Annotated in this window: 52 protein-coding genes and 1 pseudogene (1 of these 53 running past the window's edge); 49 read left to right on the forward strand and 4 right to left on the reverse strand. The window is 51.6% G+C overall.

The features are described 5' to 3' along the window. Positions 1-488: 488 nt before the first annotated feature. The 5 genes from DQX05_RS21325 (at position 489) to DQX05_RS21345 (ending at position 6,238) form a co-directional block, all read left to right on the forward strand. Positions 489-1,100 carry a class I SAM-dependent methyltransferase gene (locus tag DQX05_RS21325; RefSeq protein ID WP_119795490.1) on the forward strand — a complete coding sequence of 204 codons (612 nt, stop codon included), beginning with the start codon at positions 489-491 and terminating at the stop codon, positions 1,098-1,100. Between the two features lie 66 nt (positions 1,101-1,166). Then, positions 1,167-1,385: a YwbE family protein gene (locus DQX05_RS21330; RefSeq protein WP_119795491.1), complete on the forward strand. Its 219-nt coding sequence runs from the start codon at positions 1,167-1,169 to the stop codon at positions 1,383-1,385. 149 nt (positions 1,386-1,534) lie between these two features. After that, positions 1,535-3,091: a DEAD/DEAH box helicase gene (locus tag DQX05_RS21335; RefSeq protein ID WP_119795492.1), complete on the forward strand. Its 1,557-nt coding sequence runs from the start codon at positions 1,535-1,537 to the stop codon at positions 3,089-3,091. 179 nt (positions 3,092-3,270) lie between these two features. Next, complete coding sequence (locus DQX05_RS21340) at positions 3,271-5,073, forward strand: MASE4 domain-containing protein (RefSeq protein ID WP_119795493.1); 1,803 nt, start codon at positions 3,271-3,273, stop codon at positions 5,071-5,073. Between the two features lie 199 nt (positions 5,074-5,272). Further along, the gene (locus DQX05_RS21345) at positions 5,273-6,238 is read left to right on the forward strand and encodes a serine/threonine protein kinase (protein WP_119795494.1); all 966 of its coding nucleotides are present in this window, start codon (positions 5,273-5,275) and stop codon (positions 6,236-6,238) included. A 74-nt stretch (positions 6,239-6,312) separates the two neighbouring features. Here the strand turns inward: DQX05_RS21345 and DQX05_RS21350 are convergent, their stop codons facing one another. After that, positions 6,313-8,388 (reverse strand): vWA domain-containing protein, encoded by a 2,076-nt coding sequence (locus DQX05_RS21350; RefSeq protein ID WP_119795495.1) that lies wholly within the window; start codon positions 8,386-8,388, stop codon positions 6,313-6,315. 558 nt (positions 8,389-8,946) lie between these two features. Here DQX05_RS21350 and DQX05_RS21355 point away from each other — a divergent pair. The 34 genes from DQX05_RS21355 (at position 8,947) to DQX05_RS21525 (ending at position 44,267) form a co-directional block, all read left to right on the forward strand. Next, complete coding sequence (locus DQX05_RS21355; RefSeq protein ID WP_119795496.1) at positions 8,947-11,115, forward strand: transcriptional regulator; 2,169 nt, start codon at positions 8,947-8,949, stop codon at positions 11,113-11,115. A gap of 128 nt (positions 11,116-11,243) precedes the next feature. Beyond that, on the forward strand, positions 11,244-11,669 hold the full coding sequence (locus tag DQX05_RS21360) for a membrane-associated protease 1 (protein ID WP_087444273.1): 426 nt from the start codon (positions 11,244-11,246) through the stop codon (positions 11,667-11,669). A 104-nt stretch (positions 11,670-11,773) separates the two neighbouring features. Then, complete coding sequence (locus DQX05_RS21365; RefSeq protein ID WP_119795497.1) at positions 11,774-12,241, forward strand: J domain-containing protein; 468 nt, start codon at positions 11,774-11,776, stop codon at positions 12,239-12,241. 249 nt (positions 12,242-12,490) lie between these two features. Next, entirely contained in the window at positions 12,491-13,066 is a 576-nt protein-coding gene (locus DQX05_RS21370) for an FHA domain-containing protein (RefSeq protein ID WP_119795498.1), read from the forward strand. Between the two features lie 68 nt (positions 13,067-13,134). After that, positions 13,135-13,662, forward strand: a complete 528-nt coding sequence (locus tag DQX05_RS21375) for an FHA domain-containing protein (RefSeq protein ID WP_006677005.1) — start codon at positions 13,135-13,137, stop codon at positions 13,660-13,662. Between the two features lie 13 nt (positions 13,663-13,675). Beyond that, positions 13,676-14,518 (forward strand): PP2C family protein-serine/threonine phosphatase, encoded by an 843-nt coding sequence (locus DQX05_RS21380; protein ID WP_182914853.1) that lies wholly within the window; start codon positions 13,676-13,678, stop codon positions 14,516-14,518. 340 nt (positions 14,519-14,858) lie between these two features. Further along, entirely contained in the window at positions 14,859-16,865 is a 2,007-nt protein-coding gene (locus DQX05_RS21385) for a PP2C family protein-serine/threonine phosphatase (RefSeq protein WP_119795500.1), read from the forward strand. A gap of 379 nt (positions 16,866-17,244) precedes the next feature. Next, on the forward strand, positions 17,245-18,531 hold the full coding sequence (locus tag DQX05_RS21390) for a normocyte-binding protein (protein WP_119795501.1): 1,287 nt from the start codon (positions 17,245-17,247) through the stop codon (positions 18,529-18,531). Beyond that, positions 18,522-19,223 carry an iron-dependent peroxidase gene (locus tag DQX05_RS21395; RefSeq protein ID WP_119795502.1) on the forward strand — a complete coding sequence of 234 codons (702 nt, stop codon included), beginning with the start codon at positions 18,522-18,524 and terminating at the stop codon, positions 19,221-19,223. The genes DQX05_RS21390 and DQX05_RS21395 overlap by 10 nt, the downstream gene beginning before the upstream one ends. A 407-nt stretch (positions 19,224-19,630) precedes the next feature. Further along, complete coding sequence (locus DQX05_RS21400) at positions 19,631-22,297, forward strand: acetate and sugar kinases/Hsc70/actin family protein (RefSeq protein ID WP_119795503.1); 2,667 nt, start codon at positions 19,631-19,633, stop codon at positions 22,295-22,297. A 30-nt stretch (positions 22,298-22,327) separates the two neighbouring features. Further along, positions 22,328-23,107: a DNA and RNA helicase gene (locus DQX05_RS21405; RefSeq protein WP_119795504.1), complete on the forward strand. Its 780-nt coding sequence runs from the start codon at positions 22,328-22,330 to the stop codon at positions 23,105-23,107. Positions 23,108-23,183: 76 nt separating this feature from the next. Beyond that, entirely contained in the window at positions 23,184-24,659 is a 1,476-nt protein-coding gene (locus tag DQX05_RS21410; protein ID WP_119795505.1) for a phage baseplate assembly protein V, read from the forward strand. Between the two features lie 7 nt (positions 24,660-24,666). Next, complete coding sequence (locus tag DQX05_RS21415) at positions 24,667-25,770, forward strand: pentapeptide repeat-containing protein (protein ID WP_259392161.1); 1,104 nt, start codon at positions 24,667-24,669, stop codon at positions 25,768-25,770. A 26-nt stretch (positions 25,771-25,796) separates the two neighbouring features. Continuing rightward, positions 25,797-26,333: an imm11 family protein gene (locus DQX05_RS21420; protein ID WP_119795507.1), complete on the forward strand. Its 537-nt coding sequence runs from the start codon at positions 25,797-25,799 to the stop codon at positions 26,331-26,333. Next, positions 26,317-26,943: a hypothetical protein gene (locus tag DQX05_RS21425; RefSeq protein WP_119795508.1), complete on the forward strand. Its 627-nt coding sequence runs from the start codon at positions 26,317-26,319 to the stop codon at positions 26,941-26,943. The genes DQX05_RS21420 and DQX05_RS21425 overlap by 17 nt, the downstream gene beginning before the upstream one ends. 21 nt (positions 26,944-26,964) lie before the next feature. Then, positions 26,965-27,336, forward strand: coding sequence for a DUF4280 domain-containing protein (locus tag DQX05_RS21430; protein ID WP_119795509.1), 372 nt, complete (start codon positions 26,965-26,967; stop codon positions 27,334-27,336). A 28-nt stretch (positions 27,337-27,364) separates the two neighbouring features. Beyond that, entirely contained in the window at positions 27,365-30,289 is a 2,925-nt protein-coding gene (locus tag DQX05_RS21435; RefSeq protein WP_119795510.1) for a contractile injection system protein, VgrG/Pvc8 family, read from the forward strand. A gap of 14 nt (positions 30,290-30,303) precedes the next feature. Beyond that, positions 30,304-30,903, forward strand: coding sequence for a pentapeptide repeat-containing protein (locus DQX05_RS21440; protein ID WP_119795511.1), 600 nt, complete (start codon positions 30,304-30,306; stop codon positions 30,901-30,903). 191 nt (positions 30,904-31,094) lie between these two features. Beyond that, complete coding sequence (locus tag DQX05_RS30990; RefSeq protein ID WP_182914854.1) at positions 31,095-31,271, forward strand: hypothetical protein; 177 nt, start codon at positions 31,095-31,097, stop codon at positions 31,269-31,271. A gap of 438 nt (positions 31,272-31,709) precedes the next feature. Next, positions 31,710-32,489, forward strand: a complete 780-nt coding sequence (locus tag DQX05_RS21445) for a hypothetical protein (protein WP_147385218.1) — start codon at positions 31,710-31,712, stop codon at positions 32,487-32,489. A gap of 2 nt (positions 32,490-32,491) precedes the next feature. Continuing rightward, a complete protein-coding gene (locus DQX05_RS21450) occupies positions 32,492-32,989 on the forward strand; it encodes a hypothetical protein (protein WP_119795513.1) in 498 nt (165 codons plus the stop codon). Between the two features lie 247 nt (positions 32,990-33,236). After that, the gene (locus DQX05_RS21455; protein WP_119795514.1) at positions 33,237-33,452 is read left to right on the forward strand and encodes a hypothetical protein; all 216 of its coding nucleotides are present in this window, start codon (positions 33,237-33,239) and stop codon (positions 33,450-33,452) included. Between the two features lie 9 nt (positions 33,453-33,461). After that, entirely contained in the window at positions 33,462-33,794 is a 333-nt protein-coding gene (locus DQX05_RS21460) for a hypothetical protein (protein WP_119795515.1), read from the forward strand. Between the two features lie 150 nt (positions 33,795-33,944). Next, the gene (locus DQX05_RS21465; protein WP_119795516.1) at positions 33,945-34,400 is read left to right on the forward strand and encodes a hypothetical protein; all 456 of its coding nucleotides are present in this window, start codon (positions 33,945-33,947) and stop codon (positions 34,398-34,400) included. 360 nt (positions 34,401-34,760) lie between these two features. After that, positions 34,761-34,922 (forward strand): hypothetical protein, encoded by a 162-nt coding sequence (locus DQX05_RS30995; RefSeq protein WP_182914855.1) that lies wholly within the window; start codon positions 34,761-34,763, stop codon positions 34,920-34,922. Positions 34,923-35,211: 289 nt separating this feature from the next. Beyond that, positions 35,212-35,298, forward strand: coding sequence for an HNH endonuclease family protein (locus DQX05_RS21470; protein WP_259392168.1), 87 nt, complete (start codon positions 35,212-35,214; stop codon positions 35,296-35,298). A gap of 22 nt (positions 35,299-35,320) precedes the next feature. Continuing rightward, on the forward strand, positions 35,321-35,794 hold the full coding sequence (locus tag DQX05_RS21475) for an SMI1/KNR4 family protein (protein ID WP_119795518.1): 474 nt from the start codon (positions 35,321-35,323) through the stop codon (positions 35,792-35,794). 323 nt (positions 35,795-36,117) lie between these two features. Further along, on the forward strand, positions 36,118-37,644 hold the full coding sequence (locus DQX05_RS21480) for a deaminase domain-containing protein (protein WP_119795519.1): 1,527 nt from the start codon (positions 36,118-36,120) through the stop codon (positions 37,642-37,644). A 16-nt stretch (positions 37,645-37,660) separates the two neighbouring features. After that, complete coding sequence (locus tag DQX05_RS21485) at positions 37,661-38,008, forward strand: hypothetical protein (protein WP_119795520.1); 348 nt, start codon at positions 37,661-37,663, stop codon at positions 38,006-38,008. Between the two features lie 1,483 nt (positions 38,009-39,491). Beyond that, positions 39,492-40,535, forward strand: coding sequence for a CdiA C-terminal domain-containing protein (locus DQX05_RS31000; RefSeq protein ID WP_182914856.1), 1,044 nt, complete (start codon positions 39,492-39,494; stop codon positions 40,533-40,535). Positions 40,536-40,542: 7 nt separating this feature from the next. Continuing rightward, the gene (locus tag DQX05_RS21505; RefSeq protein WP_119795522.1) at positions 40,543-41,010 is read left to right on the forward strand and encodes a hypothetical protein; all 468 of its coding nucleotides are present in this window, start codon (positions 40,543-40,545) and stop codon (positions 41,008-41,010) included. 640 nt (positions 41,011-41,650) lie between these two features. Then, positions 41,651-41,947: a hypothetical protein gene (locus DQX05_RS21515; protein ID WP_119795524.1), complete on the forward strand. Its 297-nt coding sequence runs from the start codon at positions 41,651-41,653 to the stop codon at positions 41,945-41,947. 1,494 nt (positions 41,948-43,441) lie between these two features. After that, positions 43,442-43,825: a hypothetical protein gene (locus DQX05_RS21520; protein ID WP_119795525.1), complete on the forward strand. Its 384-nt coding sequence runs from the start codon at positions 43,442-43,444 to the stop codon at positions 43,823-43,825. A gap of 67 nt (positions 43,826-43,892) precedes the next feature. Beyond that, a complete protein-coding gene (locus DQX05_RS21525; protein ID WP_119795526.1) occupies positions 43,893-44,267 on the forward strand; it encodes a hypothetical protein in 375 nt (124 codons plus the stop codon). A 383-nt stretch (positions 44,268-44,650) separates the two neighbouring features. On the opposite strand, the pseudogene DQX05_RS21535 reads toward DQX05_RS21525, so the two are convergent. Then, positions 44,651-45,079 (reverse strand): annotated as a pseudogene (locus DQX05_RS21535) (LD-carboxypeptidase); the annotation flags it as partial. A 580-nt stretch (positions 45,080-45,659) separates the two neighbouring features. On the opposite strand from DQX05_RS21535, the gene DQX05_RS31005 reads away from it, so the two are divergent. From DQX05_RS31005 to DQX05_RS30380, 5 genes are all read left to right on the forward strand, one after another. Next, positions 45,660-45,827: a hypothetical protein gene (locus tag DQX05_RS31005; protein WP_182914857.1), complete on the forward strand. Its 168-nt coding sequence runs from the start codon at positions 45,660-45,662 to the stop codon at positions 45,825-45,827. 46 nt (positions 45,828-45,873) lie between these two features. Further along, positions 45,874-46,137, forward strand: a complete 264-nt coding sequence (locus tag DQX05_RS21545; RefSeq protein WP_119795528.1) for a hypothetical protein — start codon at positions 45,874-45,876, stop codon at positions 46,135-46,137. A 224-nt stretch (positions 46,138-46,361) separates the two neighbouring features. After that, the gene (locus DQX05_RS21550) at positions 46,362-47,663 is read left to right on the forward strand and encodes an SPFH domain-containing protein (protein ID WP_119795529.1); all 1,302 of its coding nucleotides are present in this window, start codon (positions 46,362-46,364) and stop codon (positions 47,661-47,663) included. Between the two features lie 13 nt (positions 47,664-47,676). Beyond that, positions 47,677-48,423 (forward strand): hypothetical protein, encoded by a 747-nt coding sequence (locus DQX05_RS21555; RefSeq protein WP_119795530.1) that lies wholly within the window; start codon positions 47,677-47,679, stop codon positions 48,421-48,423. A gap of 349 nt (positions 48,424-48,772) precedes the next feature. Next, entirely contained in the window at positions 48,773-49,312 is a 540-nt protein-coding gene (locus tag DQX05_RS30380; protein ID WP_147385219.1) for a hypothetical protein, read from the forward strand. Between the two features lie 100 nt (positions 49,313-49,412). Here the strand turns inward: DQX05_RS30380 and DQX05_RS21565 are convergent, their stop codons facing one another. Further along, positions 49,413-50,858 carry an erythromycin esterase family protein gene (locus DQX05_RS21565; protein ID WP_259392163.1) on the reverse strand — a complete coding sequence of 482 codons (1,446 nt, stop codon included), beginning with the start codon at positions 50,856-50,858 and terminating at the stop codon, positions 49,413-49,415. A 52-nt stretch (positions 50,859-50,910) separates the two neighbouring features. Then, entirely contained in the window at positions 50,911-52,338 is a 1,428-nt protein-coding gene (locus DQX05_RS21570) for an erythromycin esterase family protein (RefSeq protein WP_119795533.1), read from the reverse strand. Positions 52,339-52,870: 532 nt separating this feature from the next. On the opposite strand from DQX05_RS21570, the gene DQX05_RS21575 reads away from it, so the two are divergent. The 5 genes from DQX05_RS21575 to DQX05_RS21595 all read left to right on the forward strand — a co-directional run. Then, positions 52,871-54,163: an NCS2 family permease gene (locus DQX05_RS21575; protein WP_119795549.1), complete on the forward strand. Its 1,293-nt coding sequence runs from the start codon at positions 52,871-52,873 to the stop codon at positions 54,161-54,163. A 190-nt stretch (positions 54,164-54,353) separates the two neighbouring features. Continuing rightward, positions 54,354-55,346 carry a hypothetical protein gene (locus tag DQX05_RS21580; RefSeq protein ID WP_119795534.1) on the forward strand — a complete coding sequence of 331 codons (993 nt, stop codon included), beginning with the start codon at positions 54,354-54,356 and terminating at the stop codon, positions 55,344-55,346. Positions 55,347-55,570: 224 nt separating this feature from the next. Next, a complete protein-coding gene (locus DQX05_RS21585) occupies positions 55,571-56,578 on the forward strand; it encodes a hypothetical protein (RefSeq protein ID WP_119795535.1) in 1,008 nt (335 codons plus the stop codon). Between the two features lie 91 nt (positions 56,579-56,669). After that, on the forward strand, positions 56,670-56,873 hold the full coding sequence (locus DQX05_RS21590; protein ID WP_259392169.1) for a DUF2087 domain-containing protein: 204 nt from the start codon (positions 56,670-56,672) through the stop codon (positions 56,871-56,873). 254 nt (positions 56,874-57,127) lie between these two features. After that, on the forward strand, positions 57,128-57,671 hold the 5' end (the start) of the coding sequence (locus DQX05_RS21595; protein WP_259392164.1) for a S9 family peptidase. Its footprint extends 1,253 nt past the window's final position; the window shows 544 of its 1,797 coding nt (coding positions 1-544); the start codon lies at positions 57,128-57,130; its stop codon lies off the right edge, out of view.

Raw genomic sequence — 57,671 nt, forward strand, 5'->3', positions numbered from 1 at the left:
TCACGTACGGTTTGATGAGGAGGGGCAGAAATTTTCTGCCCTTTACTCTAGCACTCGGTGAGGTTGCGCTGGAGTCCCAATGAGCAGAAGGTTGAGGGGGGGGGATCCTGCAATTTTACATCTTTTTCTCCCTCTCGCAGGTAAATTCGGTGATATTTCTGCAAAACTACAGCATTTTGCCTGTGGTAATCTGAAATCCTGGCCCAAATGGCAATAATTCCTGCAGATTTGCAGGATTGCTCTTCTCAAAAAACGGACCCGGTAAAAAAGCTGCAAATTTGCAGCTTTTTGGGGAAGCTGAACGTAAAGGCGGGTTCAGTAAAAGTCTGTCGGGGGGAAGGAAGGGACCGGACCACTTGGGGGACGGCCGCCAGGGCCGTTCGTGCTCCTTCGCCTCTTGAGGGCAGGATGGTTCGGCTTTGAATAGTGGCATTTTTCGTTGCTTTCCTGTAACATGGGGAAAATAAAACGGAATCGAGCGTGAATGGATGCTGGAATGGACGGGGGAACGAATTATTCCCAAGCTGATGAAGCCGATGAACGGGATGCTGCTGGAGCATATCGCCCGCTACTACTTCGCGACGCCCTATGTACGGGGCAGGGTGCTCGATATCGCTTGCGGGACCGGCTACGGTTCTCATCTGGTCGCGAAGGAGCGCAAGCGGGAGGTGAAGGAAATTGTCGCCGTCGACAATGACCTTCCGACCTTGCAATATGCACGGCGGGAGTACCATCATCAGAAGGTGACGTATGTTGAGGGGGATGCGACGGACCCGGAGCTGCCAGGCAAGCTGGGCACCTTCGATACGATATTGAGCTTCGAGACGGTGGAGCATGTGGCCGACGATTGGCAATTGATGGACAATCTGTACCGGATGCTCAATCCGGGCGGCGTCCTGGTGCTGTCGAGTCCGTTCGGCAGGGGGAGAGGCATGCCGACGAGCGAGCCGTTCCATGTGCATCAGCTGACCCCGGAGCAATTCGCGGAGCTGTTCACCCGGTTCGCGGAGACGGATATTTACTATCAGCGTGGCGTCACGTTCGAGAAGCCGCGGGAAGGGGTGCGGTATTTCATCGGCGTCGCCGTGTGCCGCAAATAGAGGACTGCATCCCCAAAGCAGCTCGAGCTGTGATCGGGAGGAGCCGTGCGCGAAGGAGGGAAGCATATGGAGCAGAGTGGTCAGCAGCGGGCGAGCATCCGCCCCGGCCTACAGGTGGATATTGTCTTGAAGCAGGATCAGCGCACTGGCAAGACAACCCGGGGCGTCGTCAAAGATATTCTGACGAATTCGGCCTATCATCCGCATGGCATCAAGGTTCGCCTGCAGGACGGGCAGGTCGGCCGGGTGAAGCAGATTATCGGGGCCGGCGATTCGTCACCTTGAAATCGATGAATCAATGAATCAAGAAGAAGTAATGAATCAAGGAAGAATCAATAAATCAATAAACCAATGAATCCATGAATAGCAAAAGAGAAACCAATGCATACGCATAGAGAAGAAATGAGGTGGCCTGTCTGTCAGGCTTTATATCATTGGGCATTCGCCAAGAGTGGGCGAATCGATTAACGAAGCAAGGAATTACGGCGCCGACGCCGATTCAGATTCAGGCGATCCCTGCCGCGCTGGCTGGCCGGGATGCCGTGCTGCAGGCGCAGACCGGAACGGGGAAAACGCTGGCGTTCCTGCTCCCGATCCTGCAGCGGATCGATCCGGAGCAGCCCCAGGCGCAGGCGCTTATCGTCGCGCCGACGCGGGAACTGGCTCTGCAGATTACGGCAGAGGCCAAGAAGCTGACGAACTCCGCCCCGGATGGAAGCGGAGGCATTCATGTGCTGGCCGCTTACGGAGGCCAGGATGTGGAGAAGCAGATTCGCAAGCTCCAGGGAGCATGCCAGTTGGTCATCGGCACGCCGGGCCGTTTGACCGATCATCTGCGCCGGGGCACTTTCGACGGCTCCAGCATCCGCCTGCTCGTGCTGGATGAGGCCGATCAGATGCTGCATATGGGCTTTCTTCCCGAAGTGGAGGATGTGATCTCTCACACGCCGCCGAGCAGGCAGACGCTGCTCTGCTCGGCGACGATGCCGGAGCCGGTCCGTGCGCTCGCCGCGCGCTTCATGCGCTCGCCGCTTGATCTCCGGGTGGAGGCGGAGCAGGTGACGGTAAAGGATATTCGCCAGCTCGTGGTGGAGACGACGGATCGGGCGAAGCAAGAGACGCTGTTCCGTCTCCTCGACGAGCATCGCCCGTATCAGGCCGTTATCTTCTGCCGCACGAAGCGGCGGGCCCAGACGCTGTATGAGGCATTAAAGGCGAAGGGATACGATGCGGACGAGCTGCACGGCGATCTGACCCAGGCGGTGCGGGAGCAGGTCATGAAGCGGTTCCGGAAGGCGAATGTGCAGCTGCTGGTGGCAACTGATCTGGCGGCACGCGGATTGGACGTGGAAGGAATTACGCATGTCTTCAACTATGATATTCCGCATGATGCGGAGAGCTATATTCACCGGATCGGGCGGACGGGCCGTGCGGGTGGAGCCGGGTGTGCCATCACGCTGGCCGCGCCCCGCGATGAGAGCTATCTCGCTCTCATCGAGCAGGGCATCCGCATGAAGCTGCACCGGCAGAGCCGGGGCGGCCCGTCCGGCGGACGCACCGAGAGTGAGCGTGGCGAGAGCGGACGCGGAAGCGCACGGCGCGGAAGCGATCGGGGTGCCGGTGCGCGCAGCGCGGCAGATGCGGGGCCGGAACGCCGCAGAGCCGGCGGCCATGCGGGTGGCCGCCAGGGGGCGCGCCGCGGGCAAGAAGAAGGCCGCGGCGAACGAACGCAGCGGCCGAACCCGGCCCGCTCGGGAGCCGGGGCGGAGCGTCCGGCAGACCGCCGGCGGAAGGCGGCCGACAGCCGGGCGCAAGCCGAGCGGGGCAAGGGTGGCTGTGGGGCGGCCCAGGCTGCCCGGGGACGCCGCGGCCATGCGCCAGTCACCGCCGGCGGCGGGAAGCGGGGCTCGTCCGCGGCCGGACAGCGATCCGGGCGGAATGCCACGCCAGGGCCGGGCAAGAAGGGGAAGGCGCCGCGCGGACGGAAGTAATGCGCTACGGGGTCGCCCACCCAAGCCGAACTGTATATGATGGATGCCGGACCGGGCGCCCCAGAGATTGGGGGCCCGGTTTTGCCTTTTCACAGACTGATAGTATGTTACTATGAGAGTAAGATGTGAAAAGATTCGACTAAATGATCCATTGACTGACGAAAGGTTGATTCCACTCCATGCTGCGCATGCGTGACCCGCTAACGAGTCTGATTAACATTCCGGCAACAGCGATGCAGAGAAAGACTGCCCTCTCTATCAGTATCGGGGTATTCGCCGTCTCGCTGCTGATCAGTCCCTATGTCGACATGCCGCTGCCCGAGGTCCGGCCGTTCCTGCCCATTTTTATTGCCTGGATTGTGTTCGGGAATTTGATGACGGCTTACTTGCTGTATGTCCAGTTCCGGGCGACGGGGGATAAGCCGATTCTTCTGCTCGCGGCTGCCTTTTTGTTCTCCGGCTTGATTACGATTCCGTATCTGCTGACCTTCCCGGGCATTTTCTCCGAGACGGGTCTGCTGCATGCGGGACCTCAGACTTCGGTCTGGTTCTGGGTGATCTGGCATGGCGGCTTTCCGCTGGGCATTATGTTGTACACCTATAGTCTCCGGAAATGGAAATCCGCCCTGACCGAGCGCAGGGAGAAGGCGACAGTGGCCGCCATCTTCGGCACGGTGGTGCTGCTTACTGCGGTTCTGTCGTACCTGCTTGGGCAGTTCCGGGACGAGCTGCCGGTTCTTATCGAACAGAATCATTACGGCCTGATGTTGAATATGGGAATCGGGCCCGCGCTGTGGCTTCTCAACCTTCTCGCTCTGGTCTATCTGTTTACCGCCACGCGAGCGCAGAGCCTGCTGCATCTGTGGCTGACGATGTCCGCCTTTATGTTCTGGATGGATATCAATCTGTCGCTGTTCGCCGGAGTGCGGTACACTGTCGGCTGGTATGCCTCCCGGATCAATTCTTTCATCTCGTCAACGGCGCTGCTGACCGTGTTCTTCCACGAGCTGAACCAGCTGTATGTCCGGCTGATTCATTCGCAGACGGCGCTGAAGCAGTCGCAGGAGCGGGTGGAGACCATATTGGACAGCATTACGGATGCCTTTTTGGCGGTGAATCAGAATTGGGAATTTACGTATATGAACAAGGAAGCGGAGAAATATACCGGTCTCGACTTCGAGGTAGTCAAGGGCCGCTCGATGTGGACCGCCAGCCCTCACTTGCTGAGAGGCAAGATGTATGCGATGTCGCATCAGGTAATGGAGAGCGGCGATCCGGCGGAGCTCACGGAGTATGACAAGCTGCAGGAGCGCTGGCTGGAGTTCCGGATTTTCCCGACGGGGCAGGGCGTGTCCGTCTATTTCCGCGACGTGACCGACCGCATCGTTGCCGAAGGGAAGATGAAGGAAGCGAACAAGAAGCTTCAGATGGCGAATCGCCTGCTGACCGATTTTTCCTACTCCGACGGCTTGACGGGCGTGTACAACCGCCGCTATTTCGACTTGATGCTGCAGCAGGAATGGGAGCGGGTGAAGCAGGAGAGCTGCCCGCTGTCGCTTATTCTGCTCGATATCGACTATTTCAAGCGATATAACGACACGTACGGGCATCTGGCGGGGGACGAATGTCTGCGGCAGGTGGCCCAGGCGGTCAGAGCAGCGGTTACTCAGCCGCTATCCGTCGTGGCCCGCTACGGCGGGGAAGAATTCGCCGTCCTCCTGCCGCATACTCCGGCTATGAATGCGGTCATTGCCGCCGAGGCAATCCGTCTGCAGGTGGAATCGTTGACTATCCGTCATGAGGCGTCTGAGGTGGGCCATTTTGTGACACTCAGCCTCGGGGCGGCCACCTGGATCCCGGGACGGCAAGAGCATTGTCCTGATCCGCAAGCCCTCGTGCAGATGGCGGATCAGGGATTGTATGCGGCGAAGCGGGACGGGCGCAACCGCGTGAGGATGCAGGGGGACGGCCCTTCAGGATGAACAGGCGGAGGCGAAGCTGCCATACCGGTACCTTGCCCGGCAGGGCAGGGTATTTTTTGTCGGAATAGAGAGCAAACGGCGGAATGTTGACAAGGAAATAGAAAATGTTGGGGGATCTTGCTACAATGGATGAAAGTACAGGCACAGCGCCGGAGCAGGCAGGGGCAGGCGGGCGCTGACGGCGGAGCGGGGGGAGCAGGTGGCACAGACGGTCAACGAGTCGGCCTTGAAGCGGAATACGAGGCTGCAGAATAAGTATCGGATTGGAAAAGTTGTGTCGAGCGGCGAGTTGTCCATCGTCTATAAAGCGAGACATATTGAGAGCGGGTCATGGTGCGTGATCAAGGAATTTTTCCCGCAAGCCTTGGCGCGGCGGGATCGGGATCGGCGCTCCGTGTGCTGCCGTATGCCGGGGGCGAGGGCGCAATTCGAGGAGCAGCGGGATATTTTCGCGAAGGAGGGGCCGCTGCTGCAGCGGTTGAGTCATCCTTGCATCGTTGATTATGTCGATCACTTCGAAGAGGGCGGCACGGTCTACCTCGTGACAGCCTACTGCCCGGGCATGACGATGGCGCAATATATTCGGGAAGGGAAGGTGCCGTCCCGGGCTCGATTCTACAAGGAGACGATGTTGCAGATCATTGATGCGCTGGAATATATACATAGACAGGGCCTGATTCACCGGGATATCAAGCCGGGGAATATCATTATCGATCAGGAAGGAAGGCCGAAGCTGATTGATTTCGGATCGGCGGTGCATTATGAAGCGGGCGGGAGGCAGCCGATCTTCACGACGGCGGGCTATTCGGCGCTGGAGCTGTATTCCGAGACATCGCGGCAGGATCCGGCAGCCGATATATACAGTCTTGCGGCGACGCTGTACTTCTGCTTGTGCGGCCAGCCGCCGCTGGATGTGACCCAGCGGCTGTTCCGGGATCAGGTTGAGCCGCTCCGGCAGCGAAGCCGGGGCACGAGCCCTCTGCTGGCCCGGGTAATTACGAAGGGATTGGCCATCAACGCCCGCAAGCGCCCGGCCTCGCTGAATCCGTTCCGGATCGCGCTCTATGCGGAGCATCTCAAATGGGCGCTGAAGGAGAGGCTGCAAGGTCACCGCCTTCCGGATCAGGCGGCGGACCAAGAATCGATGTCCCGGGGCGGGAGCTAGAGTGCAGCGGATACTTATGAAGCGATAACAGGAAGAGCCGGGGTGGACGCCCGGGCTCTTCCCCTATCAGCATATCAGCCCGATTCCGGCAGCGAATGCGAACGTCCTGTAGAGACGGAACCCGACTTGAGCGGCTTATAACGAAGCTCGATCTCGGTAATGCCGTCCTCGAACGTCACATAGATTTTCTCATTGTATTGCACAACTTCCTTCTTGCCTTTCGGAATCGGCGTCCGCCCCTTGTCGACGGCGCAGGACGTATGGTGAACGACCCGCAGCACGCCCTCCTTCCCCGGCTCCAGCAAGATGCGCTCCGCTTCCGGCAGCGGCTCATGAATGTCGAGGCTGCGGAGCAGATCGGCCAGGCTGACCCGGCGCTTGTCGAATGATGACAGCGGCCAGAAGGCGACCGGGATGTCGTTGCCGCTGGCGGTATTCAGGAAGTAGCCCTCCAGCCGCCCGGCGAACTTGGGCCGCGGCCGCAGCCACAGGTAGGCCGCGCCGCCGATCAGCGCCGCGATCAAGACGCCGGCCCCGATCTGAAGCGGCCGCTCCCAATAGGACCGGACCGTGAAGGCGAGCGTCGAGACGGCCGTGCCGCCTTCCGGATCGGAGGCTTGCACGGCGAGCGAGGCGTCGCCTGTCTTCCGCGGCGTCACAACAAGCCAATTATCCTCGATATAAGCGCCTTCCAGTTTACTGTCCGTTGGCGGCTGAAGCTGGAAGGTCATCGCATCCCCGTTCGGATCGCGGAACCATTCTCTCAGATCGATGCGCACTTCCCCGTCTTCCTTGGTCAGGGAGAGGGGCGAGGCTTCGACCGCTTCCGGCCGCAGGTTCTCCACCTTCCGTTCTATCTCCGGGCTCATGCGGTAGAAGTCCGGGCCGTGCATATAGACATGCCAGCGGTACGAGCCGGATTGGCGGAACACATAATCCCCTTCGAACCCGTTCCCCTTCCTTGCCAGCGGAGTCCGCTCTTCCTCGCCAGAGTCAAGATAGGTTACGACAAGATCCGCCTGCATCGTGTCGAATACATGCGAATCTTCCAGCCGGGAACCGTCGGGATGCTGCAAGTATGATAAAAATTTCGTATTTTGCCCTTTTATAATTTCCTGGGACTCAAGAACTAGCTCTGGTCCCAAACTATAGTTCCCGAGCAGATTCACTTTGACGAAATCTCCCGGTTTTCCCCGCAGCTTGATGACCAGTTCCCCCTGCTCGGGACGAATGATTTTCATCAGACGGTATTTATTCGACTCGTACAGGCGCACGTTTTTGGAGCTGTAATACAGCTGGGATTCCCGCAGCGGGTGCGAAGACAGCAATATAATATTCGCTTCGCTCATGCTGGAATTCGGAATCGGCACCTTCACCTCCTGAAGCTCGCCGGTTGCCGTTACGGCGGCGACCGTTACGAGGACGGACTGAATCTGGTGGGCGAAGATTTGATTGAAAATATCGGGCAAATCATCCGCGCTGTCGGTTATGAACGATGTTCCGCCCGTCTGCTTGGCGATCCGCTCCAGCTCTTCCTTGTTGACCGAGCCGTCGTGGTTCAGGCCGATCGTGTAGATGGGATAGCCTTGCGATTGGGCTTGCATAATGACATGCTTTACGTCCCGATTGGAATCCTCCACCGTTCTTCCCCGGGAAGTATAGCCGAAGTCGGTGCCGCCATCGGACAGCAGGATGAGGAACGGAACGCCGCTCTTCTCCTTGTCGGAGGCGAGCATCTCCGCGCCCGTGCGCAGGCCGAGCCCCAGATCGGTATAGCCGTAGCGCGGCATATGCTGCAGCTTCTGCTTCAGCTTCGCCTGATGCCCAGGCGAAGCGATGGACGTCAGCGGCTGCGTCTCCACGATGCGGTCGTTGTAGGCGACGAAGCCGATCCGGGTCTTGGCGGGATCGCTCATATCCATGAACATGTTAATGACCTCGGCAGCGATGCCGTCCTTGTCGGTCTCATTCATCGAATAGCTGACGTCCAGAACGAATACGGCGTCGATCCCTTGCGAGGCCGCATTTGCGGCTTTGTCTGCGGCGTATGCGGGCGCTGCGCCGCCTCCGCTGCTCCACAGCACGATCAATGCGATGGCAGCCGCCAGCCCCTTGAACAGGCCGCCGCGCTTGGGCAAAGTTTTTATCATCCTCTCACCTTTTCCTGTAAATGGTAGATTTATAGTCATTTGGGAACCTCGCGGCAATCCTTACAATATCCAAATAATAGAATCGGATTCTCGAAGGCAATTCTAAATAGCTTTTCCACGGTTCGACATTTGTTGTCAAAGAAAGACTATATTTTTGGTTTAAAAGTCCCGATTCGAAGACTCATTGACACGTTGGGAGAAATATTTTTAAGATAAAGTCGAATAAGCTCGATTACCATTTTTTTTCGTTCGTGCGAAAGATTGCCGCGTGAAAAATATAGTTCCATGCGATTAGTCGTTATGTCCAATTCGTCATGGGGCATGAATCCTGTTTGTTCACGGAAAGAGCCTTTATACTCAATTGGAATCCGAGGGGGATTGCGTCTCCTGCCTTATGCCGGCCGCGCTACCTCTTGCGGGACAGGACGTTCGCCCGGCAGGGCGGTGTCCGCTTCGCCCGAGGCAATACATGCATCAAGCGATAGAAAGGAGGAGCATATGATTGGCAAGCCGGCTGCGGCCATGCCGTAACCGCTTGACATCATGTTGCTTAACGACATGGACATCATTAACCAAACGAACCGTGCCATGCTCTTCGAGGAGATTAACCCGGAGAAGCTGGATCTTCTGACCATCGTAGGCGATGTCAGAGGGATTGACAGTCTGAGCGACGACAAAATCAAGGAAGTCAACGAACATCTGCTTGTCCGCAGCTTCGACGAGTTCCTGGACAAGTTCTCCCCAAGCGTCTACTCATTTTTCAACGCTGCGAACCAGAAGGTAATGTACACGCTGAAGAAACCGGAGGGGATCGCGGACGATTGCATTTCGGAGATCAAGATCGACCAGAGCAACGATTTTCTGAAAATGCTGTTCACGCTCATTGATACGAAGCGCAGCCAGGGCATCACCAACGTCGACTTCAAATTCGAGAATCTGCTGGACATGATCTCGCCGAAGAAGGTAATGGACGACATCCGCCAGGTGCGGAAGGAGATTCATTACATGTACACCCAGTATGACAAGCTGGATGAGGGCGATCCGAAGAAGCTCGATCTCGGCGACAAGCTGAACACGATGTTCGAGGATGCGAGCAAAAATTACAACAACGTAATGGCGATGCTTCCGCTCGCGATCGAGGATATCAAGACGCGTCTCCTGCTCGGCGGCTCGCGGGAAGAGAATCAGGCGGAAGCGATTCAGATCGGGATGCTGACGATCGGAGACGCGGGCGAGCTGAAAATTATCGAGGCGCCGAAGAGCGAGAGCACCGAGCTGATGCTGATGGATGACAATAGCAGCACCGGGCTGGCTACCGTATTCGAGGAAGATTACGAGTCGATCTCCGAGACGCCGTCCTCCTACGTGAAGGACCTGGTTGTCCGCACGTTCTGCCCGCTGCCTGTCGTGCAGACCGAGGTGGATGTCGAGACGGAAGTACAGAACTACAACACCTATCTCGAGTTTTACAAGAATGCGAAGGACGATTTCGTGAAAACGGTTAAACCGCTCGTGGAGAAATTATTGGGCGTCCGCATGTTCTTCGACCAGTATGCGACCAAGAACAAAGGGATGCTGCCGTCGATGCTCGTCACGAACGCGACGCTCGACATGACGGTGAAGAGCAACAATATTCCGCGCCTGGAGACGTACCTGAACACGGTGAACTCCAAAAACGAATTCGCCGATACGATCTGGTTCGGCATCGTGCCTTCGGTGGAGCTGGAATCGGCAGGCAAGGTGAAGGTGACCCGCGAGCGCTTCCGGGGCAACGGGAAGGCCGTGAAGCAGGAAGGCAATACGATGGAGTCGCTGACGATGCTGCTTCAAGTCGTCAAGGACTACAAGGTTCAGGTCTTCTTCAGCTTCGAATCGGGCGAAGAGACGACCTTCAGCAGCATGGCGACCTCCGGCCTCGACAAATACATCGACAAGTGCAGCACCATGGTACGCAAAGAATACAGCGAATTCGCCATTCCGTGCGTTCCGAACTTCACGGTCATTCCGAAGGACAAGTCCGGCGTCGTCATCGACAGCCGCATGCTGCAGACGGAGCATGGCGTTCAGCTGTCCAAGGAGAAGGAAGACATTCTCAAGCTGTGGATCGAGGGCGTCTATATCGGATCCGCTTATGTCGCCGCTGGCATCGTGGCCGCGTACCAGTGTCCGGAATATTTGCGTGAATCATTCAAAACCGTAAGTCGGGAATATCCGGGTGTCAGATTCGATATTGAGGCAAGCGACCATGCGCTCCGGGCCGTCACGACGATGGCGAAGGAGATTACCGGCTTCACGAACAACATCAAGGATGCGATTAACCGGAAAAACTTCGGCTTCGTCTTCTCTTCCGAGAATGCGCAGCTGCAGGATAAGGACATCAAGCGCATCACGGTGTATAAAGCGAGAAGCATGGCCATGACGGAGGGCGGCTTCGATCCGCTCTACAAGACACTGGTCAGCACGTACATCGAGCGGATTCTCCGCTTCCAGACGGGTGACTTCAAGCATGAGAACATCGTCAAGTTCTTCAGCAACAACCCGAGCAGCCAAAAAAGCAAATGGCTCGGTACGCGCGGGTATGTCAACTCCATCATTCAAGACGGCGATGACATGTCCTACATCATCGATGACAAGAGCAATCTGTGCCACATCGATCTCGTGTTCAATGGCAATGTGAAAAATCTTGAAGTCATGATCACGAAAGGCACCACGCCGGTCAAGGCGTGACCCGTATGGCTGGATTTTGGAAACGTATGTTGGAGGTGTGCTTAACCAAGCTCGCCTCTCTACATAAATCCCGGAAGCGTTCATCGCCTCCGGCATCAATCTCAACCACATTCAAGGAGGTAGTATTCATGGGATTCATTCTCAGAGTAGAAGGTGCAGAAACAATCGAGCTCGGCATGGACAACATCCAAAAGGTCGTCTATGACACCGACACGCCGGACGACTCCAACGCAAGATCGACGGATGTTGGCGCGACTATGCGCATCTCCGGCAAAATCATCACGGCGACCGACGGCGACAACGCCGACGACACGAAGAAGTTGGCGTTGTGGTCGCTCGTTCCAGCAGAGAAGGCGGACTGCTACCGCAAAGTGACGCTGGAAGTCATCGCCGCGGATCAAGTCGTGCGCAAGGTGTACTTCCCTAACGCGTTCGTCGTGGATTATACCGAGACGTACGGCGACACGGAAGGGGTCGGATCATTCAGCCTCTACATCAAGCAGAAGAAAGACAAAACCGAGCTCGCAACGATCGACGGCGGTTACCCGATGTAAATCGGGTTCCCGCACACGTGGCGTAATCGGAACATGCATTCCAAGTTTAAGAGGCTTCGTGCCTCTTAAATTTTATTTCTTAGCGAGTGGCGGGGAGGATGCGGATGGCTGCGAATTATTATGACGTGCTGGGCGTGCGGCGCGATGCGGCGCCGGACGAGATCAAGAAGGCCTACCGGCGGCTCGCCAAGCAGCATCATCCCGATGTGAACGGCGGCAGCGCCGAGGCCGAGCAGCGGTTCAAGCAGATTCATGAAGCGTATGCGGTGCTCCAGGATGAGGCATCCCGAGCCGCGTATGATGATGAGCTGGACGGAAAAGGAAAGGCCGGCAAGACATTCGGCCATGGCGGACAGCGGGGAGCGGGGCCGGAACGCCCGCGCGAGGCCGCGGGGACATCCGCGCAGGAACCGTTCGATCCGCGGAACGTGGAGGCGAACTTCGCCCGGTTCTTCGGCTTCGATCCGAAGACGAAGAAGCCGACCGGCATGAAGGGCGCGGGCAAGGAAGCATCGGAGCCAGTTGACGCGGCGGCGATGTTCCAGCGGTATTTCGGCATGCGGAAGAAGTGAAGGGGCGGAGCGACGATCCGAATGGAAGCGGTTCGCCTCATTACAGGCATGGCTTGCGCCTGAGCGCATTCGGAAGCGCATCCGGCTGCCCGGTAACCGGGCGGGCCGCCGCAGCGGCCGCCAGATGCGGATCAATCATAGGTAGGATTCATTGAATTCATGGAAGTTAGACAGAGAGTACATTGGCATATTGATTCTGGACGGGCTCCGTCTTGGCACGGGATCCTTGTACTGTTGGAGGAATCGAATGTGAGGTATGAAACGGATTATGAAGAAGCCCATTCCAACTGGGAGCATTGTGCCGGCTGGATTATGGTCATTGATATGCTGATTGCCGGTATTGCGGCGGCAGCACTATTCTACGTGTACATATGGAATGCGGATCTGGTATTGAAGGTGGCGGTTGGTGTCCTGCTTGCCGCAGGGGCAGCCGTCTATGCCACTTGGAGGGCTCGAAGCCGCATGAAGCGCCGGCAGGACGGCGCAGCCATTGCCAAGCTCGTTCTCCTGGACGAAGAGGGGGAGAGCGTGAAGGAATGGTACATCCATGGGGAAACTTCCTTGCTTATCGGCAAGAGCTCTGCGCAAAGCGAGGTTGACATAGATCTGTCGGATTCGGAATACGCGTCGCTGATCAGCAAGCATCACGCGGTGCTGAATTATGCTTCGGGAAGCTGGTATGTGGAGGATCTCGATTCCCGCAACGGCGTCGGCATTCAGCCGGCTGGACGCAGGACAGCGGAGCAGTTGGAGGAAGAGGGGCCGTACCTGATTGAATCCGGCGATATTATTTGCATTGCCAATACGCGAATCGTGGTGAAATAGCGCCATGAGCGCTACATCGATAGAAGCAAGACCTCTATAAAGAATCGAGTAACGGAGGAATGAACAGGATGAGTCTGACAAGATGCGCCAACGGGCACATGTTCAGCACGCGCAAGCACGGCAATATTTGCCCATATTGCAGTATCTCGGTGGAGGCGGCGCCGAGCGGCGACGCGGCGGCGAAGAAGCCGGTGCGGCCGGAAGAGGACGAAAAGACGATGCCTTATCTGGGCGAGACGACGGGCATTGACCCGGTAACAGGGTGGCTCGTCTGCATCGAGGGGCCTCAGCTCGGCCAAGATTATCGGATTCGCGCCGAGAAGAATTTCATCGGCCGCTCCGAGGACATGCATATCCGCATTCTGGGCGACAATGCGATCTCGCGGCGGAACCACGCCGTCATCGTGTACGACCCGAAGAAGCGCAACTTCTATCTCCTGCCGGGCGACGCTTCCGGCCTGGCCTATCACAATAACGAAGCGGTATATACGCCGGTAGAGCTAGCCGCTTACGACGTTCTTCAGCTCGGCCGGAGCAAATTCATCTTTATTCCGCTCTGTGGGGTCCATTTCGAATGGGACCATAACGAAGGTTAATATGGGCATCCCGATGGAATTACAGGAATGGGTGCCGTATATGATCGTGCTGGGTGCGGCGGCGGCGATTCTGCTGCTGCTCGGTGCGCGGCGCCGCTTGCTGGCGAACGCCGCTCCCGATAAGCCGGGCGTTCCGATCGGGAACGGGCAGACGATCGGCGCGCGGGACGAGCAGGATGATTATTTCTCCAGCGTAACGACTCCACACGGCACTGCCGCCGTGCTGGCCGACGGCATTAGCGGCCTCGCCCATGGGCGTCTGGCGAGCACGATTGCCGTGACCGTGTTCATCCGGGAATTTCTGAAGCTGTCCGATATCCGGGACGTTCATGATTATTTCGCGAAGGCCGGGAAGGTCAGCAATTCGGAAATATTGCAGAGCCTGCAGGGCGCGCCCGGGGGAACGACCCTCGTCGCCGGCGTCATTGCGGGGGACTGGCTGTATTGGGCCGCCGTCGGGGACAGCGTCATCATGGTGTTCCGGGACGGGGAGTTCATCCGGATGAATGAGAAGCATACGCTGGAATCCGTGCTGCAGGAACGCTGCCTGGCAGGGGAGCTGACGAAGGAGGAAGCGAGCGATCATCCGCTGCGGAAGCGGCTGATCAATTATTTGGGCTACGAGCATTTCGCCCGGATGGAGATGGGCAGCGAACCGTTCGCGCTCCGGCCCGGGGATCGGGTCATCCTGTGCAGCGACGGCGTCTACAACACGATGACCGAGGTGGAACTTGAGGCGATTCTGTCCCAGCCGATATCGCCGAATGATGCGGCCGAGGAGATTATCGAGGCAATCGAAGCCAAGGGATTGGCGAATCAGGACAACGCGACGATCGTCATCGTCGATCATGACTGAGTGCCGGACGGGCCAGCGGGAGCGATGGCAGCCAGAGACTACGGGGCCGAAGCGGCTGGAGCCTGTGGCGCGATGGAAGTCGGGCATTCGGTCGTCGGAAGCTGAGAGGCGTGGCATTTGGTGTGTGAAGTGGAGAGGCAGGAGGGCCGTGACATTCGCTGCGTTGGAAGCTGAGTGGCTGGATAAGTCGTGGTATTCGGTGAGTCGGAAGTTAAGAGGCTGTGTCGGAATATAAGGGGCCGAAGAAGCGGTTCGATCGGCGCGTCGGGGGCATCATTCCCGTCACATGAAGGAGAGCCTGCAGAGCTGTGTGCGGAATAGGGGAAAAGCGGGGGTACGGATGAGGAAGGAGAACAGCGATTTCAAGACCAGCTTCGTGTCGGAAGCCGGTTCTTTTCTACATAACAAGGATTATTTCGCTTATGTCGAACTCGATGATATGGCTTGCTGGGTCATCGCCGACGGCCTGGATGGGGACCGGGAGGCGGACAGCGCCGAGATGGTCGTGAAGAGCATCCTGGGGCGGTTCACCGAGAAACCGACGATGTCTCCCCAGAGATTGAAACGGTACATGCAGGAAGCGCATGAATGGCTCAGAGAAGAGAGCCGCCGGGTGCGGCTCAAGGCGAGCCTGATCCTGGTCGTCACCGACTACGCGAAGATCGTCTGGGCGGTGGCGGGCCATGCGCGCCTGTACCATTTCCGCGGCGGGCGCCTGTTCGGGCGCAGCCAGGATCAGAGTCTGGCGCAGGCGATGGCGAATGCCGGCGAGATCTCGGACGTGGCGATCGACTATCACGCGGAGCGCCATAACCTGCTCAATTATATGGGCCGTCCCGACGGCTTCGAGCCGTTCATCTCGAAGAAGGTGCCACTCTCCGATAGCGATGTGCTGCTGCTGTGTACGCCGGGCCTGTGGGAAGAGGTGCATCGCCTGGAGATGCTGGATTCGCTTGAAGAGGCGAAGGAGCCGGAGGACTTCACGGACACGCTCGAGGACGTGCTGCTCAGCAAGCAGCGCGGCACGGTGAATAATTATACCGCCGTCGCCGTCTATGTGAACAAGGCGTTCAAGGAGGACCCGAAGAAGAAGTGGCGGCAGCTGAAAAAGTGGCTGATCGCGCTGGTCATCCTGGCCGTGGCGGGAGGCGGCGCCATTTACCTGTACGCGAAGGAAGTCTCGCGCAAGGCGGAGGCGGCCACGAATATGATCGAGTTCCAGCAAAACGCCGACACGTACATGAAGGAAGGCGATTATGCGAAGGCCGTGAACGAGTACAGCGAGGCGAGAAATATGGCCAAGCGCTTGAAGGACCGCTATCACCGCGATCTGTTCGACAAGAAGCAGCGCTTGATGCAGCTGATGGTGGACGGAGACGGCTTTTTCAAGGAACGGGATTATGCGAAGGCGCTGGACAAATATGTCAAGGCGCAGGAGGAAGCGAAGCCGTACAAAGAGTTCAACCATAAGGAACTCGAGGACAAAATCGAACGCACCAACCTGTATATGCAAATTATGAGCTGGGTGCAGGAAGGGGACATCAAGTTCGAGACGCAGGACTTCGTCGGTGCGCGCAGCTCGTATCAGCGGGCGCGCCGGGCGGCCATCGAGGAGGGCTTCGTCGACGGCGAGAAGGATATTCGGAAGAAGTTGGAGGATGCGGAGGAGAAGGTAACCGGGCTGAAGAAGGAGAAGCGGCTGCTCGAGGGAGACAAGCTCGAGAAAAAGGGCGATCAGCAGTTCGCCGCCCAGGATTATGTCGGGGCGATTGACGCTTATTCGGCAGCGCAGCAGATCTATCAGGAGATTGACATGCTGGAGCGGGTGCTGGGCATGGAGCGGAAGATCGACAAGGCAGTCGACAAGCTCAATCCGCCGCCGCAGCCTGCCGCCGGGGCGGACGGATCCGCGGCGGGCACGGCAGCGGCCGGTGCCGTGCAAGCCCCGCCTGCGGCGGGGGGAAATGCCGTCAGCCAGGGCAGCGCCTCCGGCGGCGGCAGCGCTGCCGCATCCGGGGCAGGGACCCCCGCGGAGGGAAGCGCAGGCGCCTCGACTGGGGACGCGGCTGATGGTGCGGCTACCGGTAACGGTTCGGGCGCGGGGACGGGCTCTAGTACGAGTTCTGGTGCGAACTCGGGTGCGAATCCGAGTGCTGGTTCAGGGACGAATTCGGGTGCGAGCTCGGATTCTGGTTCCGGCGCGAACTCAGGTGCGAGCTCGGATTCTGGTTCTGGCACGAAATCCGGCACTGGATCTGGGGCGAACTCCGGTGCGGGATCCGGCACGGGCTCCAGTGAGAGCTCGGGTACGAACTCGGGAGAAGAGGAATCCGCCCCAACGCAGTAGCGAGGTATGCCAGGGCTAAGAATTCCTGCATACGTGCAGGAATTCCGCCGCAATATGTGCCGAAAAGCGGAAATTGCTGCAAAACTACATCAATTTTGCCCATAGCGGGCCAAATCTGAGGCTGAGGCGGCCAAAAAGCTGCATATTTGCAGGATTGATGCGGAGCGTGCAGTGTTCAGCGAAAAAAACTGTAATTTTGCAGGATTTTCTGCCGGGATGGGTCCGGAAGATGCGAAATGACGCATTGCGTCCGTGTCCGAAGCATACCTGTCCCACGGCACACCGTGTCGGACCGGACGGGCACTACAGTAGCAGCAGACGCCGGGAATTATGCCCACGCGCCAGGCAAGCTGAGGAGAAGGAGGGGCCAATCATCGTCATGAAGGATATCATTTCCGATCGGTTAAGCAAAATGGAGGATCTGGAGCAGCGCAAGCAGCTGAAGCAGCTGATGACCGGGTTGTTCCTCAATCTGGTGGAGTATCAGGAAGAGATGAACCGGAAGATGGAGCGCAAAGTGTTCGATGAGGTGGAGGACGGCGAAGAGAAGCATGATGTCTTCGTCTCGCTGTGCCGCCGCGATGAGCTGGACCCGATTCACGACTTCCTGCATCCGATGCTGCCGGAGGACGCGACGCCGAAGCTGATCGACATGAGCCAGCTGCTGGATCATATGCAGCGGAAGGAAGAGGCGCTGCTGTTCACGCTATTCCTGGAATGCGATTATGCAGCGCTGCGGGGGCTGCTGGAAGGGGAGCGAACGTTCCGCGGGGAGATGATCACGTCCGGCGGAAGTTACCCGATCTCGGTCCGGCTCGTGCAGAGCCGGCGCTATATTGAAGAGATCGAGAAGCTGTACCACGTGTTCCAGCAAAATAATGTGCCGTGGAAGACGGTCAATCATCCGTACGCCTACAAGTTCGTGGACGTGCTGCTGACGCATTGCGACGCCGTGCCGCAGGAGGATGAGGAGATCAGCGAGATTACGGTCGATCTCGAGGAATACGAGCCGTATAAGCGGGTCGATGTCGTTCCGCTCTGGAATATCGAGCGGCTGGCCATCAAGAACAGCGGCTTCCCGGTTCCCGCCTCCGATCGGATCAACTACGAGCATGTGCTATCGCTGCACAAGACGGGCAGCGAGCACGGCTATCTGGTGGAGGGCGACGAGGAGAATATTCGCTACATCAAGCGTTCAAGGGATGAGCTGACCATCGTGTCGCCGCAGGAGAAGGCCGGCATCTGGAGCGTCCTGAAAATCGCCCAGCCCGTCGCCGCCCGCCTCGGCAGCCTGAGCTATCCGCTCGTCTCCAACCGGAGAACGGACGGCTTCATCGGGAAATATGCGCGTCGGCAGGGACAGATTGTGCGGGCGACGGGGGAGATCATTCGCATCGTGCATGCGTTCGATGCGGCTCGCCTGCTTGAGCTGGAGCGGGTCGATATCCGCGATCGGAGCGACGGTTCGCCGCAGACGTACGAGATGAATCCGTTCGTCAGCGACAATGTCCGCACGGAACGGGACAAAAAGGTGATGCGGCTCGCCTTCCGGGCGCGCCAGGCGGAAGAGGACGAGCGCTTCCTTCTACAGGATGAGATGAGCTTCCTCGTGTCGGAAGTGCAGATGTTTTTTCCGGAATACAAGTGTGAAGGGGAATGGGCGTGAATTATATATGGGATCTGGTCATCCAGGCGGAACAAGCCGGCATTGAGGCGAAGGATATCCGGTTCGCTCCCGCCCGTGTCTACTCGCCCTATATGGAGCTCAGCCTCCAGGATCTTAACACGTACGCGCTGCAGCATCTAGAGAAGGTCGAGGTCAATCCGTACTACCGCTTCTACGACTTGTTCAAGGACCTGTTCGATATTAACAACGAAGAGGATACCGAGCTGCGTCATGCGCTGTTCGATATCATCCTGCACTTCCTGACCGGAATTGACCGCTACCAGGGGATGAACCGGCGCGAGTACTACATCCGGTTCGTGCTGCGCGATATGGCGGAGGGACGGTTCGGCCCCCGCGTGAGCGAAGCGATCCCGCTGTTCACCCGCGATGAGCAGGAAGCGGTTGCATGCAATGTGCTGCGTCTGTATGAGACGGGCGAAGCCGTCTATTTTCTGCGGGATACGATGCGGCGCATTTTCCGCCGTTCGACCATTTACGTGAATTGTGAAGATAAGGATGAGCTGCTCATCTATGTGGGGCATGAAAAGTCGGAAGCGGTCCGTGCGAAGGTGGAGCTGATTACGGATCTGTTCCTGCCGGCGCGCTTCCATACGGAAGTGTATTGGCGCGATCACTTCGGCATTATCGAGGTGGACGACACGATGCAGTTGGGGCGGATTGCTCTGTATTAGCCCGGGAGGCTGCTCTCTAAGCGGACTGCTCGGGAGTGGCGGATGCTTGATCCTGTAGTAGCAGATTGTCCAGCAGCGGCAGATTGCTCTGTAAGTGCAGAGTGCCCAGTGCCCTGTAGTAGTAGAGTGCCCTCTAGTGGCAGATTGCCTTGTAGTAGCAGACTGTCCTGTATTAGCAGATTCTCCTGTAGTAGCAGGAGTAGCAGACTGCCCAGGGTTAGCGATGGTTTTTTCAAAGAAATGAAATGGCATTGTTACGTTATGCACGGGTTATGCACGGGTTATGTACGTTATTTATGTTCGTTATGCACGTTAAGCTATCGGTTCATCGCAATGATTATAAGCAAGGATGGGCCGTTCATGATAGGGCAGGTCACGAAGAGGACAGCCGGAGGGAGAGGTAACTTATGGCCGGATACTCGTACAAGCTGTATACGCAGCCGGGACGCAGGGAGGATGCCCGGAAGCGGGCGCAATATCACCGGGAGGAACTGTTGGAGATGACGACGTTCCAGCTCCGGAACATATGCCAGCGGGAGAAGCTGATCGAGGGGCTGATCCATACGCTGGATCGGGACGAACTGATCGCGACCATCATGAAATACCGGGGCGCAGACGAGAGTCTGCTCATCACTGGCGTCCGTCCGGGCGGATTCGAGCGGGTCGAGGCGGCCATGAAAAAGTATCTGGGCACGCCGCTGACCGATACCGGAGGCATCCGGATTCCGGCGAAGATTACGCTGTACTCCGGCTTGAAGCTGGATCAGTTCGACGGCTACCATGTCGAGGCGGGGGAAGAGATCGCCGAATCGAACGTGCTGCTCGTCAATGAAAATCTGGAGCTGTGCGCGATTCTCAATCTGGTTAATGACGGATCGGCGCGGGGAAGCTTTTATTTGGCGATGGCCGAGGAGGCCGAGGTGAAGAAGACGGCGAACCGCCAGTACAGTCTGCTCTTCTTCCCGCGGGCGGTGTCCGAATACGTGTACCGCACGTATTACCGCGATACGCCGCTCCCGCCGGCTCATTTGTATTATTACAAAATTCCGGTCACTGATCTGGACATCCGCGAGCTGGAGGAGACCGATGCCGTCCTGGCGATCGATTTCGGCACCTCGAATACGACGGCCGGAGCGTATTTGGACAGCGGCTATATCGCTTCGCCCAATACGAACGATGTGCTGAGCGGACGCATTCGCCTCGATCGGATCAATTATGTGGCGTTCCCTGAGACGACGTCTGCGGATGCGGATTGGATCGAGGTGCTTCCGACCGTCATCGGCGTCGCGGATTGCTCCGATCCGGAGCGCATCCGTTATCATTTCGGCTACGATGCGCTGCGGGACCGGAAAAGGAGCGGCTACAGCGGCAGCGCCACCGTCTTCCACGGCATGAAGCGGTGGGTGAACAACTACAAGAAGCGGGAAGATGTGATGGATGCGCAGGGGAACGCGGCATCCGTGTCCCGGCAGGAGCTGATCCGGGCTTATACGATCCATGTCATCCGCATGGCGGAGCATCAGTTCAAATGCCGCTTCCGACATCTGCATCTATCGGGCCCCGTCAAGCTGAAGAAGCAGTTCATCGAGATGTTCGCCGATATTTTGCCGGAATACCGGATCGAGTCTGACGATGCGCTCGACGAAGGACTGGCCGTGCTGTACAACACGATTGCCAATCAGATGGAGCAGCAGCGCTTCCTCGACGGGGAGGAATACAAGGCCTTGGTCATCGACTGCGGCGGAGGGACGACTGATCTGTCTTCCTGCCGCTTCCGCATCGAGGACAGCCACATCGCCTACAAGCTGGACATTCATACGTCCTATGAAAATGGGGATACGAACTTCGGCGGCAACAACATCACGTACCGGATCATGCAATTCATGAAAATCGTCTTCGCCGGGTATTATCGCGGCGGCGGAGCCTTGGCCGGAACGGTGCCGGACATCGATTCGCTGATCGACATCCCGGCGGCCGACCTGTACCGCCATGTGGATGAATTCGGGGCGGAAGCGGTCTATGCGGCGTTCGACGCTGCTTACCGCGAGACGGAGGCCGTCATTCCGACCCGGTTCAAGGAATATGAGCACCGCTCCCGGGATGAGTATCAGCGGGTGCGGAACAATTTCTACGTCCTGTGGGAGATGGCGGACGGGATGAAGAAGGAATTTTTCCGCCGGACGGGCATTCTGCGGAGCCGCTTCGATTCCGGGCACGGCAGCCGGGCGGAGGATGATCTGCATCTGACAGTCCTGGATCGGTGGTGCCTGTCGCTGCGGGAGAACGGCCAGTTCCGGGACATGCACGAGCCGCCGGATGTCGTGTTCAACATTCAGGAGATCAACCATCTCATTCGGGCCGACATCTATGAGATCGTGCATAAGTTCCTGGACGAGTTTTTCCGCGATGGCCGGCTGCAGGATTATTCCATCATCAAGCTGACCGGACAATCGTGCCGGATCGACGTGTTCCGGGAAGCGCTGAAGGAGTTCGTACCGGGGCGGGCGATCGAGTTCCGGCAGAAGGCGGATGATTCCGGCAGGGTGCCGGAGCTGAAGCTGGCCTGCCTGCGCGGCGCGCTGCGCTACCTAAGCGCCCGGAAGGCGGGGCTGATCGAAGCGCGGCTGACGAATCAGGCGCCGATCGTGCCGTACTCGGTCAGCGCCCTGACCCATACAGGGCAGGAGAAGCTGCTGATCGCGAGCTACGAGCGGCTGGATCAGGCGCGTGGCTCGATCTCGCGGCCGCTGGGCGCGCATGAGATTGAGTTCAACATTCGCAACGCGGATGGCCAGCTGCGCTATATCGCGGTGTACGCCAATGATTTCACGGCGTACCGCCCGGTGCGGTACGAGGAGATCGCCGCGGAATACGGCGATCGGATTCCGCAGGATGACACGGACTCGATCGCCAATGGCGAGGCCAAATGGTTCGTCTTCGCCGGCGACGGCAGCTGGGGCTTCGATACCGTGCCGGTTGCGCGGATGAACGAGCAGCTCTATATCGGCACGAAGCAATTCTATGCCTTCGAGAATGATCTGTCGGAGCTGGATTTCTTCGATGGCTTGAAATAATCGAGACAGAACGGAAAGGAGGGCTGCGCCTTGTTCAAACATCAGGTGCCGCATTTCCATCGGGGCCGGATTCTGAAGACGGACATGCTGGAGAGTCTGCGGGACTTCCCGCGGCAATTCGTCGACATCGCCTATCAGTCCTACTCGAGCGGGGTGCTGGCCGGGACAGAGGTTCAGGTCGGCCCCCGCAGCCTGACGGTCGGCAAGGGCATCGTCAAGCACGGAGGCCTCATCTATATGCTGGAGCAGGAGCAGGAGCTGCCCTATCGCTCGACCGGGAGGGAGACCGTGCTCAAGATCCGGTTTCATGCGGAGCAGCCGTCGAGCGATTTCACGACGCTCCCAGGGGAGATCGTGCTGGACGAAGACACGGCCGAGGTGAGGGCGAACGAGATGGAGCTCGGCCGCTTCAAGCTGAAGGAAGGCGCGCGGCTGCGGGACGATTACCAGAGCTTCGCCGACCTGTCTACCGAGTTCAACACGCTGAATGTCATCCATGTGCCGCATGCGGGCATCGGGCAGAGCACCTTGTCGCCCTTCATCCTGCGGTACTTCGCGCAGGAGCTGCTGAAGACCCGCATTGAGCATGCGCATGACGCTGCCTTCGCCATGCTGTGCCTGAACGGAGGCGCGGTGGAGCGGGACGTCATTCAGCATTACCTCGGCCAGCGGCTCGGCACCGGCTACCGCGAGCTGACCAACGAACGGCTCTACGCCGGCCTGCGCCGGGTGCTGAGCGAAGCCGGCAGCGGCCGGGCGATGGCGCCGGACATGCGTCCCGGCGGGCGGCAGCGGGTGATTGTGGATTGACGCCAGAAAGAAAAATAGATCCAATAACTTTGCCCGGAAACAGAATGAGTTAATGGGACATAGGGAGGACACTTTCATGGGGGATAAGGTAATAACATTCGGAAATATTTATGTGGCCCCGTTTGAGTTTATTAATTTGCAATCGTTAAAAGTAGTGAAAAAAATGAACGATCATGTCCGCTTGACCATTACAGGTATGATTCCGGAGGAACATAAGGACAGTTATGTTAATATGGCGGACTCACGATCATATATGAGGGTCTCGTTGGCAGATGAATCTGGCAAACCAAAATATTGGTTCCAAGGCATTGTCATCCGTGCCAATGTTACATCTGTACGAGGCATTTATTACCTGGCGGTAGATGCGATTTCCCATACTTACTTACTGGATATCAAGCCCAAAAAGCGCTCCTTTCAAAATCCGCAGATGTCTTTTGCCGGGCTTATTCGATCTGTGCTGTCCGGGTACAGTAAGGCAGACTTTATCGATTCATCCACTCAAAGCCGGAAGCTCGGCACGTTTTTTATGCAGTATGAGGAGACTGATTGGCAGTTCCTTAAACGGATGGCTTCACAATTTTATACCGGTTTAATTCCAGCCGCCGCCTATACCCACCCCAAATTCTACTTCGGCCTGCCTCAAGATCAGAATAAAGGTAAACTGGAAGCCCCTCATTATATGGTACAGAAGCGGGCAGGAGAATATCAACGGGCTCTTGTGAATCGGCTCCCTGGAGTAACCGATCAAGATTTTGTCGTGTATGAAGTTGAATCTAGCCGAGTGTTAGAGATCGGCAATGAAGTCATCTTCCAGTCCCGATCCCTTGTGGTTGGAGAAGCCGTAACAGAATTGAAAAACGGTGTGTTGACGCACACATACAAGCTGTTTCCTCGCAGAGGTCTGCAGTGGAAGATAATATACAACCATAAAATCATTGGAGCCTCTATTCAGGGACGGGTTATTGAAGTGAAGAAGGATACGGTTCGAGCGAAGCTGGATATGGATGATCAGCAGGATCAGAGTACAGCGCATTGGTTCCCGTATTCGACGATTTATGCTTCGGATAACAATACCGGCTGGTATGTTATGCCGGAAGTGAATGATCAGATCCGCATCTATTTCCCAAGCAAAAAAGAAGCGGACGGTATCGCCATCAGTTCCGTTCTCAAGGAGTCGCCTGAGGCTAAGCTCCCGCCAAAAGCCAGCAACATTATCCCAGGAGAAGGGCTAAGCGACGAAGGGACCGAACAGTCCGACCCGATGGCTGACCCCTCAACCAAGCGGTTCCGGACCAAGTATGGAAAAGAGATTTCGTTGGCTAAGGATAAAATCGTTATCTCTTCCAAAGACATGTCGATCACGATCAGCGATGAACATGGCATTGACATTGTAAGCAGCAAAAATATAAACATAACCGCAGCAAAGGACATCCTCATGTCATCCCAAAATATTCGCATCCAGGCAGGAAAAGTAGAACTGTCCGGTAACGACAATACAATTACGTTGGAAAATACCGTGGAAATGAAGGGTGAGGAAGTCAAGATGAACTAGGAGGCGAATGAGGGTGAATAAGGAGAAAGCACGCCAACATTTATATGACCGGGTATTCCTGCCGGCGTTGGCGGAACAGGTCTCCGCGCTGGCACAGTTCTTCGAACGGCATCATGAGCGGCTGGCTGCGGAATTCATAGAATCCTTCAGGGACATATGTATCCATATTGCAGCAATGCAGCAGTTCCAGGAAAAGGACCCGATTGGATTCATTCATTACTCCATGCTGCGGACGTCTGTGCTGGAACGTGCACATACCTACTTGATTGAGGCGTATTCCGATCAATGGTATTGGGATCGTAAGGCATGCTATGCCCGATATGATGCAGGATGGGCACTGCAAGGCGCTTCCGATCTCATTGAACGATTGGAGGAGCGCCGTCCCCAATATATGGGCATTCTTCATCCTGCAGATGTGGAGTATATGGTGCTGCAGCATTTGGACTGTTTTACCCAATTCGTGACGGCGCTGATGCGACTGGCCATGCCTCAAGCGGTGAGGTTGCCCGAATATCAGAACATAAAAAAAGCGAATCGGTTACGCATCCGGATCGGTGAACTGATGGATATAAGCGAAGATGTGCATGTAGAAGATTGTGTTAGGAAAAAGGAGAAGGAAGCAAAAAGACTGTTGTCTGAGCAAGGTTCGGCCTGTGCCTATGAATCATTCGCCGGCATTGGGCTGTCCTCCATTGTTGTTAAAGAAATGGATCTTCGATATAGCAATTTTAGCGGGAGCGATCTGACAGAGGCCGCCTTCCACTCTTGTGTGCTTATCGGGACGAACTGGAACGGATCTGTCTTGCATCGTGCGGACTTTAGTAATTCTTTGCTCCATGACGCTGATTTTCGTGGATGTGATTTGCGGGGCGCGATTTTTACCCGCGCGAATGGTCAACAGCAGGAAGAGGGTTTTCACCGTCTGCCCGGCCTTCTCGGAGTCCGATTTACGAATGCCGATTTAGAGGGGGCGGTTTTTACCGATGCGCGTTTATATGGGGCAGATTTTCGAGGAGCCAATTTACGGAATGCCGTATTTGTCCAAGAGGATCGGGTACGGTATCGGTTGAGTCCGGAGCAAATCGCGGCCATTAGCTGGATTGACGGTTAGCAAGAGGAATGAGGGGGGGCCGAAGGATGCGTGACTACTTTTTGCTTATGGACGACGAACGGATTGGCCGCAAGATCAAGCCGAATGGACTGCGACACGATCTCGCCTTCGATCGGCTGCCGCCGATATCATTATTGGACATCAATGAGGACAATAGCGGTCCGGGTGAATATGTCGACTGGCTCGATAAACCAAGGCGGATGGTCTCAGATCGCATGAAAGAAATCCTGGAGCAATACAATCCTGCTTTGTCCGTGAAGCGGACGGATCTTATCGACAGGAAGAACAAGAAGCACAACGTGTATTGGTTGCTGCAAGTGCCTGAACTGGATTGTCTTTCCCCGGAAAGTGAGTTCCACCGCAACGGAACGATGAAGAGACTGGTGTTGGATCATGAGCGAGTGAAGGAGCATCATTTTTTTGCGATTGCAGACATAATGGAGCCTTACATCGTGGTGAGCCTGGAGGCAGCGGAAAGTCTGCTGCGCCGAGGGTTGACCGGCTTTGTGCTGCGCACAGCGGAGCAGTGGAACGGAGGGCGAGACGATGGCACATTGGGATGAACAATTTCTGAAGGTATCAAATAATCTGCGCGCTCAGGAGCAGATCGCGGCAGCGGAAGAGCAGGCGGTGCTTCCAGAGGTGTGGGAAGCCCAGGTACAGCATGGAGTTGTCGAATACGGAGGACAGTTGATCGAGATTGAGGACAAGGAACTGCTCGGCGGCCGGGCGAGTATTCGTTTGCCTCGCTCCATGCAGCTCATTCCAAGGGGCGTGCTGCAACGAGAGTTCTCCAGCGAAGGGGAGCAAGATGTTTTTACGAATGAAGACAGAACGGTCATATTCGGGTTGAGCTTGAGGGAGCACCACTTATCGTGGGATGACATGGATGCACTGAAGACGGCGATGACGGTCACGGCTAAGGAACTTCGATCCGATGTGCAGTTACTGCAGGAGGATATCATCGAGCTCCAATCAGGGGGGATGGTGTGTTGTGAATACGCCCTTCCAGCGGGAGATGCGATGTATTATTTGATAATGTTCGCGACGATCAGGGATGAGAGAGCGGTATGGGGAAGCTTTCATTATACTGTGAATGATCTCTTGTTATGGCAGCCGCTCTCTCACGCGCTAATTCGTTCCTTGCGATTCCATGATCCGGCCCGGCCGTAAAAAAGAAAGGAGGCAGATTATATGCTTCAAGGATTGCTGTTGTCACTGGCATCAGGGCTATTTAGCGGCGAGCATTCCTATGTCGTGCGAGGCGCGACTGTAACATGCAGCAAGGGGACCGATCCCGGCGTGTTGAACTTGCCCGAAGATCATGGAGTCTATATCAAAGGCGAGCCGCTGATGAATATTGCCGATCATTTTCCCGGCGAACATATCGGTTGCTTCGGGTTTTGCGAGACTTCAGGCGGATTGTGTGTTCCCCAGATTTATGAGAAGTGGACGGGAGGAAAGCGAGACGTGCTCATAGATAATGAGCCCGCTTTGTTAAGCAATTCCAAGCTAAGCTGTACCAGTAAGGGAATCATTTCAATTGAGCAGGATGGGCAGAAGTGACGTTACCTCAACGGAAAGGAGGGCGTATATGCAGAGCGTGAAAGGCGTTACGACTTATCAGGATCTGCAACTGGTATGGCCGTTCGGGGCAATGCGGCTTGACCGGCTGGAACTGATTCACCAGACAGGCGAACATGCCATACTGCGCTTTACCGGCATCGCATCTGAGGAGAGAATCGATGAGATCATCGGAAGCCCGATGAGTCAAGAGCGGATTGAACTTCATTCAGTGGCAGATCAGTCAAAGGGGCGACCGCTGTTCATGGGCAGATTGACTCATGTGGAAGTGAAAGTTGTACGCTCCATTCATTATATTGAGGCCGAAGCGGTGTCGCATACGTATGCGATGGACATTGCCGTGAACACACGTTCCTTTCAGCAGCCGGATCGTTTGTACCGGGACATCGCGCAAGAAATCGTCGGTGCTTACTCTGGCGGAGAACTGATCGACAATGCATTCAGCGAGCGGCAGCAAGGCAAGTTTATCATGCAGTATGAAGAGACCGATTGGGCATTCCTGAAAAGACTGGCATCTCATGCGGGAGCGCTGTTGGTCCCGGATGTGACGGCGCATAAGGCGCGATTATGGATCGGGTTGCCCGAGGGGAGGAGACAAATCCAACTGGACGCTCATCATCCCTACGAGGTCAATCACGCGGTTGTTCCGTATACAGCCAAATCTGTCGACGGTACCGCAAGCGTGCGGGAGTATCGTTATACGACATATGAATTTGAAAATGATGAATGCCTGGAAATCGGAGATAAAGTGATGCTGGCGGGACAGACATTCGTGATTACGAGGCGGACTGGCGTCATGCAGCAAGGCGTCTTCCGATGGAGATATGTATGTGCGGCACCAGACAAAGTGAAGCGAAAAAAGTCGTTCAATAGTACCATTATCGGTGCGGCTATCGACGGAACGATTATTCAAGTGAGCCGCAACCAGGTAAAGCTTCATCTGGACATGGACAAGCAGCAGGATGCGAGCAAGGCGCAGTGGTTTCCCTATGCGGCTGAAGGCAATCAGATCTTATACTTAATGCCAGAGCTGGGGACCCGGGTGAAGCTGTACTTCCCGAGTGCAGATGAGGATGAAGCGATGGTTATCCAGTCGGTGCGTGTAGAGCCGCAGGGCGATTATGTGGAGAAGCATGAGCGGAAGATGGCAGACCCTGGTGTCAAGTCGTTCGGTAATCCGCAAGGCAAAGAGTTTACGCTTGGGGACAAGGAATTGTACATCACTGCGCAAGAGGGCAAACTGTATATTTCGATGAATTCCTATTCGGGTGTGAACTTGAGCAGCGCCATCAACATACAGATTCAGGCGGCAGGAGATCTGAGCTTCCACGGGCAACAGATTCAGTTGCAAGGCATGGATGGGCTGTATATAAGCACGCCGTCGGTTACAATGGAATTAGCCGAGGAAGTTAGCGTACGCAGCGACGAGATTCAGCTGGAAGCGGAGAATCGCCGGCAACACGGACCACTGATGAGCGAGTTCGAGGAAGATTTGGAAAAGTACGGAGAGACAGATCTCTCTAGTATGAGAAGGGCCAAGAATTTCTTCGGCAGAGCGGTTGGCGTCGGCGGGGCGGTCAAGGATTGGGCAATGGATGTTTTGAAGTTCGCCAATGATGCGGGGGAAGTCGCTCTAACGAATGCGTTTTCATTCGGAATTCAACATAGTCTTAAAAGCTCCGGGACCGAGATTGAAGGTGTAGAAACGAAGGCAGTCGCAGATGCTTTGTCCGATGCGATGATTCGAACGGTGAGTGAAGGGATAAACGGGCAGGAGGTTGCCCCCCTTGCGGAGCGAAATAGTATCGTCCAAGGCATCGCTAAAGGGAAAACATATGCAGCGGATATATGGTCCCGCGAAAAATCATTTAGTGACCTATTGTCGGATGGGGCAGAGATGGTCGATAAAAGTGTCATTCAACCTATTAGCAAAGCATCCGAACTGGAAGTCTTCAAGTTAGATTTACTGACGACGAGCTATGAGCAAAACGTGGAGGCGGGCAGGGTTGCTGCGGAAGGAGGCCTCGTCCTTGTAGACACAGCCCTGACTTTAGGGACTGCCAGTGAATATGCCATAGCCAAGAGCGAGAAATTAGTGAAGATGTTCTCCGGTGCTGCAGAGGATGTAGCCACTGGTGCCAGAAAGTTGCCTGACGGGGGGGCAAGTGGTAAAAAACCCCTTCACCCTTCCATTCCCCATCATACTAAAAAGAAAGGTCCACCCAAGGATGGCAAGTTCAAAACGCATGCGAAGAGCTTAGGGGAACGGTTCGAAGAGCTGGAAGCGGCTATCGGGAAGCTTCTGGGGAAAATGCCGAAAGACATGGCGGATCGAATGCCTTTCAAGGTCGCGTACATGCAAAAGGCCGGGACAAACCAAAGAGTTCCGACTATTGTCAAAAATTCAGACCACCCTATGTACTCCAAAATGGATGGTGGAAATGGTGAAGGTTCTTCCGGGCGTCGTGCTGAGGGGACAAGACAAGGTAATAAGCCTAACCTTTATGATAAGGATGGGAATTATACTGGGGATAGAACTCAAAAGGAATTGGATGATTTGGCCACAGATCCAGATAGAGGACATGTTTTAGATGACCAGGGTAAAAAGGAAAGAGAAGTAGGTTTAGCTGTAGAAGAAAGAGGAGAACTGGGCAGAATTAAAAGGGACTCTGGTGGCGCTGAATTTTATGACGAATCATCACCTAATAAGCAACGTTGGGATGTCAAGAGTTATGAATCTTACCCTAATGGTCACACTGATCCTAAAAAGGGAGCATTTAGTGTGAAAACCACACTGAAAAACATGTATAAAAAATTAAATAAAGATATCAATATAATAATTGACACTAGAGGTCTAATCCCGGAACATATTGCCCAACTAAAAGACGCTGTAACTAAAGAAGGTATTGGGGATAGAATCATTTGGTATCCTTAAAAAGGGTGGTTATAATGATGGATAAAAAAGGTATAATTGGCCAATTTGAACTACACCAAGAATGGTTAGAGTCAGCAGGGGATAAGGGTAAGAAATTAGTCTTAGATGAAATAAATTTAGAAAGTCTTTTTTTGTCCATTTTCTCCTTCAAGGAAGCTAGGTTAATTGAATGTTCATTTGACGGAATGAATTTAGAAAAAGGCAACTTTATTTTAACTTGGCTTTGTTCTTCAACGTTTAGAAATGCTTGTTTACAGGGGGCTAACTTCTATAAAGGAAATGTTTCATATGCGGACTTTAGTTACTCTGATCTCAAAAACTCAAAATTTACAGATTGCGAGAGCAGCGAAACCATTTTTCTAGGGGCTGATCTAACGAATTCTGAGTTAAATGTTTGTTATTTTGATAATGTGGATTTTAGAAATTCAAAACTGGACAACGCAAACATTGAAGATTCTTTTTTTGAGAATGTTTTGGTGAAGGGTGCAAGTTTCCGAAATGTTAGAGGTATAGACAATGCTAATATTATTAGTGTAAATATTGGAAGTCCAGAGGAACCAATCAATTTAAATAAAGAACAAGCAAAAAAATGGATAATGGAGAATTGTATGTGATCCTCTATTATCCATAATTGGACCAAGCTGTATTTACAACCCCAACAACAAGATCGTACAATACAACCAACGAACCAAACACTAAACAAAAACAAACACTTGATAAACTTTCAAAAGCTCTTTCCAAACTTGAACCATGAGTAGGAATGAGCTTTTTTTTGATGCCCAAAATCAAAGGAGGACAAAACCGAATGGCAAAACGTGAACAGGTAGTGATAGCAGCGTTGAAGGAACAGCAACCAGCACAGAAAGCAGAAAAGGAAATGTGGTCTATTGCACAGGCCTGCGCAGTATATGAGCAGCTTATGATGAAATTCGTAGTTAATGTCAGCAAGCAAGGGAATTGCGTGAACAGGCGACAGTGTTAAAGTAATCAAGGCGTACGGATTTTTTAGGTTAGAGAAGAGATACAGCAGTTGTTAGACCGTGCGGACATTTGGATACGTTAGCCGATCAGAAGGATGGAGTGCCACGCCAGCGAGCATTTCAACTCATAGACAGGTTAGAGCGAGAAGCATCTGAGTGCAAGTAGCTTGTGCAGTATAACCTAGCAGTTCTAGCGCGGCAGCAAGAACTTGAAGATGAAAAGGCAGAGGCGGTGAAAATGGTTCGTGATGTAGAGGAGCGGCTGGAGCAAACACGTCAGGTACTGGCTGAAAAAGAAAACCAATAAAATTGCCTGATAAGGGAGATTGCGGAAAACCAATCCTCATCCTTCCATTTCCCATCATCCTAAGAAGAAAGGTCCACCCAAGGATGGCAAGTTCAAAACGCATGCGAAGAGCCTAGGGGAACGGTTCGAAGAGTTGGAAGCGGCTATCGGGAAACTGCTGGGGAAAATGCCGAAAGACATGGCGGAGCGTATGCCTTTCAAGGTCGCATATAAGCAAATGGCTGGGACAAACCATCCGACTATTGTCAAAAATTCAGACCATCCTATGTACTCCAAAGTGGATGGTGGAAATGGCGGAGGTTCCGGGCGTCGTGCTGAGGGGACGGGTAAAGATTCAGTTAATATTCCAAAGATTGATTGGAGTAAATACAACCGTGTAGATAATTATAAACCGACCTTTGACACTATACCTGATGAAGCATATTACAGGCTTGCATCAAAGCACTATGATGAGATTAGAAGTGTGGGTATGGAAGATATTGTACAGGTTGTAAAAAATACTGGTTTATCAGTAGAAGAAATAAGCGCAGTGAAGCAACACATCTTTTTTGATTCACATAAAATACCATTGAATGATAAAAGCTATAGAGTAGGGCAATTTACTCCAGATGCTGATTTTGGTTACGCATGGAAGCAAGCACAAAAAGAGAAAGAATTAACACAATCACAAAAAGAGTGGTTACAACAAATGATTAAACATGAGCTTACGGAAATTAAACTTATGAAGCAAGGATATCCATATAAAAATCCTGGTGCATACAATCCTGACTCGAATTCTTTTGGTTCTAAACCTCCAGGAGCACACGACGCAGCTGATCCTCAACCTAAAGGTGAGTTTGATGGGGCGTTTAGCTATAATCTTAAAGAACAAGGTAAGATAGAAAAACAACTAGAAAAAGAAAAAGGAGAATGAATGTGGGATATTTAAATCAGGCGATTAAACGTATTTCCGTAATAGATTGGGGCAGTCTTGGAGAAAAGGAAACCATGTCACAAAGTTATTTGTGTCGAGAGTACTTAAGAAGAGCAACCAAATTTTTAAGAGATTATCCAGGTACTTGTGTACCTCCTTTTATTATGATTTCAAATTCGATCACTGAGCCACAAGAAAACATTGAGATGATTGAAATACTGAATGAAATAAATAATTCTTACCATAGAGCTCTCGTTACGAGTTATCTTGAATTATGCGCTCTTATTGATGAAAAAAATCCAATTGCTATGGATAACAAGGATTTGTTTGAGCCAGCAATAAAGCTATATGAAAGAGGTGGCTTTTTCTATAGAAGGGAAGGATATATATATATATATGGTAGTTCTATTATAATTGCAGATGTTGCTTGGGATGAACAGGAACCACTAGATATTAGTGATGAAACCTTGGATGCGCTAGATAATGGTTGTGCCGAGTAAACTATTGTTACATTTTTCAATATTGATTGAACTACTTAGTGACGATTAAAACAATCATTCAACCAGTAACCCATGCAAAAATATAGACTGGGTTTACAATGTGGCAGCAAGATCATACAATACAACCAACAAACCAAACACTAAATAATTCAAACACTTGATAAACTTTCAAAAGCTCTTTCCCACTTGAACCATGAGTAGGAATGAGCTTTTTTTTCATGCCCGAAATCAAAGGAGGATGAAACGAATGGCAAAGCGTGAGCAGGTAGTAGCGGAAGCAGTAGAGGAACAATCAGTAGAGGAAACGGTGCGTTCGATCGCCCAGGCAGAAGCAGACTATGAACAGATTATGGTTGAGATTCAGAACTATTGCCAGCAGGCGAAGGACTTGCGGGAGCAGGCAGCAATGGTGATACGGTCGGGGCGGACAGACTCGCAGGCTGGGGAAGAAATACGGCATTAATCACCCAAGGTGAACGACTTAAATGCTAGCCAATCGGAAGGACGAGCATTTTCTAAAAACACTGGCCTTAGTTTAGAAGATGCTGTTGATCTGAAAACATACCTATTTTTAACAGATCATGTTAATTTGCCCGATACTAAGAATGGGAAATATTATTATAAAGGCTACTTCCACCCGGATATGCACGTAGCTTATGGATGGGAAAAAGCACTCAAGGCTGAGTTATCACCTGTAGAAAAAGCATGGTTTGAACAATTAAAAGTACATGAATTAGCAGAAAGTAAGATGATGAGATGCAAGAAGGAGTGCCGTATCGTAAAGTTGAATCGTGGGAATCAGTAATTGGTATGACTGGAAAACCACCAAATCAGGGAGCACATGATTTGGCACCTCCTCCCCCAAAAGACTATCCAGGTTTTAGATGAAACCCTTTTATAACTCTACGACATATATATAGGTGAATAGTAAGAATAGAGATGGGAGGAAATTTAATTGAATCAGGCGCTTGAAAAGGCTAGATTTATTGTCAAAAATATTAATTGGGAATTTGAAGAGCCAAATAGGCCTTCACATGCTGTCTTATTATATGAGTTTTTAAGAAGAGGATCTTTATTTTATGATTATATAAACAGAGATTCTAGTAGGCCAGCAGTTTTTAGTGCTGCGGAAATGTGCAACATAAAATTGCCTATTGATATATATGAAATTTGTGATGAATTAAACCAAATAAAAGATGAATGCTTGGTCAAATCAACGTGTAAAAATTATTTGGAATGGGCTTATTTAGTTGGTGAGAACATACCTGTTGCTCTTAACTTCCAGGAACTATATATTCCAATCATAAAATTATTTTATAGGGGGGGGAAGAATAAGGTATCAACATGGAGAGTTGATTTGTGGGAGTATAGGACGCTCCCGAAGTATATCTACGGATATAAGCAAAGTTGAACCAAAGGATATTAGTGACAAGACTTTGGATGAAATTGACGATCATTGGGGCAAATAATTGTGGAGATGGAGTAAAAAAATTTCTACGCTGGTTGTCAACTCCGGTTTGAATTTATTCAAAGCTGCTGATTTAAAGGGTCTTGTTTTTCCATTGGCTAATGCACAGTATATGTAAAAACTAGCACCTGTCTATATAGTAAATGAAGGATTAGAAAAATAACTCCTTAAAAAAATTTACATTGTGACAATAAGATCGTACAATACAACCAACAAAACAAACACTTTAAAACTTGACAAACACGCTTGATGAATTTTAAGGCTTTTTCCAACTTGAATAATGAGGTGGAATGAGCCTTTTTCATGCCCAAAATCAAAGAAGGAAGAAAAGAAATGGCAAAACAGGTACAGGAAGTGAAGGGGAAATATGGACATAAGCGCATAAGCCTAGGCAGAGAGTATGAAGCGTTAATGAACGATATTGGGAGCAGGCAAAGAATTAAGAAAACAGGCTACGGAGTTTAAACCTTCAGGGGGAATGGATTCACAGACCGAGTAGAGATCAGTCAACTATTAGAGCGGGCGAAAAAAGTGCATCGATCAGATGGGAGATGAGAAATAGTCACTTCCAAGACTGGAAATCTTCCATCGCATACATGCATTATAACAGGTGCAGGTGTTCTCGAGTAAACTGTTAACTTAACAGAAAAACTTCAAAGTTATCAGACAAAGAACAAAATTTAAGTGGTTAGATGAGCAAATAGGTGGTATAAGGAAGGGAATGACTTGGCACTATGCGGAAGTTCCTGGTGAAATGGAACCGGTTCCATTTGGCATTTATAACATGACACCTCATAATGGTGGAAGGACCGCAGGTATGTGGGCAGATGCTCCAAGATAATATTATTTAAGGAGGTATAGATGTGGAAGTTAAGGATGGATCTATAGTTTATCCATTGCCAGATGATACTCTACTAGCTGAGAAAGAGAAAAAATGGAGGATTAAATTACCAGATGCATATAAACAATTTATAAAAAAATATAATGGTGTTACTCCTACAACGGGTAGTTTTTTGTGTAATAACCATAGTTATGCTATTGATAGGTTTTTATGTATATTAAAAGTAACTGGGGAAAGGGATGATGAATTCTACGATATTGGTGTAGTTAGAACTCAGTTAGAAGAAAGAATTGTTTCGGATGAGGACTTAGTAGGTACGGAATTGCTGCCAATAGCTGTTCTATTTGCAGGTGATTTTATATGCTTAGATTATCGTAATAATGACAATGAGCCTTTTGTATGCGTGTGGAACCACGAAGAATCATCAGATTTAGACCCTGTAACATATTTTACGAGTGAGAGCTTTGAAGAATTTCTAACAATATTAACTGAATAAAATTGCATCAGTTACAATACCCACCCCAGGATTTGAAAGGGTCTGTTAAGAAATCAGTTTCGATTCGTTTATGCCAAATAAAACATAATTAACTACTCGAACAATAATAAAAAGATTGTACAATACAAATCAAAAAGGTCAACGCTCTTGAAAAGAACAAATAATGAGCGTATAGAGTTCTAAAGCTTATTCCAGTATCGGTTGGGAATGAGCTTTTTTTATAGTAACTTAATTGAAAAAAACCAAAAGGTTGCTCGATATGGGAAGGGGGAACACGGATTCTTTAGCTGGAAGCGGAGAATCGCCGGCAACACGGACCACTGATGAGCGAGTTCGAGGAAGATTTGGAAAAGTACGGAGAGACAGATCTCTCTAGTATGAGAAGGGCCAAGAATTTCTTCGGCAGAGCGGTTGGCGTCGGCGGGGCGGTCAAGGATTGGGCAATGGATGTTTTGAAGTTCGCCAATGATGCGGGGGAAGTCGCTCTAACGAATGCGTTTTCATTCGGAATTCAACATAGTCTTAAAAGCTCCGGGACCGAGATTGAAGGTGTAGAAACGAAGGCAGTCGCAGATGCTTTGTCCGATGCGATGATTCGAACGGTGAGTGAAGGGATAAACGGGCAGGAGGTTGCCCCCCTTGCGGAGCGAAATAGTATCGTCCAAGGCATCGCTAAAGGGAAAACATATGCAGCGGATATATGGTCCCGCGAAAAATCATTTAGTGACCTATTGTCGGATGGGGCAGAGATGGTCGATAAAAGTGTCATTCAACCTATTAGCAAAGCATCCGAACTGGAAGTCTTCAAGTTAGATTTACTGACGACGAGCTATGAGCAAAACGTGGAGGCGGGCAGGGTTGCTGCGGAAGGAGGCCTCGTCCTTGTAGACACAGCCCTGACTTTAGGGACTGCCAGTGAATATGCCATAGCCAAGAGCGAGAAATTAGTGAAGATGTTCTCCGGTGCTGCAGAGGATGTAGCCACTGGTGCCAGAAAGTTGCCTGACGGGGGGGCAAGTGGTAAAAAACCCCTTCACCCTTCCATTCCCCATCATACTAAAAAGAAAGGTCCACCCAAGGATGGCAAGTTCAAAACGCATGCGAAGAGCTTAGGGGAACGGTTCGAAGAGCTGGAAGCGGCTATCGGGAAGCTTCTGGGGAAAATGCCGAAAGACATGGCGGATCGAATGCCTTTCAAGGTCGCGTACATGCAAAAGGCCGGGACAAACCAAAGAGTTCCGACTATTGTCAAAAATTCAGACCACCCTATGTACTCCAAAATGGATGGTGGAAATGGTGGAGGTTCCGGGCGTCGTGCTGAGGGGACGGGTGAACTCAATCTTAATAAAGTAAAGAAAAATACACCAGGTATTGGCGGAGAACTCTATCGACGTAGTCAAGAACTTCGAGATTTGTTGCCCGAAGAAATAAGGGATATTGGTAACTTTGGACTAGCCCGTGTTGAGATTCCTGGGTTAAAGAAAGAATTTAAAGCGCATACTCAAATTCAGGATGCAAATCAGAAATGGTCAGAAGGCTACTCTCCTTTACCACCCGAAAAGATTGAAGAACGAATATTCGAACCTAAAGAAGTTAATCTGTGGAATGAGGTAGATGGAGAGGGGGCTTATAGTAGGAAATGGGATACTGAGTATAAAATTCTCGAAGATATTGCTAAAGAACTCGGTGGCAGCAAAGGGGCTGTGAACAAAGATGTAACTGGGAAAATTGATTTTTATACTGATAGAGAACCGTGTGCCAGTTGTACACCTATAATCCAGGAATTCGAAGAAATGTTTCCTAATGTAGAAGTGGTTATTTATTATAACCGCAATCTAAAAAAGAGATAGTATTGGAGCGAATACCATGGTAAATAAGTTATCATACGATAAAGTAATAAAATATGTTACACAAGGATTTGAAAAATATTTAAGTGATGGGTTAACTGTTAGTCAGGCAACTTCAAGATCAATTGTAGAATTAGAAATTCAAACTGACGATTTTGAAGATGTTGAATGGACTTTGTACCTTCTCTTAGCAAAGTTAGGTATTGAACATGGTGACTTAAGAGACGATATTAAGGCCCAAGCAATGGATATCATTAATTCGAATAAATTAGTGGATTTTTGGAAAAAGGAGGGGCTTGATAATAAAGAACTTGAAGAAAGGGTTTTATTTGTAAAAGGGGTAAGGGATTTGTTAACAACAGTTTAAGGCACTTCCCCTTCTATGAATTAAATGGTAATGAGTAAAAAAGAAATAGATGATCAGCCATGTGCACCATACACCGCCAATTAAGCAATTAGGAAATAACGAAGCCAAGCAAATTCAGTTATTCTCGATGCTTGTATCAAATCGTAATATAATCCAAACAGTTCAACTGGATGCGGTAATCTAATCGAATCCATTCGGGAGTTACCGTTAATATCTAGGATGTCTTGTATTCATTCCTGATGTGACAAATTCAAGATTTAAAAATCGCCCAATGTTTATCTGTATGTCTGGTGTGACTCCTGCCTGTAGAGTGTCTAACCTATAAGGGAAAACATCTTGAAAGGAGCAATCATCCATCACTCATCCTGTTAAGGAGTGCAGTCAGAAGCTAGAGCTAACACATCGGGCGTTTGTTGTCCTGTATGACATCTCATGGGAAAGGCTTCGTAGTTGTTTATACGGTTACACCAATTCCATCCCCAGCGCCATCCTGAGTGTCATGATACAGAATGGCTATGATGAGCAGGAAGCTGGGCGGCAATATCTCTTATGGAGGAAGTGGAGAGAGTCAGCAAGAGCTAAACGCCCTCGCGCTACAGAGGGGAAGGCGAATCCATGAAACGATTACCTTTAGATACAGCCTTAACCCTGATGCGACGGGAGAATGTGTAAGGACATGGATTTGATCTTGATGAACTGATTGAAATCTTCGTCAAGTATGTTAAAGACCTGATGTCACAGGAGCAAGTCGAGCTAAGCCTCGCACATCACCTTGCTAAATCTAAGCACAGTGATGTTGTTCATCGGAATCAAGTCTTAGCAAAAGTTGCTCGATTCCTTAATCAGTATGATTGGCTGCTATCCGGCGATCATATAGATTACTATCGTAAATATTTTCTTTTGTTTGGCTAACCTATCCCCGCCCTTGTGCGGGGTTTCTTTTTGCGGATTCGTTGGGGTTTGTAAATAAAATGGAGGGGGAAGCGATGTTATTTCATGATCTCAATGATCTACATATCTAGTCATGGTCATTGATTCCTAATTCGTATTATCCCATTCCTGCTGTCTATTCTGATATTAGATTTCATCCTCTGAGCTTCTTCTCTTTCCGTTAATCTATCCTCTATTTTTATCTTACTCATGTCCTTATTCCTTTTATCTATTTTACAGTTTAGCGTTCATTTCAGTCTCACCCCCAGCCCGCTTCGCAGGTGGGGAGTTCACCTGTATGAAGGGAGAACGACTAGGCTGCGTGAAGTTGAGGTATCCCGAGCCTACGAGACATCTGGCGCCCCAGGTGTAGCTTTACTGCGCGGATATCTATCAAGGTTCCCTGTCTCTTCGGACACTAAACGGGCAGGAGGTTGCCCCCCTTGCGGAGCGAAATAGTATCGTCCAAGGCATCGCTAAAGGGAAAACATATGCAGCGGATATATGGTCCCGCGAAAAATCATTTAGTGACCTATTGTCGGATGGGGCAGAGATGGTCGATAAAAGTGTCATTCAACCTATTAGCAAAGCATCCGAACTGGAAGTCTTCAAGTTAGATTTACTGACGACGAGCTATGAGCAAAACGTGGAGGCGGGCAGGGTTGCTGCGGAAGGAGGCCTCGTCCTTGTAGACACAGCCCTGACTTTAGGGACTGCCAGTGAATATGCCATAGCCAAGAGCGAGAAATTAGTGAAGATGTTCTCCGGTGCTGCAGAGGATGTAGCCACTGGTGCCAGAAAGTTGCCTGACGGGGGGGCTAGTGGTAAAATACCCCTTCATCCTTCCATTTCCCATCATACTAAGAAGAAAGGTCCATCTAAGGATGGCAAGTTCAAAACGCATGCGAAGAGCTTAGGGGAACGGTTCGAAGAGTTGGAAGCGGCTATCGGGAAGCTTCTGGGGAAAATGCCGAAAGACTTGGCGGATCGTATGCCTTTCAAGGTCGCGTACATGCAAAAGGCCGGGACAAACCAAAGAGTTCCGAGTATTGTCAAAAATTCAGACCATCCTATGTACTCCAAAGTGGATGGTGGAAATGGCGGAGGTTCCGGGCGTCGTGCTGAGGGGACGGGAAAAGGTGGTACTAAACTAACAGAACCCTCTTTACCTAATGGAGGTAAGCCTAAAGGGAATTATGGAGTAGGAGATTCCCATGGAATAAAGAAACAAAATGAAACTGCTGATCTCTTGGCTGATCAAGGCTATGACATTAAGATGCTGGATGAAATTGATGGTGGAAACGGTTATGGAAAAATAGAAGGATCGAATCCAGATTTTCTAGTTGAAGGGAACGTATTTGATTGCTATGCACCAAAACCAGATGGAAAGGTACAAAGTATAATAAAAGAAATAGCAGGAAAGACAAAAAAGCAGTCTGGACGAATCGTTCTTAACCTAGATAACTTTCCCGTTGAGAAAGTTGCTGAAATTACCGAAACAATTTTAAGAAAAGCAAACCCGAATGGTGATTTGAAAAGACTTGAAGAATTAATTCTAGTGAAGGATGGAAGGATCACAAGAGTATTTGGAGGGTAGAAGCGAGATGGAGTGTACATTATTTTTAGTCACAAATTTGGACCAAGAAACACTAAAAAGAACGATTTATAACATAGTGTGTGAAGCAGTTGAAGATAAAGTAACTGACTACGAGGACTTTTCTCGCCTTAGCTGTAGATACTTCACACTTGATATTGAAACAGAAGATATTATTAGTCTAGATTTTTTAAGGGAAGAATACGGAATGGAAATTAATGCAGAGATTGGAATCCAATTATTCGGGAAATCATTCGAGAAAGGATTACAAGTGTTGTTTAATATATTCGGCAATATTTTGTTGGCTTTTAATCCTGACATGGTGTTTGTGGAAAATGGTACAGATCAATTATTCAGAAAAGAAAATGACACTGTAATTATAAATACAAAGCTGGATCAATATCAGAAAAAGTATCTATCAAACAAGATAATTAATTTACTACGATTCCCATATATTTATCAGGAGTTATCAAACTAAAAACAACAGGGAGGATAACAGTTATATGATGCAATTCACAGTCGTTTGATACTATCCAAAACGTCCTCCTGTTTTGCACCACGCACCGTCCATTAAGCGGGCGGGGTATAAACGAAGCCAAGCAAATTCAACTTTTCATGCTCCCGCTAAGATTGAACTGAATTGAAATATCATCCAAATAGTGTGGCGGGATGCGGCAATCTAATCGAATCTAATCGGGATTTACGATTAATATCTAGGCTTTGTTGTTATCCATGGATTATTTCGATGTGTCAGATTCAAGATTTAAAAATAGTCGTGTGCTTCTGTATGTCATGTGTGATTCCTGCCTGTAGAGTGTCTAACCTATAAGGGAAGACATTTGAAAGGAGCAAACATTCATGAATCATCCTGTTAAGAAGTGCACTCAGAAGCTAGGGCTAACACATCGAGCGTTTGTTGTCCTGTATGACATCTCATGGGGAAGGCTTCGTAGTTGCTTGTATGGCTACACCGATTCCATCCCAAGCGCCATTCTGAATGTCATGCTACAGCATGGCTACGATAAGCAGGAAGCACAACGGCAATATCTTGTATGGCGAAAATGGAGAGTCCAGCAAGAGGTAAACGCCCTCGCCTCGACAGAAGGGAGAGCGAATCCATGAAACGACTGCCGTTAGATACAGCCTTAACCCTGATGCGGCGGGAGAATGTGCTAGGACATGGATTTGATCTTGATGAACTGATTGAAATCTTCGTCAAGCATGTCAAAGACCCAATGTCGCGGGAGCAAGTCGAGCTAAGCCTCGCTCATTACCTTGCTAAATCTAAACACAACGATGTCGTTCATCGGAATCAAGTCTTAGCAAAAGTTGCTCCGTTCCTTAATCTGTATGATTGGCGGCTATCCGACGATCATATAGATTACTATCGTAAATACTTGCCGTTGTTTGGCTAACCTATCCCCCGCCGTTGTGCGGGGTTTCTTTTTACTGTTTCGTTGGGATATAAAAAAATGGGGGGCGGGGAGTTAGAGGCTTTACGATCTCAATCATCTACATATCTACTCATGATTCATCGATTCCTGATTCGTGTTATCCGATTCCTGCTGTCTATACTGATGCTGGATGTTTTCCACTGAGCTTCTTCACTTTCTGTTATGCTATCCTCAATTTCTATCTTACTCATGTCCTTATTCCTTTTATCTATTCGTATAGCTTAGCGTTCATTTCAGTCTCACCCCCCGCCCGCTTCGCAGGCGGGGAGTTCACCTGTGTGAAGGGAGGACAACAGAGCGTTCCCCTCTTGCGAGGGAGAACGACTAGGCTATGTTAAGTTGAGGTATCCCGAGCCTACGAGACATCTGGCGCACCCAGGTGTACCTTTACTGCGCGGATAGTCGAGACTATCACTCTGTCAAGGTTCCCAGTCCTTTCGGACACTACGACGGAAATCTGGGGAAGTTGAAGTAAGGCATCACATCTTACTTTGCCAAAGGCAAATCTTCCGCTTCTAACGCGACTTCGTTCATGTAATCGAAAAGAATTACATAACCACATTCGGCTGATGAACGCCGAGGCATTTTTTAAGGTGTTCTTCTGCGACCACGGGGAGAGCTTCCGTATTCAATTTAATGATCTTAATAGACCTGTTACTTTCTCTATACGACATGGGTTGCTAGAGTTAAGGGATCCGCATCAACTTTCTTATTAAAATTTCACGTTGGATTCACGCCGCCCAGTGAGAAAATAATAGTGTATACGAGCTTAGGAGAGAACCTCGTAAAGTACAATTTGACGGTACCCGATGAAATCGTGGCAGAAATAAAAGGTTTCGATAATGATACAAAGGATCAACTGCTTCCACAAGAAAAGGAGCTGTTAAAAAGTCGAATAAAAAATTATTGGAGAGTTCATATAACAATTAATCCTGAACTGTGACCCTTAACGTCGACAATATAAAAAAAGCACTACGCTGTTAGAAGATGATTCCTAGTTATTGGTTAGGGGTCATCTTCTTTAATGTCCATTGCTCTCTCGGTGTTGTAAAAGTGAATGTACTTGTTAATGCGAGCACACGAAGCTCGTCAATGCTTGTACAATCTTTGTACTCTAATTCGTCTTTCGTATGACCGATAAATGATTCCATAGGTGAACATTTCCTCTTCGGTTCATGGATTGTCTAAATCCAGCTTCTTTTATCCCCATTGCTGCCCACTGATACGTATTATCTGTCACAGCACTCCCCTGATCAAATTGGTGCTCAAGCAGGCTCGTATATAGGGCAAACGGCGGATATCCCGTGGCAACAAGAACTTATTGCGAAACCCGCGAAGCGTCACGCACTCCTCGTTCATTTGCACGCTGCCTGAGTTGCTAAAGAGATATGCAGTCATCGTCGAACTGGGTCAGCAAAATTAAGGATCGAATATTTAGATATTAGGGGGATGGTAATGAGTTTTAGTTATCTACCTTGGCCATTATACGTGATATTGCTCTTTGGTATGGGCCTATATATTATAGTGTTTGCGATGAAAGGAATTAGGAACTATCCCCGTGATTTTAGTATAGGATTAGTACTTTTAGCAACGGGTTGCATCTTGATTGCCATTAATAAAACAATAGAAAGTCTCAATATTAATAACAGTAAAATTTGGCAAATTGACCTGGTGGCAATTCCTTTGGGGGTAGTTTCCATTGTATTTATTTTTGCTGGTGCCTATAAGGGAACAAAACACGATCCTGAAAAACATAAAGTTGTGCGCATATGCATCTATAGTATCATAGGTACATTTGTAATGATGGGTATTCTTGTTATTTTGGCTTTATATAAATGATTCGATTTGCCTTAGGAGTCAGCTATCTCAAGGAGCTATGGTTTGGCGACTGAAAAGGGGGACAAAAATGAGTTTAAGTTATTTACCATGGCAAGTGTATATTATTATAACGATTGGTGCATCTTTAATAGCTATTGTGTATGCCTTGAGAGAAGCAAGGAATAGTCCTAGAACTATTGTTATCGGAATGTTGCTCATTGGGTTCAGTGGTATTTTGACAGCAATAAATAAATTCTTGGAAACTAAATTTCATAAAGTTCCAATCCTTATTGGTGTTATGGCTTTTATTGGTTTTATTGGAATCACACTCTTTTTTATTGGTGCCTATAAAAAAACAAAAGAAGACCCTGAGAGACATAAAGTTATCCGAATATGTATTTATACCATCATAGGGTCATTAACAGCGATGGGTATTATTGCTCTTTTGGCTATATATAGATGATTCGATTTGCACTTGTCAGGAGTGAATAACCAATGAATCTGCTTCCGAACGGTTCTGTTGTACTGCATTTTACAGACTCGCCACCTGCAGATTCTGAAAGATTTAGAGGGTATTTAGATGAAGGAGAATAAGAGAACGAAACTTTTGTAAATATCAGTTAGAGAAATTCAATGGTACTTAGGGAGTGATTTCTTGCTCTAATAAAGACACTTATAAAAGAACGTTCAGAACTTGAACCAAACGATCCAAAAGTATATGAATACTGGGAAAGGATGACGGAGTTACTAAGTGTTAATATTGTAGAAACCATTCTATTTTTTAATACCTGCTCTGAACAAGAGGTTTACTGGCTTAGTGAAATCTTTGAGGATATCGCGTATAAAGATGCCCCGTTCCATACCGAAGGTCGAGAAATGAGGTCCGGAATAGGTGATCATCCCGGCCTTGGCATATATCGCGTTGCTCAACGCGGTGATGTCGGAATATCCGCAGAATAATTTCGGATTGCGCTGGATCAGTTCATAATCCAAATAGCGGAGCAACTGGTTGCTGTTAAATCCGCCGATGACGGTCAAGATTGCTTTTACACCCGGATCTCGGAACGCGTCATGCAGATCATTCACTCTGGATTCGATTGAGGACGAGTTGAAGTCATCCATTTCTTCCGCATGAGTGGAAAAGGTCACGGTAAACCCCATTTGCTCCAGGCGGCGCTTCGCCAACTCTCGCTGCGGCATGGAAATGAGAGACAAGCTTCTGGAAGGCGCGATAACCCGAATTTCGTCTCCTTGCTTTAGTTTAGGTGCATGCATTGTTGAATCCCCTCCCTTTTCCAGACATTGTATCATCAAATGGAACGAAGTGGTGATCGATCTGAACGCTCCTAACGGAAGTAAGGGACTTCCTTTTTCACATAGAAATTAATATTTTTCCTTATTTTATGAAATGATACACGGGATATGCCGATATATGAAAAAACGGATGCATCCAAATTAAAGGAGAACCAAACAATGACTTCCTATGAGATAGAATTTTCGGCCAAAGAGCTGTCTTACTTTCTTTTCAGGGAAAAAAGATGTCCGGGCTGTGAAGAAATGCTGCAGCGTGCGGAGCTTGGCAAGGGGGATGCCGGGTCAGCCAACAAGCTTGGTATCTATTACAGATGTAGCACGTGCAATGACACTTACTCCTTGACCGATCTTAGTGAAAAAGGTAAGACTGATACGGATACTTCTCGGGGATGATAACATGGCGATACTTTTCTACGATATCAGATAAAACGGTGCAATCGAAATTTCCTAGTAAGCAATCTAATCCTGATGGTTGTCGGTATCCTCATGTGCAGCGGCTCCTTTCGAACCATCCATAAATACATGAAACGGGCCGTTCGAGGTGGAAGGAGAACAACTGCTGTCCATCGTTGATCCGGAGGAAGTCTATCAATTCCAGGTTCGTTTCCAGGCCGACACGATAGTTGAGCCGATTGCGGAGCAAGTGGAATGGATGACCGTCAGGCAAAGCAGGACCCAGGCAATAGCCCCAGCCCACACCCTTCCGTGACAGCCGGCATACACTGGTCTCGACAAAAGCGTAAGGGAGGTCAACCATGCCTGCCGTATCCATGTACAGAAAATGCGCTCAATGCCTGAACAAGCAGGTCAGAATTAGAGCGAAGAATGGCAATGTCTATGTCGGGAAAATCGTGAAGGTGGATAAAAAAAGGGTCTACCTCAAGGTGAGTTCTGTGAAGCATGCGAAGCAAATGCACACTTCCTTTGCCCCGTTCATCTTGCCGCTCGTCCTGTTCGACCTGCTGGCTATCGTGCTGCTGGAGACAAGACCCCGCATTCCGAGAAGAAGACTTTTTTAAGAGAGTCCGCCCTCATTCCGATGAGGGTGTTTTTTTGCGCTGCGGCTTCATAGGCTAGATTCCAAAATGATCATTCGGACACGATATTTATGATATATTTCCTAGTTAATCTTTCCTATAATAGAGATGCGACTGTATTCATTGTATTTGGGAGGTTTCTTTGCAAGCCTCTATACATATAACCGATAGAATGGACAGATATATTCAGCGGGGGGAGAAGGAAGATGGCAATCATTGATGTGATCAAATACGACGGTCCGCCGGATGTATTCGCATGGAAGCATCCGAATCAGGAAATGGGGACGTGGACGCAGCTTATCGTCAATGAATCGCAGGAAGCGATTCTCTATAAAGGCGGACAGGCGACGGATAGGTTCACCGCCGGCCGGCATACGTTAAGTACCGCCAATATACCGGTAATCAGCAATATCGTGAATTTGCCGTTCGGCGGCAAGTCGCCATTCACGGCGGAGGTATGGTTCGTCAACAAGCTTCATTCTCTCAATATCAAATGGGGGACGCGAGCGCCGCTGCAGCTCCAGGATCCGAAATATCAGATGTTCGTGCTGGTGCGCTCATACGGTCAGTTCGGCATTCAGATCGATGACGCCCGCAAGTTCCTGGGGAAGCTCGTTGGCACGATGCCCTTCTTCAGTCAGGACGCGCTAAGCGAATATTTCCGCGGTGTGCTGATGATGAATATTCATGAGCTGATTTCGTCTTATTTCGTTCACCGGAAAATTAGCATTCTGGAAATTAACGCATACATATCAGATATCTCCAAGCATATCCAGGAGCGCGTGGCGCCCGTCTTCGAGGAATATGGCATCCGGCTGTTGAACTTCACCGTCGATTCCGTCAATACGCCGGAGGACGATCCGGCTACGCAGCGTCTGCGGGAAGCGCTCGCGAAGCGAGCGGAGATGGAGATTATCGGGTTCACGTATCAGCAGGAGCGCACCTTCGATACGCTCGCGCATGCCGCGAAGAACGAGGGCGGCACCCATTCGGATCTGATGGGTGCGGGGATTGGCCTCAGCATGGGCTATGGAGTCGGCGGCGCCATCGGCGGCACGATGACGCGGCTGGCCGATGACCTGCAGACTGTGCCGGCCCGGCAGAAAACATGTCCGAAATGCGATCGCCGCAATCCGGAAGACGCTGTCTTCTGTACGGGATGCGGTACGGCATTTGCCGCCTCCGGAGAGGCCGCCCCCCCGGAAGAAGTCCTGTGCGGCGCCTGCAACCGTTCGATGTCCCAGCATTCCAAGTTCTGTCCGCATTGCGGCGACCCGTACAATCCGTGCCCCCACTGCGGGGCGGACAATCAACCGGGCCAAGCCCAATGCGTGACATGCGGGCAAGATATGCCGGTTCCGTGCCGACATTGCGGGGAGAACGTGGAGCCCGGAGTCAAGTTCTGCCCGCATTGCGGTCAGGAGCTCGCGCTCACTTGCGGCCAATGCGGCCACGAAGTGCAGCCGGGACAGAAATTTTGCGTTGAGTGCGGCAATAAGCTGACATAGGGGGGGATGACGGATGAGACAGCTTACTTCATACAAAGGGATTACGACGACGATTTTCGCTATCATCCTTATCGTGACGCTCTCGCTGTTCTTCTCGTTCAGTGAGACTGACACGCGCGACGCCTCCTGGTGGCTGTCGTTAGGCGCCCTCGTGCTGGCGGAGGTCATAAGCTATGGATTCGTGCTCCAAATGATAGAGAGCGGCCACGAATTCAAGGCGTCTGTCCCGGCCTATATGTCGCTGGCCGCGGTCATCACCATTTATGATGCTGCCGTTCTATTGCATATCGTGCTATTCTGGCTTATTTTCGACATCCCGTTCAAAATCTATTTATTCATTCATATCTTGACCTTGGCAGCGATGCTGATCGTCGGCTTGCTTCTCGGCATGGCCAACATATTTATTCGCAGGCAGGAAGCGGACGAGCAGATCCGAATCCAATCGATGAAGCAGCTCTATATCATCCTGCACGGAGCGCGAATGGAGCTGGACAGCTGCCAGCATGCGGACCGCGATACGCTGCGGGAATTGCTGTACAGTCTGGAGGAGCAGCTGAAGTACAGCGATCCGATCTCGCATCCGGCCTTGGTATTGGAAGAGGCCGAGCTGATGGAGAAGGTGCGGCAGTTGGACAGCGGGGTGCGTTCATTCGTTCGCGAACGGCCGACGCTGCATTCCTCGTACGAGTTGCGTCAACTGATGCTGGATATTGCGAAGATCCTTCGTCTCCGCAATGAACGCATGACGGTGATGAAGTAGGAGGAGCGCCATGTCCAGGGAAAGACGAAGCTTGTGGCTCAGCGTGGCTGGGATTGCCTTTATGTTTTTTATCTGTCCGCCTACGGGAATTGCGTTGGGTATCCTTCGCGGCAAATATGATTACAAGACCGCACAGAGGAAAAGAAGAAGCTTTCGCATTGCGGGCGGGATTTCGATTTCCATATTTGTTCTTCTGGTCTATGGACAACTGTTCCAGAATCCGAATCCACCACCCTACTCTCAAGTGATACTCATAGCTGGTGTTCTGTACTTGTTGCCCGGGTTGTCCATGATACGTGCCGGCAATAGGGTCATCAAGTCAGCCGAAAAGGAGGCTCCAGTTCGGTGGATGAAGTGGGAAGAACTGAAAGCCGCACCAGCGGCGCATCGTCCATGGATGTTCCTGAAACGATGGTTCCGTCTTGGCAATGTGCTGCGGGTTATCGGTTTGATATTCCTTATCTTTTTCGGGTTGGCTGTGCTGGTTCTTGCCTTATCAAAACAGGAAAATGAATTGGAAATTCTGATCATCTTTTTCCTTCTGTTCTGCCTCCCAGGCGGTCTCATGTACTGGGCGGGCACGAGGCTGAACCGCAAGGAGAATCAAGCCCAATCGGTACCGAACGGGTTCAGCGGGGAAGGGAAGGTAGGCTCATCGCAAGCGGGCCGGACTACCGATCAAGAATGGAAAAAGTACAGCCGGGAGGCCATCCCGAAGCGGTCGGCCAATACCTATACCGCCGCTGCGGCCAAGGAGACGGCCAGCGCCCAGTCTCCGCCTTCGCCTCCGCGGAGGATGATCTGCCCGGGCTGCGGCGCCCAGAACACCGTCCCGGCGCAAGCGAGCGTAGCTTGTGAATACTGCGGCTCTACCCTGACCAACCTGTAAATAGAAAGGGAACAAGGCTGCGCTCCCAAGCAGAATGCCTGCTTGAGCGGCGCAGCCTTGTTCTGATCGCGGATTACTTCAAATAATCCGGCTCGCTTACTTAATCGATGAACAGGATGCCGTCGAACTGCTCCGCGGGAATGCTGCTAACCGGCATGACGCCGTCATAGTAGGAGATGTTCGGCTGCGTCATCCACGAATTGCCCGGCACGCGCTTCGCATAGCGCATATCGACAAAGGAGAAAGAATGCTCTGCTCCCTTCATCACTTCCTCGATCGAATGCGGCATCGGAGGAAGCACATCGGAAGAACCTCCGGTGACATGCGCATTGCGGCCGCCGCCCATATACAGGCCGATTACGTAGCTCTGATCCTTGAATTCGGTCTTCTGCATCAATTCGCCCATATGGACGCGCGGCAGCGAATTCATCTCTTGTGAGTAGGCTTTGGCGATATGGCCGTTATGGGCCCAGACGATAATCTTCTCGTTCGGATAGACATGGGTGGCGAGCCAGCTCCGGTTGTCGGCCATCATCCGATCACGGTACTCCGAGGATTGGATGATCGACATGTAGTCCATCGATTTTCCGTTCAGGAACGCGGTGGAGTTAATCGAAATCTCCATATACTCCTCGACGACTTGAATCCGGTTGTCTAAGGCCCGTTCCATCAGCTTGACGATATGCGGGTTGTCTGGATACTGCCGCTGCAGCTCCTCGGCACGCTTCGGCAGCAGCGCCCGCACCTGTTGGTACACCTTCAGCAGCTTCGGCTTCGCCTTGCGGTAACCTTCTACATCTTCGGTTAGTTCCCACTCATCCAGCTCTTGCTCCGCATCCTGGAATTGCTTGGCCAGCTTGGCATCGCCCATCCACTCATCCGTGAACAGAGGGCCCTGCGGCTGCATGTCGAAGCCGGCTAGCGCGAGCGGCGTCTTCGTGTTGTGCGTATCCTTGATATATTGGAAAAGCGGCACCGTCTCCTGCGCTTGCCAGATGCCAAATATCGAATCCTTCATCGTCGCGACCGGTTCCCGGGCCCGAATATGGCCGTACGCGGAGGCGGCATTGCCGAGATTCGTCTCGAAGGCGACGACGTTGAAGCCCAGCTCCTGGTGCAAATATTGAATCATCCGCGTCTTGGCTGAATTATATTCCGCCGCGCCATGGGAGCTCTCGCCCAGGTAGACAATGCGCTTGTCTTGCAGCAGCGGCTTCAGCCCGTCCAGATCGGCGAAGCGTTCGGCAGGAATCAGGGCATGCGTGGCTGCCTCCGGCTGGATGGAATCGAGCCCGATGGCGTTGTCCTTCATCCACTGCTTCCACTCCTGCCGGGCTTCGGTGCTCGTGCGCGCCCGGTCCGGGGCCGCCGCCGTCCCGGCAGACGACTGCGCTGCCGCCTTGCCCACTCCTTGCTTGTCATTCGCTGCGGCTTCCCCGTGCGCTGTCGCTCCGAAGGAGAGCAGCGTGCCGCAGGCAATAACGGAGGCGAGGAGCACTGCGGCTCCCCGGCGCGTCCAATCCGATAACGTCATATTCAAGGTCATATCCTCCTAGGTTTCGTAAGTAATCTGTCTCTCTATTTCATAGATAAGGCCATTATTGTAGAAATGCCGGTGCTTTTACCTGATCAATATACAAGATGCCGTCATACTGCTCCCGCGGCACGAAGACTTCCGGCAGCATACCGAAGTAGAGGGCGGAGCGCGGCTCGCTCATCCAGGAGCTGCCTTGGCTCTTCTCCGGATAGCGCAGATCGACGAAGGTATAAGGACGATTCGCGGTCTTCATTAACGACTCGATCGAATTGGCCGGAACCGGCTGCACCTCGAAGGTCTCTCCCAGATTATCCGCGCTCGTTCCGCTTCCCATATACAAGCCAATCGCGTAGCTGTACGGCCCGAACATCGTATTCTGCATCAATTCGCCCATGAAGCGGCCCTCCGGCATGAACGATTGCTCCAACCGCGAAGTCGCCTTGCTGATATGCGTATTGTGGCCCCACACGATAATCTTCTCCGTCGGATAGATTTCGGTCGCCATCCAGAGCAGATTGTCTGCCATTGCCTGGTCGCGCCATTCCATCATCTTCATCATGCCGGAATAATCGCCTTCCTGAGCCGTCACATTCGCCTTGATACTAAGCTCAATGTACTCGTCGACTAGGCGGATGCGATCGTCGAGCATTCGGTTCATCATCGCAATCAGATGCGGGTTGTCCGGGTATATCTTCACCAAGTCCTGCTCCTGCTTGGCCACCTTTGCCCTCATATCCTGGTATAATTTCAACAAATTAGGCTTTTCTTTCGCGAAGGCTGCCAGATCCTCCGAGCTCATCCACTTCCACATCGAACGCTCGGCTTCCACATACCGGGCATTAAGGCCATCATCCTTCATCCAATCCCCGGCCAGAATCGGCCCCATCGGCTGCATATCGAAGCCTGCCAATTGCAGCGGCTGCTCCGTAGCTTGAGTTTCCTTCATGTATTGGAACAGCGGGAGCGTCTCCTTCGTACGCCATTGCGGGAAAATGGAGGTCTTCAGCATCTCTTCCGGCGTCTTCGTCTTCATGTTGCCGAAGGCGGTTGCCGCATTGCCCAGCGGAGATTCGAAGGCCACGACGTTGAAGCCCAATTCCTGATGGAGAAATTGAATCAACCGCGTCTTGACCGAGTTGAACGCAGCGACTCCGTGCGAGCTCTCGCCGAGATAGACGATGCGCTTGTCGAGCAGCAGCGGCTTCAGCATATCCAGGTCGGCGAAGCTGCCCTCGGCGGCCTGACCGTCCTTCGTCGGAGCAGGTTGAATCGTGTCCAGCGCATACGCATTCGTACGGAGCCAGTCTTCCCATTGCTGTCTGAATTCCGTCGATGCCGTGCCGCTGACGGTGGCTGCCGATGCGGCTGCAGCCGGGCTTGCTTCTCCATATGCGGCAGGGGCCCATGAGAACAAGGCGCTTACAGAAATGAGGGATGCTGCGAAAAGCTGTACGGAACGTCTGGTCCATTTTGTCATATGAGGCTTCAAAATATCATCTCTCCCTATATAGTATCTTTCCTTTTACATATGAATCATGGTCACAAGGACCGATGCGTTGCTATTGAACCATATTTGCGATCCGTTGCTATTGAATCATATTCGCTTCCGAAATGATGCATTCATCTTACAACGGAAGGAATGCCGTCGCCTTATTTATGTAATGAACGGAGCGATTTTGCGGGTGAGCGGCGCATCTTGGAGGTCGAATGAACAGGATAGGAACGATGCTGCGAGGACAAGAGAGACAATACTATACATTATGGAATGAATGGGTTTCTGTTGCGCCATGGAATACTAGACTAACTACTTTCAACAGAGGACGAGTCTGGCTGGCAAGTGTAAAGAATCGTGACTATCGACATATTGTTCGTTTTCGGGGCGGGGGAAAGAGTCGAAATAGCATTTCCCGGGCAATTTCCGACGAAAAGGCGAATGAATCGACAATGTCATTGACAAAATGTCGGCTTTGGACTAGGATACGAAAGTGCGCGATGCGCAAGGCAAGGAAGGAGCAGAGTTCATGATAGAAAAGTTGTTCAAATTAAAAGAACATGGCACAAATGCCCGCACCGAGATGACAGCGGGCCTTACCACGTTCTTGACTATGGTATATATTGTCGTGGTCAACCCGGCTATCTTATCGGGGGCAGGGGTGCCGTTCCAACAGGTGTTCACAGCGACAGTCATCTCCGCCATTATCGGAACATTGACCATGGCATTGGCGGCGAACCATCCGATCGCCGTCGCGCCGGGCATGGGAATGAATGCGTACTTCACCTCCGTGGTCGCTTCGCATGGCGTCAGCTACCAGGCCGTCTTCGGCACGGTATTTCTGGCGGGGATTCTATTCCTGCTGCTTACCTTTACGAAGCTGCGCGAGACGTTGATTGAATCGATCCCGGCGCCGCTCAAGTTCGGAATCACGGCAGGCATCGGGTTATTCATCGCCTTTATCGGTTTGAAATCATCCGGCATTGTGGTGGCCAACGAATCGACGATGGTCGCTTTTGGCGACCTGCATCAGCCTGTCACGATCTTGACGCTGGCGGGCCTGTTCATCACGCTGGTTCTGATGGCCCGCAAGGTGAACGGCGCCTTATTTATCGGCATGGCACTGACCGCCGTCATCGGTTACTTCATGGGCTTGATGAAGTTCACAGGCGTCGTGGCGCTCCCGCCGGCCCCGGTACTGTTCGACATCGATATTTCAGGCGTCTTCACGCATGGGCTGTACACGGTCGTCTTTGCTTTCCTGCTGGTGACGATCTTCGATACGACCGGCACGATGATCGGCGTTGCGGAGCAGGCGGGTCTGATGAAGGGTAACTCTTTTCCGCGGGCGAAGCAGGCCTTGCTGGCCGACGCCTTGGCGACGACGGCAGGATCGCTGATGGGCACGACCCCGTCCAGCGCCTATGTGGAATCGTCGGCAGGCGTGGCCGCAGGGGGACGCACCGGCTTGACCTCGGCCGTCGTCGCCGGGCTGTTCTTCCTGTCGCTCTTCTTCTCGCCGGTTATCGAGGCGATCTCCTCGCTGCCGGCCATTACCGCTCCGGTGCTGATCATTGTCGGGTGCTTCATGATGGAGGGGCTGGCCCGCATCCAATGGAAGCAATTCGATGATGCATTCCCGGCATTCGCGATTATGATCAGCATGCCGCTGACATCCAGCATCGCGACGGGAATCGCGATTGGGTTTATTACTTATCCGCTCATCAAGTTGTTCAGCGGCAAAGGACGGCAAGTGCACCCGATCCTTTATGTCTTCGGCGTCATTTTCGCGCTGCAGATGGTCTTTTTCCCGGCGCATTGAGGAAGCCTGTGTGCACGGACTTACTAGGGGCACTCGCCCAAGCCTGGCGTTGACTGACTACGCCGGGCCTTTTTATATGGATAATTCTTCATTGTCTGATCCTGTATTTCCTTCGTATAATTAGGAGGACGGTCAGGGGCGTACGGCGTCCCTGTTCCTTGTCCAATAATACATAGGGGGAGACATGACGATGAGATGGACCAAGTGGGTCAGATGGATCGCGCCGCTGTGGATGGCCGCATTGCTCCTAAGCGCTGTTCCGGCGCATGCGCAGGCCGAGGAATGGGATTGGGAGGAAGAGGGCGTCGAACTGAATATGGAGGATATCGATGATGCTCTCCTTCAACGGGTGCAGCAGGAAATGAAGAAGCTCGCGGGGAAAGAGATTGAACTGACCCATGCTTATCAATCGGATGAGATGATTTATCTTACAGGCGCGAACGAATACGACTTTGCCAGCTTCCTTATCGAGGATATCGATAATTCCCTGTATGTAAGCGCGGCAATTTCCTATAAGGAAGTGCCGAACAAGGAGAGACAAGCTGCGGAGAAGGCGCTCACGGCGCTGGACGGGAAGAAAAAATTCAAATTTACCGATGTCTATACGGCGAAAGGGGCAGCAGAAAAGAGCATCACTTATTATATCAATAGCGATGATGCAAGCGTAGTGGTCAGCAATGGCGCCGTTATCTTCACGGGGATTGAATACCCGGCGGCCCAAGCGGATAAAAAGGCGTTGTCCCGGGCGCAGGAAGCGCTCAAAGAGATGTCCAAAGCGGCGGGCGTGTCCGCTCCGAAGCTGACGGAGGCCATCCGTACCAAAGCCGTGGACGGCGATGTCTGGATCTTCAACGACAGTGACGGGAAGGCTTCCGTAGTCGTAGGGACAAAGACGGGGAAAATATGGAGCGTCTCCGTACTAGACAACAAGCCCATTGATTATGATCAAATGGAAAAAATGGCGAAGAAGATGAGCAACGAGAAGAAGATTGCCGCTATTTCGCCCGTCGTCAAGAAAATTTCGGGAATCGGCATGAAAGGATATTCCGTGTCCTGGAGTCCGGACTACCCGATGATGTTCGAATACACGAAGAAAGGCCAGCCGTCGATATACGGAATCATATCTTCCTCAGGGAAGTTCACCGCGATTTCAATCCAGCCGGCAAAAGGCATAGCAGAATAAAGCAACCATGGAATGGGCTGCCCGCCCGGCTCGGCATGAGCTGGCGGAGCGGCCTTTTTGCGCGTACTGCCTTCGAAATGGGTAAAAATTCAAATAAACTAGAAATTAAAGGAAAAACAGGCAAGCTTAGCATGGAGAACCTCCCCGGTCCTCTCATATAATGAAGGTACTTGATGAGTCATTTACTATAGATGTTTTACCAACATGGCAGGGGGAAGCAGACGATGAGAAAAATAGGATGGTCACAATGGGGGATTGCGGCAATAACAGCTGCGCTGCTGCTTGGCGCGGTTCCGGCACATGCACAGATAATGAGCGATGTGTATGGGGAGAGCGAGGCCGACACGTATGACGGTTCCCGTTCGGACGAGACCCGGTTGGAAAAGGTGGAAGCGTCGGTCCTGGAGCAGGTGCGTTCCGGAATGGAGCGGCTGGCGGGCAAAGAGATCGAGCTGGATTCTGCGGCTGACGCTAGCGGCACCCTTACGATCTACGGCAAGGATAACCGCAACTATGCGAGGATCTTTCCAGACGGACTGATGACTATCGAGGTGACGATACCGTATGCAGATCTAGGAGAGCGGGAGAGAACCGCGGCGGACAAAGCAATCAAGGGGCTAGATGGAAAAAATAAATTCACGATCACCCGTGCCGTGCGCACCATGGATTCCAACAGTTCTACCATCAGGAGCGAGCTTTATGGCAAAGGCGTCTGGGTATCGCTCAAAAATGGCATCGTTGAGAATGTATCGCTCGACTACCCGTTAACGAAGACGGACAAGAAGATGAGCACCCGAGCGCAGCAGGCTGTCGCTCGTATGTCGGCAGCCGCAGGAGTCAAGGCGCCGAAGCTGACCACTGCTACACGGTACAAATCGCAAGATGAGAACGTATGGATTCTGCAAGATCCGAATATGAATGTGCTGGTCACGGTCGGAGCGAAGACCGGGAACATATGGGGCGTCGCGTTCAATGAGTATGCCAACGATGGGGAAGCGGCGGATAAGGCGGCGGCCAAGCTGACGAAGGAGACTGCGGTTGCACTTGCTGCGCCTGTTGTCAAGCAGATCTTCGGTCTGGATCTGACCGGCTACGGGATGAAGCGGGACAAGGATGATCCGTCAATCATCCTGTTTACGAAGCGGGGCCAGCCGACCGTAGAAGGATTTCTGAATGGGAAAGGAAAATTCAACACGTTCAAAGTCACTCCGGCCATAGGGGCAAAGGAATAGAATCGTAATGCAGATAGGCATGCATGGTATCTTCGGACGCGGTGCATGCCTTTATTATTTTATTGGGTGCGCGAGTTGTACGGCAGCAAGCATGTGCGCAAATAGTTACCGGAAGGCCCCCAAGACCCGCTCACGGAAGTCCGGAACAAGGAGAAGCGCAAGCTTGTCATCTCAACCTGCATCATTCCGCAGTTCGACCCTGCATGCCGATTATGCTACCCTTCGCCGTTATCTCATCGAATACGGCTCCCTGGATCGGCAACCCGACGGAAGTGCCAATTGGGTGAAAAAGTAAGCCGAGCCTATCGTAGAACAGCGGTTAAATAAACGGAGTTTCCGCAAACGGAACGAGCACTGCTGCAGCATGGCGCGTTTCTCATACAGCAGCAGGCAAATTACCTTGAATTGTCAGGGCTGGCACGGCCGGTACCATAAGAAGGCTCACTTTACACGAGGGCGGAAATCGAGATATTATGGACATATTCATATGCCAAGCTTTGGAATGCTATGCGGTTCCAAGTCCCGGTTTGGCACCAAGGAGGAGGGTATATGTTGCTACAGTTTCCGAAGCCTGATGTAGAACAGTATTTCCAGACGACGGTCATTCGCCAGTTCGCGGTCAGCCGGGATGAGAGCCGAATCGTGTTCAGCAGCAACCTGAACGGCCATTACAATCTGTGGGCGATTGAGATGGAGGGGACCGCTTTCCCTTACCCGCTGACGTATATCAATCAGGTCAGCAGCTTCATTGCCATTGACCCGGAGCAGCGTCATATTCTGTGCGGCTTCGATCGCGACGGAGACGAGAACTATCACATTTATGCGCTTCCGACAGCCGGAGGCAAGCCGATACCGCTGTTCGAGGCGGATGAGAAGGACAAGATGTATTTCGCCCACCTGTCCGAGGACGGGGAGAGATTATATTATTGCACAAGCCGGAATAATCCGAATTTTTTGAATAGCCGCGTATATCATTTCCGGACAAAGCAGGACGAGCTGCTGATAGAGGGACAGGGCGCAGCAACGGATCTGGAGGCGGTCAGCCCGGGCGAGGGCCGCTTCGTCTACGGCCATTCCTACAGCAATACCTATC

The organism is Paenibacillus thiaminolyticus (assembly GCF_003591545.1).
Classification (GTDB): Bacteria; Bacillota; Bacilli; order Paenibacillales; family Paenibacillaceae; genus Paenibacillus_B; species Paenibacillus_B thiaminolyticus_A.

Coding starts and splice junctions, on each gene's coding strand:
- DQX05_RS21325 (WP_119795490.1), top strand. CDS start 489: ATGCTGGAATGGACGGGGGAACGAATTATTCCCAAGCTGATGAAGCCG.
- DQX05_RS21330 (WP_119795491.1), top strand. CDS start 1,167: ATGGAGCAGAGTGGTCAGCAGCGGGCGAGCATCCGCCCCGGCCTACAG.
- DQX05_RS21340 (WP_119795493.1), top strand. CDS start 3,271: ATGCTGCGCATGCGTGACCCGCTAACGAGTCTGATTAACATTCCGGCA.
- DQX05_RS21350 (WP_119795495.1), bottom strand. CDS start 8,388: ATGATAAAAACTTTGCCCAAGCGCGGCGGCCTGTTCAAGGGGCTGGCG.
- DQX05_RS21355 (WP_119795496.1), top strand. CDS start 8,947: ATGGACATCATTAACCAAACGAACCGTGCCATGCTCTTCGAGGAGATT.
- DQX05_RS21360 (WP_087444273.1), top strand. CDS start 11,244: ATGGGATTCATTCTCAGAGTAGAAGGTGCAGAAACAATCGAGCTCGGC.
- DQX05_RS21365 (WP_119795497.1), top strand. CDS start 11,774: ATGGCTGCGAATTATTATGACGTGCTGGGCGTGCGGCGCGATGCGGCG.
- DQX05_RS21375 (WP_006677005.1), top strand. CDS start 13,135: ATGAGTCTGACAAGATGCGCCAACGGGCACATGTTCAGCACGCGCAAG.
- DQX05_RS21380 (WP_182914853.1), top strand. CDS start 13,676: ATGGAATTACAGGAATGGGTGCCGTATATGATCGTGCTGGGTGCGGCG.
- DQX05_RS21385 (WP_119795500.1), top strand. CDS start 14,859: ATGAGGAAGGAGAACAGCGATTTCAAGACCAGCTTCGTGTCGGAAGCC.
- DQX05_RS21390 (WP_119795501.1), top strand. CDS start 17,245: ATGAAGGATATCATTTCCGATCGGTTAAGCAAAATGGAGGATCTGGAG.
- DQX05_RS21395 (WP_119795502.1), top strand. CDS start 18,522: ATGGGCGTGAATTATATATGGGATCTGGTCATCCAGGCGGAACAAGCC.
- DQX05_RS21400 (WP_119795503.1), top strand. CDS start 19,631: ATGGCCGGATACTCGTACAAGCTGTATACGCAGCCGGGACGCAGGGAG.
- DQX05_RS21410 (WP_119795505.1), top strand. CDS start 23,184: ATGGGGGATAAGGTAATAACATTCGGAAATATTTATGTGGCCCCGTTT.
- DQX05_RS21415 (WP_259392161.1), top strand. CDS start 24,667: ATGAGGGTGAATAAGGAGAAAGCACGCCAACATTTATATGACCGGGTA.
- DQX05_RS21420 (WP_119795507.1), top strand. CDS start 25,797: ATGCGTGACTACTTTTTGCTTATGGACGACGAACGGATTGGCCGCAAG.
- DQX05_RS21425 (WP_119795508.1), top strand. CDS start 26,317: ATGGCACATTGGGATGAACAATTTCTGAAGGTATCAAATAATCTGCGC.
- DQX05_RS21430 (WP_119795509.1), top strand. CDS start 26,965: ATGCTTCAAGGATTGCTGTTGTCACTGGCATCAGGGCTATTTAGCGGC.
- DQX05_RS21435 (WP_119795510.1), top strand. CDS start 27,365: ATGCAGAGCGTGAAAGGCGTTACGACTTATCAGGATCTGCAACTGGTA.
- DQX05_RS21440 (WP_119795511.1), top strand. CDS start 30,304: ATGATGGATAAAAAAGGTATAATTGGCCAATTTGAACTACACCAAGAA.
- DQX05_RS30990 (WP_182914854.1), top strand. CDS start 31,095: ATGGCAAAACGTGAACAGGTAGTGATAGCAGCGTTGAAGGAACAGCAA.
- DQX05_RS21455 (WP_119795514.1), top strand. CDS start 33,237: ATGGCAAAGCGTGAGCAGGTAGTAGCGGAAGCAGTAGAGGAACAATCA.
- DQX05_RS30995 (WP_182914855.1), top strand. CDS start 34,761: ATGCCCAAAATCAAAGAAGGAAGAAAAGAAATGGCAAAACAGGTACAG.
- DQX05_RS21470 (WP_259392168.1), top strand. CDS start 35,212: ATGGAACCGGTTCCATTTGGCATTTATAACATGACACCTCATAATGGT.
- DQX05_RS21480 (WP_119795519.1), top strand. CDS start 36,118: ATGAGCGAGTTCGAGGAAGATTTGGAAAAGTACGGAGAGACAGATCTC.
- DQX05_RS21485 (WP_119795520.1), top strand. CDS start 37,661: ATGGTAAATAAGTTATCATACGATAAAGTAATAAAATATGTTACACAA.
- DQX05_RS31000 (WP_182914856.1), top strand. CDS start 39,492: ATGGTCGATAAAAGTGTCATTCAACCTATTAGCAAAGCATCCGAACTG.
- DQX05_RS21505 (WP_119795522.1), top strand. CDS start 40,543: ATGGAGTGTACATTATTTTTAGTCACAAATTTGGACCAAGAAACACTA.
- DQX05_RS21515 (WP_119795524.1), top strand. CDS start 41,651: ATGAAACGACTGCCGTTAGATACAGCCTTAACCCTGATGCGGCGGGAG.
- DQX05_RS21520 (WP_119795525.1), top strand. CDS start 43,442: ATGAGTTTTAGTTATCTACCTTGGCCATTATACGTGATATTGCTCTTT.
- DQX05_RS21525 (WP_119795526.1), top strand. CDS start 43,893: ATGAGTTTAAGTTATTTACCATGGCAAGTGTATATTATTATAACGATT.
- DQX05_RS21545 (WP_119795528.1), top strand. CDS start 45,874: ATGCCTGCCGTATCCATGTACAGAAAATGCGCTCAATGCCTGAACAAG.
- DQX05_RS21550 (WP_119795529.1), top strand. CDS start 46,362: ATGGCAATCATTGATGTGATCAAATACGACGGTCCGCCGGATGTATTC.
- DQX05_RS21555 (WP_119795530.1), top strand. CDS start 47,677: ATGAGACAGCTTACTTCATACAAAGGGATTACGACGACGATTTTCGCT.
- DQX05_RS30380 (WP_147385219.1), top strand. CDS start 48,773: ATGAAGTGGGAAGAACTGAAAGCCGCACCAGCGGCGCATCGTCCATGG.
- DQX05_RS21565 (WP_259392163.1), bottom strand. CDS start 50,858: ATGACCTTGAATATGACGTTATCGGATTGGACGCGCCGGGGAGCCGCA.
- DQX05_RS21575 (WP_119795549.1), top strand. CDS start 52,871: ATGATAGAAAAGTTGTTCAAATTAAAAGAACATGGCACAAATGCCCGC.
- DQX05_RS21580 (WP_119795534.1), top strand. CDS start 54,354: ATGAGATGGACCAAGTGGGTCAGATGGATCGCGCCGCTGTGGATGGCC.
- DQX05_RS21585 (WP_119795535.1), top strand. CDS start 55,571: ATGAGAAAAATAGGATGGTCACAATGGGGGATTGCGGCAATAACAGCT.
- DQX05_RS21590 (WP_259392169.1), top strand. CDS start 56,670: ATGTGCGCAAATAGTTACCGGAAGGCCCCCAAGACCCGCTCACGGAAG.